The following is a 47,148-nucleotide window of genomic DNA, read 5'->3' on the forward strand; positions in this document are numbered from 1 at the left end:
GCGTTTGAAGCCTGCGTTATTTTGTTCGAGTAGCTTATCTATGTTTGGCATGGTTCTTAGCTAGTTGTGAATGTATTAGTTATTGTAAAACCCTCTGCTACTTTTGCAAGAGGTCTAATGAGCGATTTAAATTCAATCAATCTAAATTCAGCAGCATTACTATTAAAACTGTCATTTGAGTGCTCGTCGCCTGTGACTGCGCCAATCACCGCACTTACTTTTGGCTGGCGAATATCTTTATCTAATAATCTCCAGTCGCCGAGCACGTAGCGTTTTTTATCATGAGTCGCGTGATGAATAGCTGGACGATGGGTATGACCATGTAGTATAGCATCACTACCAGCCACTGCTTGTATCACAGCATCTTCATTGACATCCATGATATACGCCGCTTTATTGGCATTATTCTGCTGGCTTTTTTGGCGCATTTTATCGGCGATTGCCAAGCGTTTCTCTAACGATTTATTGAGCAAATACCACTGAGTCAAACGATTACGCATGATTTTGCGAAAAAACTGATACTTTTTATCATCAGTACACAAGGCATCACCGTGCTCTAGACGATAATTTTGCTGACCGACAGTTAAAGTATACGGCTCATAAATAAGCTCGCCACCAAATAGACTGCAGAATGGCTGACCTAACAAAAAATCACGGTTGCCATGCATGACCAAAATCTCACAGCCAGCTACCCGTAGCTTTTTTAACTTAACGATAAGTGGGGTGAGCCAATGACTTTGTCGTTCCTCGTCGGATAAAGACAAATAAAAATCATCACCGAGCCAGACCTCAAACCAATCACCTAAGATAAACAAGCGTTTGAGCGCAGGCAGAGCAAGGCAATCATCAAGCAGCGCCAAAAAAGCCTGCACTAAGGCAGGCTCTTCAGGCGATAAATGCAAATCGCTAATCAATACTTGCCGCACCTCATGAGGGCGGGTGGTAATTAGGTGGTCAAAACTTTGCATTTATCCTTATCCTCGTAATTTTAAACAGCAACGACTCATAAGCTTTTACAGACTCATCGCTACTGAGTAATAACTATTGAAGAATGATTACTGAGAGACAGTTATTTAGTAGCAGTTACTTAGTAATAATAGTCGCTGAGTTGATAACTACTGGCTCTTTTGGCACATCAGCATGCATGCCGAAACGACCAGTAGGTACGCCGCGCATTTTTTCGATGACGTCCATACCGCTTGTTACTTTTCCAAATACGGTGTAGCCCCAACCTTGCATGTTTTTGCCAGAATGGTTTAGGAAATCGTTGTCTTTTACGTTAACGAAAAACTGGCTGGTTGCTGAATGCGGATCTTGCGTACGCGCCATCGCAATCGTACCAGCGTCGTTTTTTAGACCGTTGTCTGCTTCGTTTTCAACTGGTGCATTGGTCGCTTTTTCATTCATTTCAGCGTCCATTCCGCCGCCTTGAATCATAAATCCGTCAATGATGCGATGGAAAATCGTACCGTCATAATGACCAGATTTTACATAGTTTAAAAAGTTTTCAACGGTTTTTGGTGCTTTTTCTTCATTGAGTTCGATAACGATCGCACCCATATTGGTGTCTAGTTCTACTACTGGTGGCATGTCTACCATGTGATATTCCTCTTTGATTGCAACGCCTAAAATGACGCTGTTAAGTGGTGGCTAAAAAGTTGGTGGTTAAAAAGTTATGGCTAGTCTAACGGCTTTTTTATCTCGTGTCATGTATCAGGCTGTTAATGCGTTCGCAAAAGCTGATAGAATAACGCAACTTTAGCTTTTTATTATCATTTTTAATAACTTGTTTTTAATGATTTGGTTTGAATTTTCCATGCTGCGTGATGGCACGTAGCATGAACTGACAATTTGCGTTAGGAGCAATGCCCGATGAGTGAGCACTCAAGCAACAATGCACAAAAAGACGAACAAAAAAACGATTTTATTCGCAATATCATTCGTGATGATGTAAAGGCACAAAAATACCCACAAATCGTGACGCGTTTTCCGCCAGAGCCAAACGGTTACTTGCACTTGGGGCATGTAAAATCTATCTGCTTAAACTTTGGCGTGGCCGAAGAGTTTGGTGGTGTTTGTAACCTACGTTTTGATGACACCAATCCAACCGCAGAAAAGCAAGACTTCATCGACAATATCGAAAATGATGTCAAATGGCTTGGATTTGAGTGGGCAGGAGAGGCGCACCATGCGTCAGGCTACTTTGACCAACTTCATGCTTGGGCGATTCAGCTTATCAAACAAGGCGACGCTTATGTAGATTTGCAATCGCCTGAGCAAATTAAAGAAAACCGAGGCTCATTCAATGAGGCAGGCACGGCGTCACCACATCGTTCTGCCAGTGTTGAAGAAAACTTGACCCTCTTTAATGACATGAAAGAAGGCAAGTTTGCGGAAGGTAAAGCGGTGTTGCGCGCCAAGATTGATATGGCAAGCCCAAACATGAATATGCGTGACCCTGTCATCTATCGCGTCATGCATCAAGCGCATCACCAAACGGGTGATAAATGGTGCATTTATCCGATGTATGATTTTGCCCATCCGCTCTCTGATGCACTCGAAGGCATTACCCATTCATTGTGTACGCTGGAGTTTGAAGATCATCGTCCATTTTATGATTGGGTCATTGACAAAATTGGCTTTGATGTACCACCGCACCAGTATGAATTTAGCCGCTTAAATGTCGATCATACCTTGACCAGCAAGCGTAAGCTTAAACAGTTGGTTGACGAAAATATCGTTAGTGGTTGGGATGATCCGCGTATGCCGACGATCGCTGGCATGCGTCGCCGTGGTTATACACCAGAGGGTTTACGTGATTTCTGTGAGCGTGTTGGTGTAACCAAAGTAGACAGCGTCGTCGACTTTCGCTTATTAGAATTTAGTATTCGCCAATCATTAGAGACGACCACAGGTCGTGGTATGGCGGTACTTAAGCCATTAAAAGTGACCATTACTAACTTTAGCGATGCGGTTAGCAGTTGGGAGTCGCAAAAAGCCGATAGCGTCAATGCACGCTGGGATGAAGACGCACAGACTTTATGGCTGACGCAGCCAAACCATCCAAATGTCGATATGGGCGAGCGTGAGATTCCGTTTACCGAAACCATTTATATTGACCAAGGCGACTATGAGATTGAACCGCCAGCAGGTTATAAGCGTCTATCACCAGAAAAGCCAGAAATTCGTCTGCGTAACACCTATGTGTTGGCAGTGACCGAACATGTACTAGATGACGCAGGTAATGTCGTTGAACTAAAAGCGACGATTGATCCGGCGACTTTGGGTCAAAATCCTGAAGGTCGTAAGGTTAAAGGCGTGATTCATTGGGTATCCGCCAGTCAAGGCGTCCCAGCGACGGTGCGCATGTACGAGCAGCTATTTAGTGTCGAAGACCCGAGTAGCGTTGCTGACGTCCATCAAGCATTAAATCCTGACTCGTTGACTGAACTCAATGCTGTAGTTGAACCGTCATTGGCAAATGCGGATGCTGGCACACGCTTCCAGTTTGAGCGTGAAGGTTACTTTATCTCTGATAGCGAAGACCACAGCACTGATAAACCGATATTCAACCAAATCGTGAGCTTGCGTGACAGCTATAAGCCAGCTTAATGTAACACTATCAGCGGCATTAGCGCTTATTCGAAAAACTACTGAACAATAGTAGTTTGCAAGCTTGCCCATTTCTAGTACGCTAGGGATGGGCTTTTTTGTGCATGATTATAAAGTGATTGATCGTAAGATTTGAGGAAATAATAATGGCAAAATTTTTAAACAGCAGTGGCACGACTTACCATTTAGAAGAATTGATTAAAAATGCGTCTGATAGGTTGATTATCATCAGTCCCTATTTAAAGCTGAATGAGCGTATTAAAGAGCTATTAGAAGATCGTAATCGTCTCAAAATTGATATTAGAATCGTTTATGGCAAGAATGATTTGCACCCAGAAGAAATAAACTGGCTCAAAAACCTGACTTTTATTCGCACCAGCTTTTGCAAAAATTTGCATGCGAAGTGTTATCTGAATGAAAACGAATGCATTATTACCAGTTTGAACCTTTATGAATTTAGCCAAGTCAATAATAATGAAATGGGCGTGCTGATTTAACGTAATGAAGATGCCAAGCTTTATGCCGATACTTATGAGGAGGCACAGCGCATTATTCGTATCAGCGATGAAGTGCGCATGTCGCTTGAAAAAGTGACGGAATCTGATGGTAGGACTGATAATACTGCTACTGCCAGTCATACAATGCCCAGCAATAATGCTAATACAACGGTCGCACCTACTGCTACAGAAGTGGCAACGCCTAATTACTCTAAATTAACGACGGCGAAGCTTGCCAAAGAGCTGGGTTTTAAGACCCAAGAGTTAAATGATAAGTTACTTGCAGCGGGCTATTTACAAGAGCAAGAAGGTGAGCTTACATTAACAGATGCTGGGCGTGCAGCAGGTGGTATCAGTAAAAAAGGTAAATTCGGTGATTTTTGTTTATGGGATTCTGGAATGGTGATTTGATTCATTCGTTAAGTCTATGCTAAGTTACCTAGTAATAAACAGAATAACCGCATTACAATCCTTCATAAGACAGTCATAACCAGTTTGCTAAGATAAAATAGAATTTTTGCTGACGTGCTTTGAGTTATTGTGTAATATCTGACAGGGCACGTTGATAATAAAAAGTACGTTGATAATAATAGAGCACGCGAATATCTTTGGATATTAGTGCTCATCACTAACATAGCTAAGGAATTAAGCATGGCACATTTACGTTTAGGCGATACCGCACCGAATTTTGACGCTGCAACCACAGAGGGTAATATCAATTTCCACGATTGGGCAGGCGATAATTGGGTCGTTTTTTTCTCTCATCCAGCTGATTTTACGCCAGTATGCACGACTGAGCTTGGCCGTGCTGCGGCACTGAATGGCGAATTTCAAAAGCGTGGTGTCAAGCCAATCTGTATCTCTGTTGATGGTATCGATGACCATCATGCGTGGGCAAAAGACATTGGTGAGACGCAAGGTACTGAGCTAAATTTTCCAATCATTGCTGATCCGAACAAAGAAGTCGCTGAGCTATATGACATGATGCATCCAAATGCAGATAGCACGCATACGGTACGCAGTGTCTTCATTATTGATCCAAATAAAAAAATACGCTTAACGCTGACTTATCCTGCGAGCTGTGGTCGTAATTTTGACGAGATTATCCGTGTCATTGATGCTCTGCAACTGTCTGATGAATATAACATTGCGACGCCAGTTGACTGGAAAGATGGTGATGATGTCATCATTCCACCAAGTGTCAAAAACGAAGATATCGCGGCTAAATACCCTAAAGGTTATACAGAAATTAAGCCTTATTTACGTACTACGCCTGCACCCAATAAATAAGTAGTATGATTGGATGAATGCAATGAAGCCTCATGACGTAACGTTGTGGGGCTTTTTGTTGTTGAGTCTCTGATCAAAAAAGCAAGCCTAATAAGGCTTTGCTATGATGAGCAGAGTAGGATATAACTGTTGTATAAAGGATGGTAAGTCTTTATCTATCATCAACAGCGTAACAACCATAATAAAACCAGATAGCGTTGAGTCGCTTTTTGTCTAATCTTACAAGGAATTTGCCATGAAAAAACTATACGTCACCCGTACCGCGCCCAATCCACGTAAAGCCCTTATTTTGTTAGCATCAAAAGGCATCGATGTCGATGATATGGATGACGTTGACGTGATTGACATTGATTTTGCTGCCAATGAGCAAATGTCAGACGAGTTCACCAAAATAAATCCAATGCAGACCGTGCCAGTTCTCATACTAGGTGATGGCACAGTACTCAATGATTCACAGGCTGTATGTGAGTATCTCGACCGTGTCTATGGTGAGCGTTCGGTGATGGGTAATGATGTAATACAACGTGCGCAAGTGTGCGCTATGCGCCGCATTGCTGAGTTTGAGGTATTATATAACTTTATGCTGGCTTTTCAGCACAGCCATCCGTCCAAAGCCCAACGCGTTGAGCAAGTCCCAGAGTTTGTCGCGCCATCTGTTGCACGGGCTGTTAAAGCCCTTGCTTATTTTGAAAATATTTTAGAAGGTCGTGAGTATTTGGTCGGTGAACAATTAAGCTTTGCTGATATCGTCCTATATCTCGGTTTGGATTTTGGTAAAGTCCTGAACGTAAATCCGAATGAGCAGGGCGAAAATCTTGCGCGTTTTTATCAAATGATGAATGAGCGTTTCAGTATTAAAAATATGGCAAAAGCCAAAATTTCTCATACAAACGAGTAAGACTAGCGCGAAAAATTAAAAAGGTGACATCATTGATGGTCTTGAATAATTGATGAAATTTCCAATTATCTGAGACCATTGATTTTTTATGGTACTTTTAAATATTAAAATAGCAGTTACGATGAATCCATAAAAATAAACACTTTGTTACAACCATGGTAATCAACGGCGCTATAGTGGTGAATTGTGACGCTTTAATTAAGTGGATATCATCAGCCCCTTATTGTTAAATATTTAACCTGATTTTTTAAATACTTTGACTTAAAAAAGGGATAACCACAAGGTATGACTGCTATGACCTCATCTGTTAAAAAACGGCCAATTCGATTCACTTTACTACCAAGTTTGTTGGCACTAAGTGTTTTTTTAAGTGCCTGCCAAGATGCCTCTCTGCCCAATGAAAGTGACGTACAAGAAGGCACTCAGACAAGCGCTGATGCAATAAATGGTGATGGCATAGAGATGAACGCTGATGCAGTAACGGATGATACTCAGATGGATAAGATGAGCGATGAAGAGAAAATGATTGCCAATCTTTCACGTTATCGTTGGACATTGCTGTCTGTAATGGACAAAGGCGCACAGCCATTAAACATGCTGACGGATATTAAAGACCAAGTGCGTTTGTCTTTTAATCAATACCAAGGTGAGAATACGTTAAGTTATAGTGTTGGCTGTAATACCATGAGCGCCGGCTACCAATTGCAAGGTCATACTTTGACTATTGAAGAGGGTATGAGTACGAAAATGTCTTGTGGTGAGCTTGATAAGGCTGAAAATAGTTTAAGTCAGCTGATGCAAAGTGAAAGCCAGTTAACATTAATGAAAGCTAACAGTACTAAAGATGGCGACGCTAAAGACAACAACTCTCAGGATGATAGTCTCAAGGGTGATAAGCCCATATTAACCCAAGTCACCAGTGATGGAGCAACGTTGATTTGGGAAGGTAGGCTTACCTCACAAGCCAAGTATAATAGTAAAGGCGAGACCGTATTTTGGGCAGTAAGCTCGAAAATGATACCTTGCACCGATAATGGCTCAGAGATGTGTCTACAAGTGAAACCCATTACCTATGATGACCAAGGTATTAAAACGAGCGAAGGCAAGTGGGCAGTCTTTACGGGTGAAATCGATGGCTATCAGCATGATGGCATGCACGATGAAGTATTACGTCTACAGCGCTACCCATTAGACAGTGACGATAGCAATAGTACAGAAGGTGAAGAATATGCTTATGTGTTGGATGCAGTGATTGAAAGTGCCGTCGCAGAGTAGTCGGTTTAAGCCGTTGCATTTTTATAGTAAAGCGATTTTATAGCAAAACGATAGTGTAAATAACTTAGACAGTTCGAAAAACACGCGCCATTTAGACGCGTGTTTTTTTATGCTTGTTTTATAAGCGTTCTTAACGCAAGTTTCCCAGATCTTCTTCTGTCAAACGCCAACGACCTTTTTTCTTAGACGCACCGCGCCCACGCATGGCACTGTTTAATATTAATTTATTCATGGAATGGCTTGAATGCGCATGACAGATGGCGCAGGCAAGACCATCGGCGGCATCTTGCTGTGGCACGACATCCAAAGATAGTATGCGGCAGACCATCTCTTGCACTTGCTCTTTTGCCGCTGCGCCATAACCGCAAACGGCTTGCTTAATCTGGCGAGCGGTATATTCCGATACTTCTAAATCTAGAGCAACCATGGCGGCAATAGCAGCACCTCGCGCTTGCCCAAGTTTCAACGCTGAGTCAGGGTTTTCTGCCATAAACACTTGCTCAATAGCCGTATAGATAGGCTCATCAGCATATTTCAAATGATGCTGGGTAATACGGGTCAAGCCATTAAAAATTCGCTTTAGACGTTCAGGCATCTCTTTGGTGTCTGTACGAATAGTGCCTGCGTCTATATAGGTGAGCTTATCGCCCGTTTGCTGCACGATGCCATAACCGGTCATGCGCGAACCAGGATCAATTCCAATAATAATTGCCATAATATTCCATCTTGCTTATATTTTATTTTAGGGGCTGTCCTAGATAAGTAAAATAATCTAGGATAGTCATATGAGAAAGAGCAGATTAAGTTGGTACAAACAAACCAGACTCATTGAACTATTTGTTGCAGGTTCTACCGCAAGAACAGCATCAAGCTTAGTGGGTGTTAATACAACAACAGCCAGCTATTACTTTCACAGGCTAAGACTACTGATTTATGAAAATAGTCAGGAACCTGGCCTTCTAGAAGGCGAAATAGAAGTCGATGAGAGCTACTTTGGCGGCGGGCGCGAAGGCAAACGTGGTCGCGGTGCTGGTAACAACGTGCCTGTGTTTGGACTGCTTCAGCGTAATGGTAGCGTCTACGCATGTATTATCCCTAATACCAGAGCCGATACCTTAATCCTTATTATAAGAGAGAAAGTAAAGCCTGATAGTATTGTTTACACTGACTCCTTTAGAAGTTACAACGCCCTTGATGTCAGTGAGTTTACCCATTACCGTATCAATCATTCAAAAGAGTTTGTACAAGACATAAACCATATCAACGGAATAGAGAACTTTTGGAGCCAAGCCAAGCGACATATGCGTAAATATAATGGCATCCCAAAAGAGCATTTCCATCTGTTTTTAAAGAAATGTGAGTGGCGTTTTAACTACAGTGATCCAAAACGTCAATTACACCAGCTAAAACAATGGGTTAAACAGGAACTGAACTAGTTATCTAGGACAGCCCCTTATTTTATATTCAATACTATATAAATTGGATACGGTGTCAGACTCGCTCAGCCTACTACTCGTAGTACTTTTACTCATCTTCCTTGTATCCAAATTATATTGTACCGACTATATGGCTTAAAAATCAGCCTTAAGTTTGATAGTATAGCAATCAATCCCCATATACATCATATGTTAGCCATCTTAATTTGCATGGCGCTCAATTTATTGGTTTTTATTTTATAGGACGACACTTTATGGGTCAGATAGTTGGTATTGCCATTGTTTGGTTTATTATCGAAATGCTACTTTGGTATTTGCTTGCTCAGTTTATGAGTGGTTGGTGGGTATTTATGTGGTTTATTATCGCCGCAGTCATTGGTATCTCCCTCTTGCGTAAAGGGATGGCTGCCCTCAATCCAATGGCACAGCAGATGAAAGCAGGTGGCATGATGAATCCATCAATGCGTCCGCAAGAATCAACCATGATGAAAAGTGTGGCCATGGCAGCGGCTGGTATTTTGCTACTCATTCCAGGTGTGCTGAGCGATTTGCTCGCATTATTGGTGATATTGCCACCCGTGCAAAAGAAGCTCAAAGACTTTGCTAATAATTATGTCATGAATAATCAGCAAAAAATGATGGAAATGATGGCGAAGCAAATGGGTGGACAGATGGGCGGTGGACAAAATCCGTTTGGTGGCATGGGCGGTCAAAACCCATTCGGTGGCGCAGGTGGTATGAATAATCAAAATCCGTTCGGTGATGGGTTTAAACAGCATACAACGATTGATGGGACAGCAAAAACCATTCCCAAGGATGTGAAAAAAATCACCAAATCTGCTAATGACGAATAGTTAAATTAATAGGCAAGCATAAGAAAAGCCCCTTTCATCAATGATAAAAGGGGCTTTTTAATGGCTACTACTAAGTCTTTATGAAATGGTAGATTATAAGTAAACCTACCAAATATAAATAAAATAATAATTAACTGAATAGAACAACCGAAGTGCCGCTGTAAGATGGTGACCCATGAACCGTGAAGTTCAGGGCGGATGCGTCACTGCCTCTGCAGGTTTCCTGATACACCGCAAGCGGTGCAGGCATACACAATGAAGCAATAGGTACCACATCCTGGTAAAGCATTATCGGCTCAGGGAATAAACATCTACTAGCCAACACTTCAGAATATAATTATATTAACGAATGGTTTGAATGATTGCAAGTATGATTTACAGATTGATACGTAGATTTAGAGAGTGGCATTATTGCTATTAAGTTTTAACTGCCTTTTCTACTGTATAAATGTGCCTTAAATAAGTATGCTTTGAACGCTTAAGAGTGGGCGTAAAATGACGATTTTTCAGCTATTTTAAGATGTGTGTTAATATAGAGGGCTTTAAACATCCTAATATAGCATTATAGGCGTTCATTCACTTGAGGAGCGGTAATCCATGACCAATACCCAGCAACAATCAGCATTTATCGATGATAATCAGGCTCAGCTCAATAGTAAGCAGGATGGCGATCAAAATAAAAAAGTGCCGCATGTCTTAATGATATTAGATGGTTTTGGGCATCGTGAAGACGATAAGGATAATGCGATTGCTGCCGCCAATATGCCAAATCTGGATAGGATTTATCAGCAATATCCGCATGGATTGATATCTGCTTCTGGAGAAGATGTTGGTTTGCCAGATGGGCAGTTTGGCAATTCAGAAGTTGGGCACATGAACTTAGGTGCGGGTCGCGTTCTGTATCAAGATTCGACTCGTATCTCAAGTGAAGTAGCCAATCGTGAGTTTTATAAAAACGAAGCCTTAGTCAAGGCGGTTAAAGCCGCGAACGAGTTGGGTGGTAACGTCCATATCATGGGTTTGCTGTCAGATGGTGGTGTACATTCGCATCAAGATCACATCGAAGCAATGTGCCACTCGGCGTTAGTGCACGGCGCCAAAAATGTCTTTGTACATTGTTTTTTAGACGGACGCGACACCCCACCTAAATCAGCAGATAAGTATATTAATCGTCTGCGGGATCATATCAATAAGCTTAATGCTCATTATGAAGGCGGCCGCGTACAGATTGCCAGTATCATTGGGCGCTATTATGCAATGGATCGTGACAATCGCTGGGATCGCGTGCAAAAAGCCTATGAGCTTATCACTGAAGGTAAAGCCGATCGTCTGTCTACGCGTGCAGATGGCGCAGTACAAGCTGCTTATAAGGCACGCGAAACCGATGAATTTATTAACCCGACCGTAGTCATTGGCCGTGATGAAGTGCCTTATACCGTTGATGACAATGACGCGCTTATTTTTATGAACTTCCGTGCTGACCGTGCCCGTGAGCTGGCGCAAGCTTTTGTCTTGCCAGATCATGAGTTTTCAGGGTTTGCCCGCAATAAGCAGCCAAAACTTGCGGCATTTGTGATGCTGACCAAATATTCTGACGTTTTAGCAGACAATCCCAAAACTAGCGTTGCTTATTATCCCACGTCGTTGACCAATACACTTGGCGAATATTTGCAAGACAATGGTAAAACTCAGCTGCGTATCGCTGAAACCGAAAAATACGCGCATGTGACGTTTTTCTTTAGCGGTGGTCGTGAAGAAGAGTATGAGGGCGAGACACGTATTCTCGTACCCTCTCCAGATGTGGCGACTTATGATCTGAAACCAGAGATGAGTGCGCCTGAAGTGACCGATAAATTAGTGGCTGCCATTGAATCAGGCAAATATGACGTGTTAATTGTCAACTATGCCAATGGTGATATGGTAGGTCATACGGGAATTTTTGATGCGGCTGTAAAAGCAGTAGAGGCACTAGATGTCTGTGTTGGCCGTATTGAGTCAGCGGTACGCGCTGCTGGCGGTGATATGCTTATCACGGCAGATCATGGCAACTGTGAGCAGATGCAAGATTACGAAAGCGGTCAAGTACATACTCAACATACCACTGAGCATGTACCGCTCATTTACGTGGGTGAAAAAAACTTACAAGTACGTAGTCGTGGTAAGTTGAGCGATGTCGCACCGACTATTTTGGCGCTGATGGATATTGAGCAGCCTGCTGAAATGACGGGCGAAAGCTTACTGGTTCCAGCGTTGTAAGTCAGGCACTTAATACTATTATATTGACAACTTACTAGTGTTGTTAGAAGTAATAGAAAGGAGGAGAGATATTGATTGTCTCTCCTTTTTTTGATCTGTTTTTTAAGAGATATTTGACTGACTTTATTTATCTTTAAATGTTTGGATAGTGAGAAAAATAAGGGCCAGCATGATATTTCGCCTGCTAAACAAACTTGACACCGCTACTCATCATTTGATGAAATCATATCAGTTATCGTAAATGTTACTTGCAATACTCTCCTAGTCTTAGACTGGCTCTTGGTGCTATCTTATGAGATAAATATTCATCCATATATCTATAAAAATAATTCTATTATTAAACGAGTTCTCTTATGCGTTCTATTTATTTTATGCGCTTACCAGTGACGAAGCGATTGGGCAAACAAGCAATGAAGGTATTCACTGCGCCGACTATGTTTAAACCTGCATTGATGATAGGTCTGCTTGGGCTCAGCACTGCTAGTATGTACGCACAAGCAGCGAGGTCACCAGCTAATGCGACCATCAATAATCCCACCGCCAGTCTACAACTGATTAGCTTAAATAACGATGAGATAGCCATAGAAGATGACACTAATAATTTATCAGATGTCGCTGATATGCTTGAGTCGGCCGACCAAGTTGACGATTCGATAGACAGTGTCGCAGATGAGAGTGCCTTGACCGATGACACGAATGAGATCGATGTCAGTATTCCACCTGAGGTTGCGCAAGTATCATTGAATGCCATTTCTCCAGAAACGCTCAAGACGTTTGTTGCGGTAGTGGATTTGGTACGCCGTGAATATGTAGATGCGGTCAATGATGAAGAGCTGTTCAATAATGCGTTGAGTGGTATGTTGACTAAGCTAGATAGTCATGCTGAATTTTTAGATGCTGAGGCTTATGAAAACTTGCGTGCCTTTACCGAAGGTGATGTGGGTGACGTCGGTATTAAAGTCAATTATCAGCCTACAGATGGCTACTGGGTGATTACAGAGGTTATTGATGCATCGCCTGCAGATAAAAAGGGCATTGCAGTTGGCGATTATTTACATCAAGTCGGTGATTTCAAGCTTGATGAAGATAAAGAAAGTAACGATATCGAGCAACTTTTGACAGGGATTGCGGGTACGCAAGTAGATGTTGTCACCTCAAAAGCTGGTCGCCGCAAACATACCACGACCTTGCAGCGTAATAACAGCCACCCTCAAACGGTCGAGGCAAGTCTCATTGACGGTATCGCTGTTATCAAGTTACCTGCCTTTCAAAATAATAGCCGTGAAAAACTATTGGAAGGCTTGATAGATCTAGACGCACCTATTACAGGTATCTTGCTAGATATGCGTGATAATCCAGGTGGGGTGCTAACGTCGGCGGTGAGTGTAGCCAGTTTGTTTATGAGCGACACTGATGTGGTACAAGTAAAGGGTCGTCAAAGTGATACGCGTACGCTATCCACTCAAGGTCTGGCGATACTTGAGTCGTTGCCAGTGGTGGTGCTGCAAAATCGCTATTCTGCGTCAGCGGCAGAGGTGCTGGCCAGTAGCTTACAAGCACAAAAACGTGCCACAATCGTTGGTGAAATTAGCTATGGTAAAGGGTCTGTACAGTCGGTCATCCCACTGAATGATGAGCAGGCTGTCAAACTCACCGTCGCTAACTATATGACAGCGTCAGGCAATAAGATCGATGGAATCGGGGTAGAGCCTGATATGACCTTGTCAGGAAGTGAAAGTACATGGGAGCAGCAAGCGCTTGCTTTACTAAAAACAAAAGCACTTGATTCGGGTATTCGTTTTGTCCGAAAACCTGCCAAAGTTGATCAAGCGGTGGCAGGCAATAGGGTTCAGTAAGGCTCACTTAAAGACAGGCTATCACGATGTATTAACGTTAAAATATCATTTGTCATTATTCAAAAATGGCGAATGCTATGGCTCAAATTGATCCTCAGCTATCTCTAGTTTTTTCATGCGATAGCGTAACGAGCGAAAAGTGGTGCCTAATAGTTCAGCTGCTTGCGTTTTATTCCAAGCCGTTTGTTTTAGCGCGGTAATAATCAACTGTTTTTCTTGTTCTTGTAGGTAGTGTTCTAACCCTTGAGAGGGTAACTGACCATCCTCTAATTTGCTTAGAATTGCTTTTTCATCACTTCCTTGCAGAATAGATCGATGGGTGACAGATTCTTCATGATTATGACGGGCCGTATGGTTTGGGTTTTCTGCATGATGGCTTTCTGAACGCTGTATCATAGAAGGGTAGTGCTGAGCGTTAGTACGATAAGGGTGCAAGTTGGTCGTCACTTGCTTGACCTGTGGCGCTATTGTCTCATCCATAGATTGAATGACTTTTTCTCTATTTTCTATCGATTGAGCGATCATTTGGTTGTTTGTTTGACGCTCAGAATGTTGAGTATTATTGACAACCGCTGGCTCACTCTTCTGATCTTGAGAGACTGTGCGGTGATGGGTTATATCAATATCAGGCAAACCCAAGTGGCTGATGTCAATGTGCGGTGTCTCTGCTAGGGTTACTGCACGTTCAAGGACGTTACGAAGTTCACGAACGTTGCCCGCAAAGTTATGATCTTGCAAACGTTCGCATGCCTCAATGGTGAGTATCGGTGGATTCTCTAACTGCCATTCATCAGCAATTAATGCTAAAAAGTGCTTGGCTAATACAGGGATATCATCACGACGTGCATTGAGCGTCGGCAGTTTTAACTCAATCACATTGATACGGTAGTACAAATCTTGTCGAAACGCACCGTCTTGTACCAATTGGTTTAAGTTTTTGTGGGTGGCGGACAAGATACGAATATCTACGGGAACCTCTTTGGTATCACCAATGGCTCTCACCGTTTTTTCTTGAATGGCGCGCAGTAGTTTTACCTGCATGGCTAGAGGCAAGTCTGCCACTTCGTCTAAAAATAACGTGCCGCCATTTGCTTGCTGAAACAGCCCTTGTTTGTCAGCGACAGCTCCTGTAAAGCTGCCTTTTTTATGACCAAAGAACTCTGACTCCATTAGCTCTGATGGTATTGCGCCACAGTTTACTGGTACAAAGCTACCATCACGGCGTGGACTTAAATCATGAATCAATCGGGCAACCACTTCTTTACCAGTACCCGAAGCGCCTGACAAAAATACAGGTGCTTGTGAGCGTGCCAATTTTAAAATAGTGTTTTTCAGTGGGTGCATCACTGCAGAATCACCAATGAGTCTACTGTCCAGCAGTTTTTGTTCAGGTGAGCATTCGGCAGTGGCTTTTGCTTCATTGTCTTGATGAATAACTTTTAAAGCATTTTCCACCAGTTGACGTAGGCGCGGTAACTCAAGAGGTTTATTCACAAAGTCAAAAGCACCAAGTTTCAATGCCTCAATGGCGAGATCCATACTGCCGTGAGCAGTAATCACGGCAATGGGCGTACTAGAGCTATTACTGATTTCTTTTACCAACTCTAGTCCTGACCCATCAGGCAGCTTTAAATCGGTCAGGCAAAAATCGTAATCATTGTCTTGCCAGTATGATCTTGCTTGTGACAGAGTATATGCTACATCACTTTTAATGCCCATTTTGGTCAAAGTAATTTGCATCAATCGGCACAGATCCACTTCGTCATCAACGACTAGCGCGGTTGTTGTCATACATCATCTCATCGTATTCAATAGCTATAAAATGGTAAAAACCAAGAGGCCTTAATGGCAAAGTATTCTATGTAATGTTAATACGTTGGTAACGTTAATGTTTATAAAATACTGGTATTAACATTATGTTCAGTTTTATTTACATGAGTATCAGCACCAATAGCAGGTGCTATCAAGCGAAAACAGGTTTTCTCATGTTCAGGAATATAAAGCAAGCGAGTTTGGTTGGCCTCACAAAAAGCTTGTGATAAATACAGTCCTAAGCCTGTCCCTGCTTGGTCTGTCGTAAAAAAAGGATTAAATAAATGTTCTAAGTCTTTGGTGCTAACCCCATGACCAGCATCCAAGATATCAATTATAACATCGTTATCCGCACAATAAATCTCGATTTCCACATAGGCATGAGGGTGGGCGTAGCTACTGTAGCGCAAGCCATTGTTAATCAAATTGATTAAGACTTGTTCTAGTTGATGCGTGTCGAATGATATGGTCGGTTGTGTTTTTACGTGTAGAAAAACATCGTGTCCTTGAAAGTAGTTCTCTAAAAATGTTGGCATCCAGTCTGCCAATATAATCGCCTGCTGGTTTGCGGTTTGCTGGCGAGACAATTTTAGTACATCTTCGATAATACGATTCACACGTTTTGTTTGTGAAAATATCATTTGATAAAGCTCATGATTCGCTGCCATATCGTCATTTGAGATATTCGTCGTTATCGTATTATCTGCTGTATCGACCTCTACACTGGCTTCTAGAATATCTTCCATTAATAATTGGCTGGCTTGTGATATCGCTGCCAAAGGATTCCTTACTTCATGGGCGATGCTCGCCGTCAATTGCCCTAAAGAAGCCAGCTTCAATTGTTGGGCACTGGCTTGCTCGCGGCGTAAGTCCTCTAACATTATCAGTTTACTGTCATCTTTTAATGGAATAATTTGTACGCGCAGTTTACCGAATATGGAAGCGTTTGCGACTGCAGGCAAATCATAAATAAAGGTGCGTGATTGGCCTGCCGCTACTGACAAACAGGCTTTAAATAGCTGCGTATGTTGTTGACCAAGCTGCTGCTGAAAGTTAGATAAGAGTGCACTGCGAGTATTGTTTCGAGTATCTTTTGTATCAATAGAGGTGTTATGCAATGATGCGGAAGGGGTGGGCGAAAGGCTGAGTAATTGGTGAGCGGCAAGGTTTGCTAAAACGATATGCTTTTTATCGATGACGATGACACCATTGACCATTTGCGTGATGACTTCTTGGTTGATGACGTTTAATCGTTCAACTTCTTTAGCGTGACTCGCTGCTACTTTTTCAAGTTGTACCAAACGCTGTGAGATGGACCAGCTCAAACCACCAACCGCCAAAAAGCTGGCTGACATGAGCAATGCATCCCCTAAATTTGCTAAGCTCATACTATTGGCAATGGCATAAAAGAATTGCTGATAAATGACAAAAATAATAGCGAGTAGGGTAATAATTAAGGCTTGCGAGCCGTGTAGCAACATAAAACTCGCTGCGACCACCACCATATATAGCATGGTCAACTGTAAATCAGGCGCACCCGCTGTATATAGCAATAAGCTTAATATAATGACGTCTAATACTAAACCAAAGGCTAACTGCCGCCGCATTTGCTGATTAACGACATAAAACAAGCCAAGTAAAATAAGGCTAAGCAGGAAATAAAAGCTAAGCGTTGTTTGTTGTAAAAAGCTTGGTAGAGAGAGGCTGTTGTCAGAGTGAGCGGTGATATACACCATCAGTAGAGAAAACAGACTAACAGCAAAGCGGTAACTGCTATAAATAAGCCCTAACCTGCGCAATTGAGGTAGAGATAGCGTGTCATCACGATGCAAATAGTGAGTAACAGCAGAGACGATATTAGTAGCAGGCTTCATAGATTGACCGCAATAAGGGAACAGTTGCTAGGGTGTATCTTCATTTTAAAATAGAGATAAAATGAGATAAATTACAATCAAACAAGGAAAATATCGTCATTAATATCAGGATATTTGACGATACTTGATAAAATTTAGCCATTTTCAGCCCATGTAGATGTCCATCAATTGAACTGAGGACACGCCTTAATGAGTTATGGCTGAATTAGACCATGACGAATGGCCAAATGTGTTAACTTCACATCGCTATCAACCCCAACTTTTTCATAAATACGATAGCGGTAAGTGTTGATGGTTTTGACACTCACAAATAGTTGGTCAGCGATTTGCTGTGGGCTTTGACAGTTAACGACCATCATTGCCACCTGTTTTTCGCGATCACTCAGTAAGTCAAAAGGTGAGTTGGCATTATCTGACAGCAAAACATCAGCCAGTTGCTCAGCGACATCTTGGCTAAAATAACGACCACCTTGATAGATTTTTTTGACAGCGCGAATCATCTCATCGAGCGGCGTGCCCTTCGTAATATAGCCATTGACCCCCGCTTTGATAAGCATCGAAGGATACGGCTGCGCTGACATACTACTGACGGCTAATATTTTGATACCCATATCCAGCTGAATTAAGCGTTTGGTTGCTTCAAGCCCACCAATATTAGGCATATTGACATCAAGCAAAACCACATCAGGGCGTAATTGTTTGGCCAATTTTATGGCCATGTCACCGCTGTCCGCTTCGCCGATTACTTCGATATCGATACTATCTGACAACATGCGGCTAATACCCATTCTCACCAAATCATGATCATCTACTACCAGTACTTTAATCATAACGATACTCTTTGTTGTGTGTCAGAATGAAGGCTTTTATTGACGCTAAATGACAAAAAATAAAATCATTAGAGTCGTTTTTTTAGTTTTTGAAAAAAATAAAATATTGCTAATCTTTTAGATAGATACCATTGTTTAATATAACAGAAAACGAATAATTACAGTGTTCAAAGTTAAGATATATTGCTGAAATGTGAGTCAATGTTTCTGTAATATAAAGTGGTTGTAGTAAAATTTGAATTACACCAAAATAAATTATTAAATCAGCTTGATACATTAAACTTAAATGCAAACCATGATACACTAAAAATACAAAAACTCTATACGAGTACTTATAAACCCATTCATAAACGCTACGTACGTTGTTGCTATTGGTTAGTATGTAACTGATTCTCTAATTAACAGCATCGTGACAGCAGGAGGCATAATGAAGCAACTACCATTAACCAAACAGCAATTAATCGCTGCTATGATTTCATTGAGTTTGGGCAGTGTTGCACAAGCGGCACTTACTATTAATGGTAGCGCCGACACTAGCTCTAGTGCTCGCATGAGTTGGGGCGGTGCCGATAGTTTGTCTGAAGCACGCAATATTATGTATAAATCCAAAGGCTCAGCTATCAAGAAAGTTGATAGTGGTAATGGTACGACCAGTATCACCAACGCCAATAGCTTCGGTAGTAGTAATAACAGTTACAATAGCAGTAATAGCTACAATACAACGTATCGTGGCTCATTTGGTAGCAGTAACATGATACCGATCAGCACTGATTCGCGTAGTGTCGCGGTCATCGATGCTGAAACGGGCGAATCTATTTATGAAAAAGATGCTGACATTGCGCGCCCAATGGCCAGTATCTCTAAAGTGATGACGGCTATGGTCGTATTGGATGCTGGTCTCGATATGCGTGAAGAACTCACACTCGATCCAGAAGATTTCGTCGGCCCTAAGCGTGCCAGCTCTAACCTTAAATCAGGCGATCGTTTGAATCGTGCTGAGATGTTGCTGATGGCACTGATGAAATCAGAAAATCCAGCAGCAAAGAGTTTAGCGCGTAATTATCCAGGTGGCTATACTGCCTTTATACGTGCCATGAATCGTAAAGCTCAAGATCTGGGTATGACCACGGCTTTCTTTGGTGATCCAACGGGTCTTGATAAGCGCAACGTCGCTTCATCAAATGACTTGGTTAAAATGGTTCGCGCGGCGGGTAACTATGACGTGATTCGTCGTTTCTCGACTACCAAGAGCTATGACTTTTATGTTTCTAACTACTCAAGTGGTAACCGTACTTATAAAGCCAATAACACCAGTAGCTTGGTTCGTGCCGGTGATTATCCAATTGGTATCTCAAAAACAGGTTTTATCAATGAAGCTGGTCGTTGTGTGGTCATGGAAACGCGTGTGAATAACCGCCCAGCAATTATTGTCATCTTAGGAGCGAACAGCTCAGCCACACGTTGGGGTGATGCCAAAAATATTCTAAACAGTCTAGCGACACGCCGCACGGTATAACTTTACTGTTTTAGCATTTATAAAAAGGCTGTTATTCGATATAACAGCCTTTTTATTGTGTTGAATTTAAGGTGTGTCTTTAATTTAATCAATGGACTTCTACATGGGCTAAAAAATTATCTCATTTTTATCTCCATTTTTAAAATGAGGACACACTCTAGGAAAAATAATATGACCCAAACACCGACTGTTATATCAGCGCCAAAATTATATTTACTGACCAATGACGATGAGTTTGCGCTGCTGTATCGCAAATTAGAAGCAGCACTAGCAACAGGATTCATCGCGCTATTACAAATTCGTCGCAAGCAGATACTGGCGCTACCTGATGGTGAGTCTCGTCTATACGAAGAGGCTAGACAAATAGTTGAGTTGGCGAAAGCGTACAACGTACCAGTCGTCATCAATGACAATATTAAATTGGCTGCCAAGCTCGGCGTTGGTGTGCATTTGGGTCAACAAGATGGCGAAGTCACTGATGCTAAGCACGAACTCCAACCAAACCAAGTGATCGGACGCACTTGTCATGGCAATGTGGAATTGGTTGAAGAAGCAAAAAATGAGGGCGTAAGCTATGCCGCTATGGGTGCGATTTTTACCTCAAATACAAAACCTAACGCCAATATTATCTCGCGCCAGCAGCTCATAGATGGCTGTCAGCAAAATATAGCGATATGTGTCATCGGTGGCTTGACGGCAGAAAATGTCACCGAGCTGGCAGGTTTGCCGATTACTTACGTGGCGGTCGTTGGGGATATTATGGATTTGCCTGTGGATCAAATCGCTGCGCGCTGTCAACAATGGCAGCAGGCATTCTCTCAATGGAAAATGCCTACTTGATCACTAGAACTTTGATTTGGAATGGCTGTCGTAGAGTAAAATGGGTCGTTATTCAGCATGTTCCATACATAGGGTAGCGTAAGGCAGTGCTTGTAAGCGCTGTTCTTCAATTTGCTCACCGCAGACTTCACATTTACCATAAGTCCCGTTTTCAATACGGCTTAGTGCATTTTCGACATAGATCAAACTTTGACGGGCTTCAACCATCAAATTTGTACGCATGTCGTTTTGACGATAAGAGATGGCTTGGTCTTCCCAATGCTCATTGAGGTCGTCTTGCGGGTTTTGGATATGATCTTCGATTTTATCGATACGAGTCTCATATTCTTCTTTAAGTGTCAGTAGGTCTTGTTTGGCAGCTTGAAGGTCGATACTCATTGGGTTCTCCTAATGGGTTATTTTTATTGTAGGTATTATTTATTATCAGTACTAATAGCATCTTAAACAGCCTTATTACTAAGTGCCACCACGAAATGTTACTGATTTTTATTAAAATTTAGCCATTTGTCTTATTTTTATCCCCATTTTCAAAATAAGGACACGCCCGAGTAAAATTTAATCGTGCGTTCTTTATGAGCACTTGCTAGAAAACTGCTAGAATACACCGCCTCAAATTCTTGCTTGGTTACTTTTATAAAGCCACAGACAAGAGCAGCCGATTTGATAAAAATTTTTCAGCAATGAGTAAAAAGCCAACCGATAGATTAACAAGAGATGATGCATAGGAGCAGGTAATGAATTTTTTGCGTATGAGTGAGCTGAGCTTAACGGATAAAGTGGTGTTGATTCGTGAAGATCTCAATGTGCCTATTAAAAACGGTAAAGTCGCCAGTGATGCACGCCTGCAAGCCAGTTTGCCTACGATTAAGATGGCGTTAGAAAAAGGCGCAGCCGTTATAGTTTGTTCACATTTAGGTCGTCCAACTGAAGGCAGTCCTGAGTCGATATATTCGCTAGCACCAGTTGCTGAGTATTTAAGTGATAAATTAGCCACACAACTTTCAAAGCCCGTTAGCTTAAACAATGACTACCTTACAGAGGGCGTGGCAATTCAAGCAGGCGAGGTCGTGCTATTAGAAAACGTACGCTTTAATCAGGGCGAAAAGAAAAACGATGCGGATTTAGCACAGAAGTACGCTGACTTATGCGATGTATTCGTGATGGATGCATTTGGCACCGCACATCGCGCACAGGCCTCAACAGAAGGCGTTACCCAAGCTATGCATCGAGCAGGAAAAACAGCTTGTGCAGGACCTTTATTGGCGGCTGAGCTTGATGCGTTAAGCTTGGCACTTGAAACCCCAGCACAGCCAATGTTGGCAATCGTTGGTGGTTCAAAAGTATCGACAAAGCTAGAAGTGCTGCACAGTTTGTCTGAATTATGCTCGCAGATTATCGTTGGTGGCGGTATTGCGAATACCTTCCTAGCCGCGCAAGGTCATAGCGTTGGTGCATCACTTTATGAAGCGGACTTGGTTGAGACAGCTCGTGACATTATGACTAAGGCTGAAATTTTATTACCTGAATATGTTGTCGTTGCTGATAAAAATGAGATTGATTTTGCTGACTTCACAGGCTCATTACAACAAGCCACTGCGACCATCAAATCTGTCGATGCGATTGGCGAAAATGATATGATATTGGACATCGCTCCAGAAAGTGCTAAGCAATTAGCGGATGCTATTATCAATGCAAAAACCATTTTATGGAATGGTCCGGTCGGTGTTTTTGAAGTCGATGCTTTTGGTCAGGGCACACAAATCATAGCAAATGCCGTTAAAAACAGCGAAGGATTTTCGATTGCTGGTGGTGGTGATACGCTTGCTGCAATTGATAAATATCAAGTGGCAGATGGCGTTAGCTACATGTCAACAGGTGGTGGCGCATTTTTAGAGTTTGTAGAAGGCAAAGTATTGCCTGCGGTTGCTGCTCTACAGATTGTTACGTAGCACTTTAACGATATTTAGCAGATGAGTAACATTAGCCGTACAATTTAGCCTCATCATCTCATGTACGCTGTATCAATAATATTTTGGCTACTATTCTTATGTTGTTGTTTTAAGAGAAATAAGAGTCAGTGGCCACTCATTATTATTAAGTAGTAATTATTTGTTTCTATACTGAAAATTATGATTGCATGTCTAATTTGCACTCTATAAAATAGCGCAAATCATGTATTTGACATGCTTTATTTATGAGGGATTTATTATGTTAAAACGCCATTTATTACTTGCTAGCGTACTTGCTGGTACTTTTGCAATCACTGCATGTAGCCAACAAACAGAAGAGAACGCCGAAGCTGCTGTTGAGTCTGCTGGTGATGATGTTGCTGCTAACGCTGATACTGCCGCTGCTGAAACAGAAGCCGCTGCTGCTGAAGCTGAAGTTGCTGCACAAAATGCTAGTACTGAAGTTGCCGAAGGCGCTGAAACTGCCGGTGTTGCTGCTACAGATGCACTAAAAAACACTGGTGAAGCAGTTGTGGTAGGCGCAAATGAAGCCGTTGCCAAAACTGCTGAAGTGGTTGCCGATGGCGCATCTGCTGTTGAGAATAAAGCCAGTGAAAACGCAGTAGAAGCAGAACAACAGTATTAATCATCAATACATAAGCAACTGAACCTAAGCCATTGAGCTACTAATTTATCGATTGATGAATAGCTTATTAAGCTGTTGGTTGCAGATATTGATTGCTGTATAAGCCCTCAAAATATTTAAAAAGCTTTGGTGATAGCCAAGGCTTTTTTGTATTTAAAATTATAATCTAGAGGTTAGGGTGTGTCCTCATTTTTAGCCCATTTAAATATCCATTGATTGAATTGAGGGTAGGCCCTAGTCAGTCAAAAATATGGTGCACAAGGTTTATCCGTTTTTTCAATTAGCTGCGTATCATATGGAACTTATCAAGTTACTTTATAAAACTCGCTATCATTCTGTTTGTTGAATCAAGCAAAGAAAGAAATAGTCGGTTAACCGCTACGAAGCGCTAGCAATTTTTGCTATAATCACGGCGTAATAATTACGATCAAAAAACACCAGTTTTTTGCTGGTCTGGCTATTATCAGGCTAGGGTTTTAGGGCAATTGTTGCAACATCGTATTTTTAAGAATGATTTCTTAATATCATATTCAAAATTTAATCAGAGAGCGTCTTATGGCTTTAATATCGTTACGTCAACTTCTAGATCATGCCGCCGAAAATAACTACGGTGTCCCTGCTTACAATGTCAATAATTTAGAGCAGATGCGTGCAATCATGATGGCAGCCGACGCCTGTGATTCTCCTGTTATCGTACAGGCTAGTGCTGGTGCACGCAGTTATGCGGGCTCTGCGTTTTTGCGTCATCTGATTATTGCTGCTATCGAAGAGTGGCCACATATTCCAGTCGTTATGCATCAAGATCATGGTATGTCACCAGCGATTTGCCAACGCTCAATTCAGCTTGGCTTCTCATCAGTAATGATGGACGGCTCGCTCGGTGAAGATGGTAAAACGCCAATGGATTATGATTACAATGCCAGCGTGACTCGCGAAGTTGTCAAGATGGCACATGCGTGCGGTGTTTCAGTAGAAGGTGAAATTGGTTGCTTAGGTAGCCTTGAGACTGGTATGGCTGGTGAAGAAGACGGCTCTGGCGCAGAAGGCGTATTAGATCACGAGCAGCTATTGACCAGTGCTGATGAAGCAGAACAGTTCGTTAAAGACACCAACGTCGATGCGTTAGCCATTGCTATCGGTACCAGTCATGGTGCGTATAAATTCACCCGTCCACCGACAGGCGACATTCTATCGATTGAGCGCGTAAAAGAGATTCATGCCCGTATTCCTAACACTCATCTGGTCATGCATGGCTCGTCATCAGTGCCGCAAGAGTGGCTAAAAGTCATCAATGAAAATGGTGGCAACATCGGTGAGACTTATGGTGTACCGGTTGAGCAAATCGTTGAAGCGATTAAGCATGGCGTACGTAAGGTAAATATCGATACCGATTTGCGTTTGGCATCAACGGGCGCTATTCGTAAATTCCTTGCTGAAAACCCGAGTGAATTTGATCCACGTAAATACTTCAAAGCCTCTATGGTTGCGATGTCAGATATCTGTACCAATCGTTTCGAAGCCTTTGGTTCTGCGGGTCAGGCACATAAAATTCGCCCAATTAGCCTTGAAGGTATGGTCGATTTTTATAAATAAGCGTTGCCAACAAGATATGCTTATTTAATAGCATTTATCATTAAATAGCAGCTCAGTTCATTTTTTATATCAGCTCTAATAAAGGTAGTGGATTATGATTGGATTGATTAGTGGTCAAGTGCAGTATTTGATGGCACCGACTGCCTGTGTCATGACTACTTCTGGTGTCGGCTACGATATAGAGCTGCCGCTACCGTCATTTTGCCAGTTGCGTCTCAATGAACAGGCGAGCATTTGGACGCATTTTCATGTACGTGAAGATGCGCAGCTACTTTATGGCTTTATCGATCGTAAAGAGCGTGACGTCTTTCGTCAATTGATCAAGATCAATGGCGTTGGCGCAAAAATGGCGTTAGCAATGCTATCTGCGATGTCAGCTGCTGAGCTAAAGATGCATGTCGAGCAAGAGTCAGAGACGGCATTAACCCGTATTCCGGGTATCGGTAAAAAGACAGCGCAGCGCTTATTGATTGAGTTAAAAGATAAGCTGAAAAATATCGAAGTCGATAGCAGTCATTTAGAGTTTGCCATGCAACCTGCTGAGGTGTCTCACGAGGGCAGCATCATCGCTGAGGTAGAAGGCGCGTTGATTAGCTTGGGCTATAAAGAAAGAGAGGCACAGCAAGCGATTAAAGCTGCTAAGAGTAATGGTAATACCTTTGCCGATACGCAAGGTTTACTAAAAGCCACATTGCAACAGTTGTCAGGATTTTGATTCATTCAGCTCACTATTATTAATAAGTATCAATAACTCTTAAACAGATAAGCGACATTCATTGTCGCTTATTTTCGTTTTAGGCTGTGCTTTATTTGGTAGCTGCTTTATGATGTTTTGCATGACTTATACGTAGCGTTTGGTTATGCTATTTATACCTGTTCTTTAAAAATAATGATTTAATATAATGATAAAACCTATGATGCAAGATCGTTTGATTAATCCATTCGAAGGGGCAGGCGATGCGCCTGATTCTAATATTCGACCGGCATTATTGGCTGAATACATTGGTCAGCCAGTGGTACGTGAGCAGATGGAAGTGTTTATTGGCGCAGCGCGTGGTCGCAATGAGCCGTTGGATCATACGCTTATTTTTGGTCCACCGGGGTTAGGTAAGACAACCCTTGCCAATATTATCGCTCGTGAAATGGGTGGTAACTTGCGTTCTACCTCAGGACCTGTGCTTGAACGCCCCGGTGATTTGGCAGCCATGCTGACCAATCTAGAAGAGGGTGATGTGCTATTTATCGACGAAATTCATCGATTGAGTTCTGTTATTGAAGAGATACTGTATCCCGCCATGGAAGATTTTCAGCTGGATATTATGATTGGTGAAGGGCCTGCGGCACGCTCTATCAAGCTGGATTTACCGCCGTTTACCTTAGTCGCGGCAACCACGCGAGCAGGATTATTGACCTCACCACTGCGTGATCGTTTCGGTATTGTGCAGCGGCTCGAATTTTATAATATTGCTGATTTGACCACGATTGTGAGTCGTGCCGCCCGTTTGATGCGTGTACCGATGAGTGAAGATGGCGCGGTGGAAATTGCTCGCCGTGCGCGTGGTACGCCAAGGATTGCCAATCGTCTATTACGCCGTGTACGTGATTATGCTGAAGTGAGAGGCGACGGTAGCATTAATGGCGCGATTGCGGGCAGTGCGCTCGATATGCTGGCAGTTGATAGACGTGGTCTTGATCATTTGGACAGACGTTATATTGAGATATTGCACGAACGTTTTGATGGTGGTCCAGCTGGCGTTGAAGCGGTAGCAGCAGCAATGGCTGAAGATCGCGGTACGCTTGAGGATGTGATTGAGCCATACCTTATTCAGCAAGGCTATGTATTACGTACCGCACGTGGACGCGTACTGACCCAGATGGCGATTGACCAAATGTTATGAAATTAGCCTAAAAAATGCCCCTACGTTTAATACTCTAGTTAAACGTAGGGGCATTTTTTAGGCTTTGGTTTCTTATAATCACCATTTAACAGTTAAACAGTGGGTAAAGCCTCAGGCCATATTTTACCTGGATTTAAGATATTGTTAGGGTCAAGTGCTGATTTAATTGCTTGCATCAGCACTAAGGCGTTACCGTGCTCTTGCTGCATATATTTTTGTTTGCCTTGCCCGATGCCATGCTCACCTGTACAAGTACCATCCATCTCAATAGCGCGGGTAGCTAAGCGGCTAATAATGCCGTCAGCGGTAGCGATTTCTTCAGAATTTTCAGTATCGACCAATAACAAAACATGAAAATTACCATCGCCGACGTGACCGACGATAGGCCCAATCATGCCCGACGCTTCGATGTCTTTTGCTGTCTCACTGACACATTCTGCTAAGCGTGAAATGGGCACACAAGCATCCGTCGATAAGGCGCTGGCTTCAGGACGTAGAGCAGAGCTGGCATGATAAGCGTTATGCCGTGCTTGCCACAGACGCTTGCGCTCGGCTTCATTGGTATCCCAAGCGAAGTCACGACCGCCGAATTCTTCGATAATATCCGTAAACATTTGAGCTTGTTCAGCGACGCTGGCATCTGTGCCATGAAACTCTACAAATAGGGTAGGCGTCTCATCCAGATCAAGATTGGCATATTGATTACAGGCTTTAATTTGCATGGCATCAAGTAACTCAATGCGCGCAATCGGCAAGCACATTTGAATGGTCAGCATCACTGCCTGACAGGCATCTTCAATCGTTGGGAAATGGCAAATACCGCTACCAATGCATTCGCTAATACCGAACAGTTTAAGTGTGACTTCGGTGACGATACCAAGCGTACCCTCTGAGCCGATCATTAATCTCGTCAAGTCATAACCCGCTGCAGATTTTTTGGCACGGGTACCAGTGCGGACAATCTCTCCACTCGCGGTGACTATCTCAAGCGCGAGTACCACGTCTTTCATCGTGCCATAGCGTACCGCATTGGTGCCTGAAGCGCGAGTGGCGACCATACCGCCGATACTGGCATTGGCACCCGGATCTATTGGAAAAAACAGTCCTGTATCACGTAAATAGTGATTGAGCTGCTCACGTGTGACACCTGGTTGTACGGTCACTGTCAGATCTTCATTATGTACCTGCAATATTCCATCCATCGCGTGCATATCGATGCATAATCCACCATATGGCGCATTTAATTGACCTTCTAAGGATGAGCCAATACCAAATGCAATCACTGGCATTTGATACTGATTGCAAATCTCCACCGCAGCTGCTACCTCGTGCTTATCTTGTACTGTCAAGACGGCATCGGGTGGCTGATTGGCAAGCCACGTCATCGTATGCCCATGCTGCTCACGTACCGTTATATTGGTAGTAAGTTGTTTACCGAAACGAGTTTGTAAGGCAGCAATAGCCTCGCTGTGGTCTTTTTTAGCAATTGATATTTTAGCGGTAGACATGGGTGACTCCTATACAGGGCGTCTTTTTTAACGACACAATGAGAAATGAGGCAATGTAAAAACTAAGCTCTCACTCACTTTAAATATCACTAAAAAGCAATGAAAGTGAGTGAGAGCTTATTGAATAAAAATTAGATAGTAATGGCTATTAACCAATACTTATTTTTATTAAAAATAACAGAGCGTTAGGCGAAAATACGCCAAACGACAACCAAAATAGCCAATATATAAAAGATAGGCGAGAGCCAGCCAACAACCTGTGTTGCAATGGCGATGAAAATGGCAAAACCTGACAGTGCTAGCCAATCTCGGCGGCGATCATTAAGCATATCCGCACGAATTTGTTGTATTTCTCGCAGTTGACTGTCTTGGCGTGACCCTTGTGAGGCAATGCTTTGTAAGCCTTGATCCAGTAGCTTTGGAATATCAGTCGTCGATAATAAAATCTCTGGCAACTGTTGGCGTAAGTGTTGCAAGTTACGCATCGGATCGAGCTGCTCTTTAATCCAGCTGCTTAAAATCGGCTTGGCAAGTGACCAGATATCAAGGTCAGGATACAAGTCGCGACCGAGTCCTTCGACATGAACCAAGGTCTTCAATAGCAGCATGAGTTGCGGTGGAATACTCATATGATGACGGCGAGCGATATCTAAAATCTGCATTAAGACACCAGCAAAGTCGATATCATTAATAGATTTTTGTAGCATAGGTCCAACCGTGCGTTTCATATCGCGCATTAGGGCATGCTTGTCTGTATTTGGTGGAATCCAGCCAGCTCTACTGACGATATCAACCATCGCCGTAAAGTTGTTATTCATCACCGCCAACAGCATGCGCGCCACAATGAGCTGATCGTCTTTTGATAGCGTACCCATGATGGCGCAATCAAGCCCGATATAGCGCGGCTCGTGCCCTAAGTCAAACGCTGCCATATCGGCAGTGAGCGTTTTAACCGGTGGCGTCTCTACAAAGACATTACCCGGATGCATATCGGCATGAAAAAAGTTATCGCGGAATACTTGGGTAAAAAATATCGTTAAGCCTTTTTCTGCTAGTGCTGCTCGGTCATAACCAAGCTTATCAAACACTGCAACTTGCGAGATAGGAACGCCTTGGATACGCTCCATGACCATCACATTTTTGGCAGAATCATAGACTTCTGGTACATACATCAATGCGGAACCCAAGAAGTTGTTGCGCATCTGAGTGGTATTGTCTGCCTCTAAGGTCAAATCCAACTCGTTTAACATCACTTGGCGATAGTCTTCGACAATATCGACGATATGGATGGCACGTGCCGCTTCAATACGCGCAGATGCCCAATTGGCCAGCTCACGTAGTAGCTCAAAATCAGCAATAATGGTGGTACGAATATCAGGACGCACCACTTTTACCACCACTTCACGACCATCATGCAGCGCAGCAGTATGTACTTGGGCAATAGAAGCCGCCGCTAGAGGTTTGACATCAAAGCGTGCGAACAAGGTACCAATCGATTGACCAAGACCGTGTTTAGGGTCTTGGATTTGGGTAATGGCCACATCAGAATTGAAAGGTTTGACTTTGTCTTGTAGCTGAACCAATTGCTCGATAATCTCAGGCGGCACTAAATCGCGACGCGTTGACAATAGTTGTCCGAGCTTTAAAAACAGTGTGCCCATGTCTTCAAGCGCATATTTAATCGCATTGGGTTGGTGTTTTTTACCCCACGCCGCTGGATGTAGGCGAATCAAACGCGCCAAAGGTTGCAGCTGTGGCGCGTCTTCGATAGAAAGATGAGTATCGATGCGATAAGTTGCGGCGATACGCCAAAGCTCAAGTAAACGGGCGCGATGAGATAATAGCATGAGGTATGGGTACTCTAAAAAAAGTCGAAAATAGGGTGGGCACTGCACTTATTTATAAACTGTGCTTGTCTATAAATTGCACTTATCTATAAAAAGCGCTGTTGATAATAGGATTTAGCGATCATCGACGACAACAGTTATTGATGAAACGAGTTATTGAGAAAGCGTGCCTGTTCATCTTTGATAGCAGCAAGTTTGGCCTCTTCACGTTCGACATCAGCCCGCAGCTTTAACAGTTGCTGCTTAAGATCATTTACTTCTGCTGCCTCGGTAGGATCAGGAGCACTATTACCTGCTACCTCATTAGCCCAGTCGCTGACATCGTCAAAAGCGCGTTTGGCACTATGGCGCCAGCTGCCTTTAAGCTGCGATATAAGCAGATGCAACTGACTGGCCATCGGCTTACCAATAAATGGCTCAAGCTGTCCTGCAACATCTGGATCGAAACCTGCGACCAGTTGTTTGAGCTGCATTAGTACCTTGTAATCACCCGCGATAGGCAGGTTGCCCTCAGTGCCACGCATCAGATTCAGCAGTTGCGCTGGGTTATCTACAGTAATGGTACAGTCTGGGCGACTATGACCAATCCGTGCGCGCTCCATAGTGGCTTGTTGGTGCTCGTTCATCGCGCCACTTTGCTCAAACATGCTGTCTGTTGTCACCGGCTCAAAACGCAAACGCTCATGAGTGAATAAAATATCCAAACGAATCTCAGGCATGGCCATATTGAGTCGCAACACTTTGCCAGCAAGCGGTGCCAATCCTGATTTGGTAATTTCATCACTCGCAATAGCAAGGTTAATCAGCTTTTCGGCACCCGCCAAAAGTAGAACAGTCAGCATAAGGCTCTCGCATAGTCAGTTGAGCGCCTTAAAAGAGCGCATCATTTGTAAAGGTCAGTTGCCACCACTTTACGTGATGGCATGTCTATTACTATGTAATGTAATTTAAAACTTAATCTTACGCTTTAAAGCCGCGATGGACAGCGACAATACCAGCCGTCAAGTTATGATAATCACAATTTTCAAAGCCCGCTTGCTGCATCATTTGTTTCAACGTCTGTTGATCAGGATGCATACGAATCGATTCGGCCAAGTATTGATAACTCTCAGAATCATTGGCAATCAGCTTGCCCATAATAGGTAAGGCGGTAAATGAATATAAGTCATAGGCTTTAGACAATGGCTCAAATACAGGTTTTGAGAACTCCAAAATTAATAAACGTCCACCTGGCTTCAGCACGCGATACATCGATTTGAGCGCTGCGTCTTTGTCCGTGACATTACGTAGACCAAAGCTGATAGTAACCAAATCAAAGCTATTGTCATCAAATGGTGCGAGTGTTTCTGCATTGGCAAGTACAAAATCGACGTTATTGCAGCCAGCATTGATTAAGCGTTCACGACCGACTTCTAACATGGCGGCATTGATATCTGATAACACTACATGACCGTTTTTGCCGACTTCACGACTAAATACTTTGGCTAAATCACCTGTACCACCAGCGATATCAAGCACATGTTGACCCGCACGCACGCCTGACAAGCTAATCGCATAACGCTTCCATAAGCGATGAATACCGAAGGACATTAAGTCGTTCATGATGTCATATTTTTTGGCGACTGAGGTAAATACGTCCGCCACGCGCGCTTGTTTTTCAGCCTTATTGACGGTCTTGTAGCCAAAATGCGTTTCTTCATTACCATCAACATCAGGTGTATGCGGATTATTGATGTCATCACGCTGGTTAAAAAGCGTTTGTTTGGCGGTTTGTGTTTGTGCAGATGCATTATCTACAGTGTTGCTATTGGCGTTGTTACTGGTAGTATGGTTTGGCATAGTGGTTTGTTGGCCTTGTGGCGTTCCCGTTGGTAGGTCTTGGACTTGTGTAAAGTCATTTTTCTTACTGTTTTCTACGCCAGCATCAATACCCGTATTAAGCGTGGTATTAGTTTCATAGTTTTGACGTGCTTGCACTTGTGCCGTGATGTTTTGATTGTGGGTGATGCTATCTCTGACCAATTTATCTTGCAGGTGACCATTGATGGTAGGTTTTTGATTGAGATGCGCGTTGTTATTATGGGTGTTATCGGTCATAGCATTATCCTGTTATTCACTTTTATGATTATTGGTTTGCAAGGTATAAAATAGTAGCTAACCAAGCAAATGATACGTCTATCATACACCAAACGTCATTGGCTTACCGCCATTATCCGTCTCATGAACACGGTCAATAATCTCAAGCTCACGCTCACAAAATGGTTCAATGAAACCACTGACACTGTCTAACGGACGCATCGCGATAAATCCAGCATTAATAAATTCATATAAGGGTTGATAGTTGTAACGGTAGGCGGTGCCTTTAGCCAAGGCAAAGGCTTTTTGCAACATAAAAGAGTTTATATATTTATCGGTACGATAGCACACCTCTTTTAAATGACCGATTTGGATACGTCTGGTGTCGGCTTCATTGACCGCACGATAGGCGTTCAGCATGTTGTCTTCGTTAACGGCTAAATCTTGAGCCAATAGCCATTCTGCTAAATGTAAATCCAGCTCTATCGCTAAGATAGCGGCTTGTATCGCCATGCTGCCGGTTTCTAAAGCCGCTGCTGGCGCAAAACGCTCGACTTTTTGTGCCTTGGGTACAATGCGTTCTAACTGTTTGGCCAACAATTTAAACTCATCGCCGCCATACAATTGTGTCAAAAAATAATCTGCCATCAACTGATTTTGAGGTTGCTCAAACAAGTCTTTGTGAGTGTTTTGAATACGATCTCGTTGCCAAGCTTGCACCTCGCTAAGTTTATCGTTTAATGCCAAATCTTCATGATAAGGCAGTGCCCAAAAACGGTTCAAATGTTGTTGTAAATCGGCTAAAGAGGCCATGGTTAGTAAACCTGCATAAAAGTAAAGAGAGTTAAAAGGTTGCGAATAAAAAGCTCAGGATAAACCATGTTTTATACTTTTGGTTTTTGTATTTATAGAGCGTGATTACAGCATGTGTCTGAGATTGTGTTCACCTTAAAAGAAAATAAAGCAGAATACAAATGTCAAACTGTTACATAGCAGCGTTATTTACCGAATTGCTGCAATGCTATGATGACGCTAATATGCTTTCAATCATAGGATGATGACAGTTATGAGCAAAAATAATAAGACGGCTGAACCCACCGCACCACAAGCGCTAAGTGCACAATTTAGTGAGAAAATTGTCTGTGAGCGCTTAACTCCCAATCCCCTGAGCCAGTTTTCTATGGACAAAGATGCACTGAGATTGGCACTGGTCACGGCCCAATATGCTCTACGAGCAACGCGGCAACAGACGCCACCAACCCTCAATAAACCAACAGGGTTATTGGTATTGGTCAATGGTATGGAGCAGGCAGGCAAGGGCACTGCTGTCAAGCAATTGCGACAATGGGTAGATCCTCGACTACTTAAAGTTGAGGCAACCGTTGGTGATTGTCCCTTAGCGTATCAGCCGATTTGGCAAGCACATACCAAGGCATTACCCCGTCATGGCGATGTGATGGTTTATTTTGGCAACTGGTATGCTGACTTGCTTTATAACGTCATGCGTATGGCAACGTCAGACAACGACAAGACGTTGCCGATTGCGCAATGGCAAGCCTATTTACAGCAGCAGCTTATTAAGCTACAAGCATTCGAACAAGACCTAGCTGCCAATCAAACCCGACTGCTTAAATGCTGGTTCCATGTCGATATCGAAACGTTGCAAGCGCGACTGAATGACGATGAAGCCGATCCGCAGTTTTTATACCAAATTGACTGGAATAGTAAAAAAGTTATCGAAACCTTTAATCAAGTGGCTACCGTTCTGCTACGCCAGCAAGATGATTGGATCATCATTGATGGTGATGACAAATCAGATGCGGCTGACCATTTTTGCCATGAAGTGCTACAAGCGATGCAAACCGCGCTAATAAGTAGTAAAATCAATAAAGTACAAACCTCTGATAAATCAAAGGCTAAGAAGCAAGCTCAGCAAGCACTCAAATCAGCAAAGTTTGAACCTGTAAAAATTCCTAAATGTTTAAAAGATATCGATGAGGCAGAGATTGACAAGTCGGACTACCGTGATGCGTTGGTAGAAAAACAAGTTCGCCTTGCACAGTTGCTGCGTGCGCGCAAAGGGCGTCATATCGTTTTTGCCTTTGAAGGAATGGACGCTGCTGGCAAAGGTGGCGCGATTAAAAGATTGGTTGCGCCTCTCGACCCACGCGAGTATCAAATTTATAATATCAGTGCGCCAATGCTGTATGAGCTGCAACATCCCTATCTATGGCGTTTTTGGACCAAACTTCCGAACGAGCAAACCGACCGTATTAGCCGTATTGCCATTTTTGATCGGACTTGGTATGGGCGCGTTTTGGTTGAGCGCATTGAGGGTTTTGCCACGGATGAAGAATGGCAGCGTGCTTACGATGAAATCAATCGCTTTGAGGCGGATTTAGCCGCGGCGGGGACAATCGTTATCAAATACTGGTTGGCTATCGATAAAAAAGAACAGCTTAAACGTTTTGAGGCACGTCAAAAGACACCGCACAAGCAGTTTAAGCTGACGGATGATGACTGGCGTAACCGTGATAAATGGTCGGATTATGTGCAGTCTGCGGCGGATATGCTGGCACGTACCGATACAGAGCACGCACCGTGGTGCGTCATCGCGACCAATGAGAAGCGTCAAGCACGTTTGGATGTTTTAGATCATGCGATTAAGCAACTATCAGCGGTGTGTGGCAGCTGATATGCGATTGGTCATTCAATTAGGTAGCTGGTTACAAAGCGCCATAATTATATATTTAACGTTAAATAAATTCAGGGAAAGAGAGTATAATGCTGCGTTACAGCAGGATGTTTTCTAACACATATGCTGGCAGTTACAAATCTTGCAATATCATCATGCATTATGCGCTTATATTTAATATAATAGGCGCGTAATAGCTCCTGCTGTGCACGAAACTCACTGAGTGAGTAGAGTGTTTTTACCCTTTGACACAGACATTTTAATCACTCTGGTTAATAAATTTGGCAAAGGTTCTTACAATAGCAGTTATTAGAACCAAAATTATTACTACGACATATCTAAGCCGCAAGCTGCTGTAATCAGACGATTTGGCAATATTCCTTGCGGCTTTGTGACATATTGAGTGATGTGTTTTACCTTATTTACTGCCTTTACGTAAAATAAAATACGAGTAAATAAAAGATAAGCGTTAGGGTAGAGCACCAAGATAGCAGTAAGAAAAACCGTTTTTAGCAAGCATATTGCGCGTTTCATATACGTTATATTAATGTCAGAAGTTATCACGAGCATTATTAATAGCCGCGCAATGTCATCAACCGCCTATAATTTCAATCAGCTTACGCAGGACGTATCAACGTATGGGTATTAGCAACAGTTCTACAGAGCCAGCCAAATCAGTCGGTTCTATGAGAATAAATCTATTTTTTGCCATTTTACTGATTGCGATGACCGCCTACTTTTTGTGGTGGGGTCTAGATTACACGATGCGTCAACAGACGACGCTATTTATTGTGGCCACTGCTTTTGGTGTCTTTATGGCATTCAATATTGGTGGTAACGATGTCGCCAACTCCTTTGGTACCTCAGTAGGTGCAGGGACGTTGACTATCCCGCAGGCACTGGGTATCGCAGCGATATTTGAAGTATCCGGAGCCGTACTGGCAGGTGGTGAAGTCACCGATACCATTCGAAGCGGCATTGTCGATTTAGATGGCCTTTCGGTAACGCCCAACCAATTCATTTATGTCATGCTGTCAGCGCTCATCGCTGCCGCATTTTGGCTGTTATTTGCCACTAAAAAAGGTCTGCCCGTTTCGACCACGCACGCCATTATTGGCGGCGTTGTTGGTAGCTCTGTTGTATTAGGTATCACGTTAGGTGGTACTGAAATGGCATTATCAACGGTGAATTGGAGTACGATTGGCACCATCGCGATTTCTTGGGTATTATCACCGCTATTGGGCGGCGTTTTGTCCTATGTATTATATGGACAGATTAAGAAAAACATCATTGAATATAATGATAGAACAGAGGCGCACATTGCGACTTTGAAAGGCGACAAAAAAACCTTAAAACAAAACCACAAAGAATTTTTGGACGGTTTAACAGAATCAGAACAGCTGGCCTATACGTCAGCGATGTTACGTGATCAAGAAATCTATAAAGATGATGATTGCGATGTTGAAGATTTAGAGACTGACTACTATAAACAGCTTTATGAAATTGAAAATGAACGCAGCAACCTTGATACGCTAAAAGCGTTGAAGCAATGGGTTCCTATCATTGCGGCAGCAGGCGGCGCGGTCATGGCCTCTTTGGTCATCTTTAAGGGTCTAAAGAATGTCAATAATGGCATGACGACGCTGCAAGGCTTTTTAATCATGGGTATGATCGCGGCGCTGGTGTGGCTTGCGACCTTTATCTATACCAAGAGTATCCGCGGTAAACATAAAGAGGATTTGACCAAAGCGACGTTTATTATGTTTAGCTGGATGCAAGTCTTTACCGCCTCTGCTTTTGCCTTTAGCCACGGCTCAAACGATATTGCCAATGCAGTCGGTCCTTTTGCCGCTATTATGGATGTTATCCGTACCAATAGCATTGCGACTGAAGCCGCTGTACCACCTGCGGTTATGCTGACTTTTGGTGTTGCGCTTATCGTTGGTCTTTGGTTCATTGGTAAAGAAGTTATTCAAACGGTTGGTACCAACTTGGCAAAAATGCATCCCGCTTCTGGTTTTTCAGCTGAATTGGCTGCGGCTGCAGTGGTAATGGGCGCGTCAACCATGGGTCTGCCCGTATCAAGCACGCATACCTTGGTCGGTGCAGTACTGGGTATCGGTATCGTCAATAGAGACACCAATTGGGCGTTGATGAAACCTATCGGTTTGGCATGGATCATTACTCTTCCTGCAGCAGCGGCAATGTCTGCAATCAGTTATATTATTTTGGTCAATATTTTTTAACACGTACGCTTATTAAGGTTTTTGCTTAAATCTTATTTAACCTTATTTATAAGCACGTTTCAAATAAAAAACGCTTATCAGCATCATGCCGATAAGCGTTTTTTTTATGTCAAGTTAAGGTCTATTCGGTACCAAATTGTTTGCGTTTTTTGGCAAAGAAGCGATCTAAGCGGTCCATGGCATCTTCTAAATCATGTAGGTTTGGCAAAAATACCAAGCGGAAATGATCGGGCTTATCCCAGTTAAAGCCTGTTCCTTGCACCATTAATACATTTTCTTCAACAAGCAAATCCATCATAAATGCCATATCATCTTCGATAGGGTAAATATCAGGATCCATCTTTGGAAAGCAATAAAACGCGCCTTGTGGCATGGTACAAGAGATACCTTTGATCGCATTAAGTCGTGACACGGCCATTTCACGCTGCTTATATAAGCGCCCACGCTCTGACGTGAGCTCTTTCATGCTTTGATAGCCACCCATCGCCGTTTGGATGGCATATTGACCTTGGACGTTGGAACACAAGCGCATAGACGCTAACATGTCCAAGCCTTCGATAAAGTCAGTGGCATGGTGCTTTTTGCCAGACACCATCATCCAACCTGCGCGGAATCCCGCGATACGATGCGATTTAGATAAGCCGTTGTATGAGAGCACCAGCACATCATCAGTCAAGGTGCTCATTGGGGTGTGTACCATATCATCATAAAGAATACGATCATAAATTTCATCGGCCATGATGATTAAATCATGCGCTTTAGCGACCTCAATAATTTGTTTCAGCAATTCATCACTATAAAGTGAACCCGTTGGATTATTAGGGTTAATCACCACGATACCTTTGGTTTTAGAGGTGATTTTAGATTTAATATCTTCGATATCAGGATGCCAATTATCGTCTTCATTACAGCGATAATGTACCGCTGTGCCGCCAGCTAGGTTCGCCGCTGCCGTCCAAAGCGGGTAGTCTGGCATTGGGATAAGCACTTCGTCACCATCATTCATTAAAGCCTGCATGGTCATTACAATCAGCTCAGAAACTCCGTTGCCCAAATAGACGTCACGGACATCAACTGCCGATAGCAACCCCTTTGATTGATAGTACTGTAGGACAGCTTTACGCGCTGAAAAAATCCCTTGCGAGTCGGAATAACCGGTCGCGTCTGGTAGGTTCATCGCCACATCGCGCAAAATCTCATGCGGGGCTTCTAGACCAAAGGGGGCTGGGTTACCGACGTTCAGCTTTAATATACGTTTGCCTTCGGCTTCCATCTTATTGGCTGTTTGTAGTAGCGGACCGCGAATGTCATAGCAAACATTTTGTAATTTATCCGATTTTTTTATTGTGTTCATAGTGTGACCACTCATAGGGTTATTTTGTGAGTTTGTATCTATAGTAGGAGTTGTAGTTGTTTGATTGGCTTGGGAGTCATGTATCTCGTCAGTTTGAGCAGATGACGTATTTTGACTATTCTTATTATGAGAATGAGCGCTCTTACTCACCTCTTTATTATTACTGTCGTTTTTTAGTTCACCGCGTAACAGATAGCCTTCGCTGCAGCCTAAAATGTGTGCGAGCGTTGGCAGCCTAGATGACACAATGCCATTGGTGCCACGCTCCCAATTTGAGATAGCCCCGCGACTGACTTTTGCGCCTGCTGCGGTCATGGCTTGCGCTAATTGTTCAGCAGTCAGCCCTTTATCACGACGTAGCTGTACCAGTCTTTCGGCTTGTGAGCCTTTATTCTTGTCATCAGCCATAGTCATTCAAGCCTTTATTCAGTAGTTGGTAATCGAGAGAAGGAAAGCAGGCATTTGTTTTAATTAAGCCTTAATGCAAGATATTATTGCATTATCAGTATCAATGCAAGCTGTTTTTAAGGGTAGTGTATTTGCCAATGCAAGAATAACTTGCATTGGCAGTATTATCGCTGCCTCATTGCTGCTCTACTAGGCCGTGTCCTTATTTTAAAAATGGTAATAAAACTGAGATAAATTGTCGTTAAACAAGGAAAGTAGTGCAAATAATATCGAGATATTGATAAGCTATTTGACGATGTTTGGCAAAATTTAGCCATTTTTAGCCCATTTAGAAGATAATCGATTGAATTGAGGACACGCCCTAGATATCAAACTTCTTTCAGAAAGTTATTGTCATGGCTACATCTGTATTCATTGATATGTTAAGAAAATTTGCTGTATTTTATTTATCATAGCTTTTTCAATACCTTACGCTATCACTTGTTTATGATGGTTTTCTTGTAATGTATGCCTTGAATATTGAGTGGATAAACAATAGATAAGACCCATCGTTTTTATAAAAATATGGCGATAAAGTGTTAGTTAATAGCAGATAAAAGCTAATGCTAATGGATGAGATAATACATACCTAAATTAAGGATACATTATGCAAGACAATCAACTTAGCCAAGAAGAGATCAGCCAATTAACAGAAGCTGATTGGAAAGAGCGTTTGAGTGCTGATGAATATCACGTGATGCGTGAAAAGGGTACAGAACGCCCATTTACGGGCGTCTATAACGATGCGACTGATGACGGTATTTATCGCTGCAAAGGCTGCGGTGCGAGCTTATTTGACTCAAGCAATAAATTTGATGCCAGCTGTGGTTGGCCAAGTTTTGACCAAGGAGTTGATAACAGCGCTATCGAGGAGCATGTGGATAATTCGCTGGGCATGACGCGGACAGAAGTGACCTGTAGTAACTGCGGCGCACATTTAGGCCATGTCTTCCCTGACGGCCCAAGCGAGACGACAGGGATGCGCTATTGCATCAATTCTGTGTCTATTGATTTAGATAAATCTGAAAAGTAATTGGTAAAATAAATTGCTTAGAGTATTTTAGAATCATGGCAGGGCAGCGCGAGATGCTGCCTTGCCAGTGATTAGCATTATGAATATTTTCACTGTTATTGAAAAATGAGCACGGTTTAAAAGACTATCAAAATAATAACTTAATCGATTTAAGGACAAATGATGAGCACGATTTACGATTTTACTGCTGAGCACATGGACGGAACTGTACAAGCCTTTGCTGATTATCAAGGTAAGGTATTATTAATCGTCAATACCGCCAGCAAATGTGGGTTTACGCCGCAATTTGAAGGTTTAGAAGCAATATATCAGCAATATAAAGATCAAGGATTGGTCGTTATTGGTTTCCCTTGTAATCAATTTGGCGGGCAAGATCCAGGCAGTAATGAGGAGATTGGCGCATTTTGTCAAAAGAACTATGGTGTCAGTTTTCCAATGATGGCGAAGGTTGATGTCAATGGCAAAGACGCTCATCCTATTTTTGATTGGCTTAAAGAGCAAAAGGGTGGCGTATTAACAGACGGTATCAAATGGAATTTCACTAAGTTTTTAATTGGTAAAGATGGACAGGTCATTGACCGCTATGCGCCCACCACCAAACCAGAAGCCATAAAAATGGATATCGAACAAGCATTAGCCAGTAAATAGGGTCATGCTTGAAAATTCATTGGTTTTTTATAAAAATATAAATCCAATGAAAACATAGGCTTGTCAGATTAATAAATAAAAACCTATAAAATAGGCTAAAAAACTGAAAATACTATTTGACAGCTATGTGTAAATCTATATAATACACACCCACAGCAAGGGGACTTAATTAATTTCAATGTTGTTAGGATTTTTACTGACTTAAAGCGTGACAACTTTAAAGATTAAACTTTCTATAAAATTCTCTTTAAGGAATTTTAATTTGCGAAGCTAAAATTGCAGTGCAATTTTTTAACGCTTCTCAGGGTGATTAGCTCAGTTGGTAGAGCGTCTGCCTTACACGCAGAATGTCGGCGGTTCGAATCCGTCATCACCCACCACTCTTTTTAGCGAGTGTCTCTGTAATAAGAGAAGATGCTAAGACGACCTAAGCAGCGGTAGTTCAGTTGGTTAGAATACCGGCCTGTCACGCCGGGGGTCGCGGGTTCGAGTCCCGTCCGCTGCGCCATATTTAGTAAAAAGCTAAAACGAATTTAGACCTTTGGGTTTAAGCAAGTTTCGCCTCAAACATAACTTTGTTTGGGGTTTTTTTGTGTTTAAAATTCCTCTTACAGCCTTTATCTATAAAGGTTGACTATTTTTCTTTATCAACTCTTAGGGAATAGTCTATCTTCAATAATGTATTCTCTATAAGTTTGGTTGCATACATTCTACCTTTTGAAAATCGATGACCACCCGCTTGCTGACCACCTACTCGGTGACCAAAAAGTGACCATTCTCGATTAAACCCGCCCTATGATTCTTTTAATAACTGTACGTTAACTTGAAAGTAGTACCCATCCTTAATGGTAATACTGACTTTGCCGTTATGGGCATTGACGATCGCTTGTACGATGGCCAATCCCAGCCCTGTGCCCGAATGCTGATTATTGGATTTGTGATGACGATAAAAGCGTTCAAACAGTCTATCTGCTTCCGCTTGAGTTAGAGGCGTCTGCAAGCGATTAGTGATGGTGATGTTTAGTGATGGCTGCTGAGCCGTTTCTCTAAGGGCGTGAGCGTTATGTTTTATGAGGCTAGCAGTCTTAGAAACGGCAGTAATAGTAATGATACTGTCGCTGGCGGCGTAGTAAATCGCATTAGATATCAAGTTGGCAAACAGCCTTTGTAACAAGCTCTCATCCCCTAATACCACATCAAATGCCCCTTTTTTCTCAAAAGAGATACCGCGCTCTTCGGCTATCAGTTCAAAATAATCGATGAGCTTAATTATCAGTGAATCGGTATCGACAAGATGACGTTGTGAGTCGTAGAGACCTTTTTGAGTTTTTGCCAGCAATAGCATATTGTTAATTAGCAGGGATAGTTGCTTGAGCGTGGCGTGTTGATGATGTAGCTGCTCGACATATTCTTGATGGTCTCTAGGTTTACTGAGCATCACTTGAGTTTGGGTGCTCAACGTTGCCAGTGGTGTGCGCAGTTCGTGAGCAATGTCATCTGAAAACTGTGATAATGAGGCAAAGTTGTGTTCGAGTTTATCCATCATGGCATTATAAGCGTCAGCCAATGGTCGCAGCTCGCTTGGCATTTCAGAGACGATAATTCTATCGTCTAACTGCTCGGCGTTGATACGTGCCATTTTTTGACTGATGGTCGCTAAGGGGGCGAATCCTAGATAGACGCTAAAAGCCGCCACTGATACCAAGATAAAAGTGATTGCAATAAGTATCAGGATAAGATGGTGGTTAAACTGGGCAAGGTATTGATGATGCACATCAATCGGTAGCGCGATTAATGCCAAGCGATTAGAGTGCTCAATGACCAGCGCGCGATAATGACGATGATTAAGCTGCAAGTCAAAGGGTTGATCGCGGTGCTGCTGCCATAGTTTTTCGACCAATTGGGAGTCATTGAGTTTATCAATAAAATCCTTTGGCTGACTATTAATGACTTGTCCATTATGGTCAGTGATAATTGTTTTGACTTCATAATCTGGTCGAAAAATATCTATCACGGATGATGCTGTATTAGCGAGATGAGCAGGGTCGGAAAGGTTGTCAGAGCGCTGATCATCCGATGTCACCTCTGTCATATACTGTCGTAAATTAAACGCAGCATGAGTCAGGATCTCTGAGTCCATTTGTTCAAAATGATCATTAACCGAACGCTGTATCCATATGTACAAAAAAGCTTGAGATATCAGCACACATACCGTTAATACTAGGGTAGTGCGCCACAGTAATGACAAGCGTCGATGCTCCGATTTATATGTCATGCTATTTTACTTCAACATGATTGAGTTTAGAAACCGTATTAGCCTCATTACTCATATCAATGCTAGTTTCATTATTGACTGTAACGGCGCTATTGTCCGCTTCTAGTTTATAGCCCATACCGCGTACGGTATGAATGAGCTTATTTTCAAAGCCATCGTCGATTTTACTTCGTAAGCGTCTTATCGCCACATCAATCACATTGGTATCGCTATCAAAATTCATATCCCATACTTGTGAAGCGATGACAGAGCGGGGCAATACTTCGCCTTGATGCTCAAGTAAAAACTGCAATAGCGCAAATTCTTTGGCCGTCAATTTGATAGAACCTTTATCTCGATGCACACTACGTTTGGCGATATCCAGTTTTAAATCAGCTATTTGAAGCACTGTGCTGGCGTAATCTGCTTGATTGGCACGGCGTAGTAAGCTTTTGATTCTGACCAACAGCTCAGCGAAGGCAAAAGGTTTAGTGAGATAATCGTCACCGCCAATCTCAAAGCCTTTTATGCGGTCGCTAAGGTCATCTTTTGCGGTCAAAAATAATACAGGGGTGGTGTTACCAGCAGCGCGATAATTACTGACCAGCTCAAAACCACTGACATCAGGCAGCATCACATCCATCACCACGACAGTGAAGTCCTCAGTCATCAGAGCATGATACCCATCTAAACCTGTGGTTTTATGCTCAACGATAAAACCTGCCTCGCTTAAACCTTTTTTAATGTAGTCGCCAAGTGATAACTCATCTTCGACTAACAATACTTTCATAGCATACTCGCGCCAATTATTTAGGATGAGATCAATATAAAATGTCTCTATTGTTATCAATCATAGAGGAATACTGGTAATAAACCTATGCTCAGTCTAGAAGATGACAAAATTGTCATCTTGGCGTCATCTGACTGTCAGAGTGGTTATGCTAGTTTGGCTTCAATACATCCTAATTTTAATATTCAACACCATGAGAAGCCTCTATGATGCCTTTTACCGTTAAGTTTGTTCGAGGGTCAGCGGTCTTATTAACTGCTGCCATATTATCAGCATGTGGGCAATCTGACAGCAATGCTTCTAATGCCAGCCCCTCTACTGCCAATGCCGCTAACGCCAGCAGTGGTGAGGCAAACGCTATACAGAGTAGGCAAACAGTGACAGAGACACCAGCCAACAACCCAGACCTGCTCAAGAACGTGTCAGCCACTGTCTATAAAGATGCCAATTGTGGCTGTTGTAAAGAATGGATAGGGCACGCAGAAGATAATGGGTTAACGACAACTGCCCATGATGTTGCAGACTTGTCATTATTTAAAGAGCGTTACGGTGTGCCTGCTGAGCTGCGTTCTTGCCATACCGCCGTTACCAGTGATGGTTATGTCATCGAAGGTCATGTTCCTGCCAAGTATGTGGCTGAGTTTTTGCAAAATCCACCAAAGCAAGCGATTGGTTTGGCGGTACCGGGTATGCCCGTCGGTAGCCCTGGTATGGAATATCAAGATAAGTTTATGCCATACCAAATTATGCAAATCAATAAAGATGGCACAAACCAAGTATACGCTGAGATTGAGTCCGCAGAGCAGCAGCTATAAGTTAATACTTTAGATAGTTTTTTAAATTTCAGCTACTCATTGTAGTACTGATAGCAGCATTGATGGAGACTGACTGATGAATCATGCAGAGCAAAAACAGATGAACCCTTATGTAAAGTTCACCCTCATGATGCTGACGTCTACCGTGGTGATGTATATCATGATGTACTTCAATACTTATGAGTGGGATCATATTTATTTTAGTGAGACCAGAGCATATATGGCGCTATATATGGGCGCAGGCATGGCAGTGATTATGCTCGCCTTTATGAGCAATATGTACAAGAAAACTAAGGTCAACTTAATGATTTATGGTCTTAGTGTGCTGATGTTTGCCGTGGGTATCTGGGGCGTCAGATCTCAAGCAACCGTCGATCAAGTGGATTGGATGCAGGCTATGATACCGCATCATTCAATTGCGATCTTAACCAGCTCAAGAGCCGATATAGAAGACCCTAGAGTACAGCAACTTGCTGACGACATCATCGAAGCACAACAACGTGAAATTAAAGAGATGCAGGCACTGATCGAAGCATTAGAATAAATAGCCTTAAAACGCACTCCTCTTAGTACATAAATTAAATGATTTTTCCAACTGGTGGATCTTAGCTGATTTGCCAGTTTTTATATGAACCATAACTACCAAACGATCATAATTAAGGATCTACCATGAAAATGATAAGAAACTCACGTCTTGCCATGCTTGCAGTCAGTGTCAGTGCCGTGATGCTGCTTGGCGCTTGCCAGCCGACGAATGATGTAACAGAGGCTACAGTCAAAGACGAGGCGGCTCCTGTTCATAATGCTACAACCGACACTAGCGCGATGGATGCGCATGCAGGTCATAATATGTCAGGTGATGCGATGACGGGCATACATGGAGAGTATAGTGACTCTATGACTAAGATGCATGATGAGATGATGGCAGGCATGGCATACAATGATCCCGATGCTGCCTTTGCCCAAGGAATGCTTGGTCATCATATGGGTGCTGTTGATATGGCAGAGATTCAGCTAAAGTATGGTACGGATGCAGAAATGCGTCAGTTGGCACAAGAGATTATTGACGCTCAGAAAGCTGAAATCGAGCAAATGCAGAACTGGCTTGCCAACCATCCTGATGCTGCTGAGCCAACGTCTGATACTGAAGCCATGCAGACAGCTTATGCTAAAGGTATGGATACGATGCATAGTGAAATGATGGCAGGTATCGCTGACCCTAACCCAGATATGGCATTTGCTCGCGGTATGTTGCCGCATCATATTGGCGCAGTAGATATGGCAAAAATACAGCTAAAGTATGGCAAAAATGAAGAAATGCGTCAATTGGCACAACAAGTAATTGACGCGCAGCAGCCTGAAATTGAGCAAATGCAAAACTGGATAGCCAAGCACAATAGTTAAATAACGAGTGCTTAAGAATGGATGTATTTTAGATAAAAAGCAGTGTCTTATATTTATTAAGGTACTGCTTCTTCTACTTTACATTTCTTAATCTTCTCTAAAATTCCGCCATTGCCTGTATAAATATTCACGTCGCCACCTTTGTCTACCATAAGCCTTAAAAGGTTGAGTCTCCTAGGTACGCCATTGATATGAGTAAGACTTGCTAGGATAGTGTATCTGTGTTTAAACCACCCGAAGGTGGCTTAGTCGTAATTAATCACTCTAAACTATCTAAATCAGGCAAGTTTGATGAATTTTCAACACCAAAAGCCATTTGTCCTAAGCGTTTGAAGTCGATATGTTGAATTTCAATCAAGTCGGGTAAAAGATTGAGATGTACAAAGATATTCATCTTATCTATATTTTTGATAGAAGCATTGTCACTAATCGCAAGGGCAGGGACAAAGCCAAACATTTCATCGTATTCAAGAGCGCCAATTTTTTTAATGCAACGGTCAAATAGTGGTTTACCGTTATTGTCTTCCATCTCAATATATTTAATTTGTTGGAAAGCAAAAAATAATTCTAACTTTCTATCCTCAAGCCCAGTGGCTATATCTTTTGCGTCACCTTGTTTTAGCCTTACCCACCCGAGAGTAGGGGTGATCTCAAAAGCAAACCCTGTCTTCTCTCCCCAAACGTATAATTCACCGAAACCACTACGAGCAATGACATAGTAATTGTCTTGTTTTAGAATATCTTCACCTAACCAAATAGCTAACTCGTCCGCATAATCAGAAGGATTGACTATCCAAAACAAACCTTGCTTAAAACGGCAAAAGCCCATTTTTTCCCAATAAAAAAGAAGTTTACTAGGTAATTTTCCACGATAATATTCTAGGGTAGCCTGATCAACAGGTTGTTGCCAGTCAGGCTGACCGAATTTTTCTAAAAAATAATCAAATCCTTCATCTATAATAAAGTGACTCATTTTTCTATGAACCGCCCCGACTATATCGGAGGCTGATCTACTTGAGTCAGGCAGCGATGCCTGACAGGGTTAAATTATCATAATACCGCTTTTCAAACTCAAAGGGTGACACATATCCAATCGTGC

General features: G+C 42.6%; 38 protein-coding genes, 2 tRNA genes, 1 other RNA gene and 1 pseudogene. 25 read left to right on the top strand and 17 right to left on the bottom strand.

Annotated features, from left to right (window positions below; all coding sequences use genetic code 11):
- Positions 1-56 precede the first annotated feature (56 nt).
- Together ACP69U_RS11700 and ACP69U_RS11705 are read right to left on the bottom strand one after the other, a co-directional pair.
- A complete protein-coding gene (locus tag ACP69U_RS11700) occupies positions 57-968 on the bottom strand; it encodes a UDP-2,3-diacylglucosamine diphosphatase (protein ID WP_426138611.1) in 912 nt (303 codons plus the stop codon).
- A 115-nt stretch (positions 969-1,083) separates the two neighbouring features.
- On the bottom strand, positions 1,084-1,599 hold the full coding sequence (locus ACP69U_RS11705) for a peptidylprolyl isomerase (RefSeq protein WP_045446977.1): 516 nt from the start codon (positions 1,597-1,599) through the stop codon (positions 1,084-1,086).
- Between the two features lie 273 nt (positions 1,600-1,872).
- Between ACP69U_RS11705 and ACP69U_RS11710 the strand changes: the two genes are divergently transcribed.
- The 5 genes and pseudogenes from ACP69U_RS11710 to ACP69U_RS11730 all read left to right on the top strand — a co-directional run bounded on the left by ACP69U_RS11710 (position 1,873) and on the right by ACP69U_RS11730 (position 7,572).
- Positions 1,873-3,612: a glutamine--tRNA ligase/YqeY domain fusion protein gene (locus tag ACP69U_RS11710; protein WP_314884855.1), complete on the top strand. Its 1,740-nt coding sequence runs from the start codon at positions 1,873-1,875 to the stop codon at positions 3,610-3,612.
- A 146-nt stretch (positions 3,613-3,758) separates the two neighbouring features.
- Positions 3,759-4,520 (top strand): annotated as a pseudogene (locus ACP69U_RS11715) (phospholipase D family protein).
- Between the two features lie 240 nt (positions 4,521-4,760).
- Positions 4,761-5,399: a peroxiredoxin gene (locus ACP69U_RS11720; protein ID WP_060491528.1), complete on the top strand. Its 639-nt coding sequence runs from the start codon at positions 4,761-4,763 to the stop codon at positions 5,397-5,399.
- 235 nt (positions 5,400-5,634) lie between these two features.
- Entirely contained in the window at positions 5,635-6,297 is a 663-nt protein-coding gene (locus ACP69U_RS11725) for a glutathione S-transferase family protein (RefSeq protein ID WP_314884854.1), read from the top strand.
- A 294-nt stretch (positions 6,298-6,591) separates the two neighbouring features.
- A complete protein-coding gene (locus ACP69U_RS11730; protein ID WP_426138612.1) occupies positions 6,592-7,572 on the top strand; it encodes an META domain-containing protein in 981 nt (326 codons plus the stop codon).
- Positions 7,573-7,702: 130 nt separating this feature from the next.
- Here ACP69U_RS11730 and ruvC read toward each other — a convergent pair whose 3' ends face one another.
- On the bottom strand, positions 7,703-8,287 hold the full coding sequence (gene ruvC / locus ACP69U_RS11735; protein WP_045446965.1) for a crossover junction endodeoxyribonuclease RuvC: 585 nt from the start codon (positions 8,285-8,287) through the stop codon (positions 7,703-7,705).
- A gap of 70 nt (positions 8,288-8,357) precedes the next feature.
- On the opposite strand from ruvC, the gene ACP69U_RS11740 reads away from it, so the two are divergent.
- Positions 8,358-9,008, top strand: a complete 651-nt coding sequence (locus ACP69U_RS11740) for an IS1595 family transposase (protein ID WP_314884847.1) — start codon at positions 8,358-8,360, stop codon at positions 9,006-9,008.
- Positions 9,009-9,262: 254 nt separating this feature from the next.
- Positions 9,263-9,862, top strand: coding sequence for an FxsA family protein (locus ACP69U_RS11745; protein WP_314884845.1), 600 nt, complete (start codon positions 9,263-9,265; stop codon positions 9,860-9,862).
- A 140-nt stretch (positions 9,863-10,002) separates the two neighbouring features.
- Here the strand turns inward: ACP69U_RS11745 and ssrS are convergent.
- Positions 10,003-10,198: non-coding RNA, 6S RNA (gene ssrS / locus ACP69U_RS11750), on the bottom strand.
- A 261-nt stretch (positions 10,199-10,459) separates the two neighbouring features.
- Between ssrS and gpmI the strand changes: the two genes are divergently transcribed.
- Both gpmI and ACP69U_RS11760 read left to right on the top strand, forming a co-directional pair.
- Positions 10,460-12,118 carry a 2,3-bisphosphoglycerate-independent phosphoglycerate mutase gene (gene gpmI, locus ACP69U_RS11755; RefSeq protein ID WP_314884844.1) on the top strand — a complete coding sequence of 553 codons (1,659 nt, stop codon included), beginning with the start codon at positions 10,460-10,462 and terminating at the stop codon, positions 12,116-12,118.
- A gap of 353 nt (positions 12,119-12,471) precedes the next feature.
- The gene (locus ACP69U_RS11760) at positions 12,472-13,974 is read left to right on the top strand and encodes a S41 family peptidase (protein WP_314884842.1); all 1,503 of its coding nucleotides are present in this window, start codon (positions 12,472-12,474) and stop codon (positions 13,972-13,974) included.
- A gap of 75 nt (positions 13,975-14,049) precedes the next feature.
- Here the strand turns inward: ACP69U_RS11760 and ACP69U_RS11765 are convergent, their stop codons facing one another.
- From ACP69U_RS11765 to ACP69U_RS11775, 3 genes are all read right to left on the bottom strand, one after another.
- Positions 14,050-15,765: a sigma-54-dependent transcriptional regulator gene (locus ACP69U_RS11765; RefSeq protein WP_087815497.1), complete on the bottom strand. Its 1,716-nt coding sequence runs from the start codon at positions 15,763-15,765 to the stop codon at positions 14,050-14,052.
- A gap of 101 nt (positions 15,766-15,866) precedes the next feature.
- Positions 15,867-17,660, bottom strand: coding sequence for a sensor histidine kinase (locus ACP69U_RS11770; RefSeq protein WP_314884840.1), 1,794 nt, complete (start codon positions 17,658-17,660; stop codon positions 15,867-15,869).
- 194 nt (positions 17,661-17,854) lie between these two features.
- Positions 17,855-18,490, bottom strand: coding sequence for a response regulator (locus tag ACP69U_RS11775; protein ID WP_055123802.1), 636 nt, complete (start codon positions 18,488-18,490; stop codon positions 17,855-17,857).
- A 427-nt stretch (positions 18,491-18,917) separates the two neighbouring features.
- Here ACP69U_RS11775 and ACP69U_RS11780 point away from each other — a divergent pair, with 427 nt between their 5' ends.
- Both ACP69U_RS11780 and ACP69U_RS11785 read left to right on the top strand, forming a co-directional pair.
- A complete protein-coding gene (locus tag ACP69U_RS11780) occupies positions 18,918-20,006 on the top strand; it encodes a serine hydrolase (protein WP_045451193.1) in 1,089 nt (362 codons plus the stop codon).
- 171 nt (positions 20,007-20,177) lie between these two features.
- Complete coding sequence (locus ACP69U_RS11785; protein ID WP_314884836.1) at positions 20,178-20,846, top strand: thiamine phosphate synthase; 669 nt, start codon at positions 20,178-20,180, stop codon at positions 20,844-20,846.
- Positions 20,847-20,894: 48 nt separating this feature from the next.
- Here ACP69U_RS11785 and ACP69U_RS11790 read toward each other — a convergent pair whose 3' ends face one another.
- A complete protein-coding gene (locus ACP69U_RS11790; protein WP_193008300.1) occupies positions 20,895-21,224 on the bottom strand; it encodes a TraR/DksA family transcriptional regulator in 330 nt (109 codons plus the stop codon).
- Positions 21,225-21,580: 356 nt separating this feature from the next.
- On the opposite strand from ACP69U_RS11790, the gene ACP69U_RS11795 reads away from it, so the two are divergent.
- The 5 genes from ACP69U_RS11795 to ruvB all read left to right on the top strand — a co-directional run bounded on the left by ACP69U_RS11795 (position 21,581) and on the right by ruvB (position 26,932).
- Complete coding sequence (locus tag ACP69U_RS11795; protein ID WP_314884834.1) at positions 21,581-22,795, top strand: phosphoglycerate kinase; 1,215 nt, start codon at positions 21,581-21,583, stop codon at positions 22,793-22,795.
- A 259-nt stretch (positions 22,796-23,054) separates the two neighbouring features.
- Positions 23,055-23,441: a hypothetical protein gene (locus ACP69U_RS11800; RefSeq protein ID WP_314884833.1), complete on the top strand. Its 387-nt coding sequence runs from the start codon at positions 23,055-23,057 to the stop codon at positions 23,439-23,441.
- 555 nt (positions 23,442-23,996) lie between these two features.
- Positions 23,997-25,034, top strand: coding sequence for a class II fructose-bisphosphate aldolase (gene fba, locus ACP69U_RS11805; RefSeq protein WP_045446949.1), 1,038 nt, complete (start codon positions 23,997-23,999; stop codon positions 25,032-25,034).
- Between the two features lie 94 nt (positions 25,035-25,128).
- Complete coding sequence (ruvA, locus tag ACP69U_RS11810; protein ID WP_045446946.1) at positions 25,129-25,749, top strand: Holliday junction branch migration protein RuvA; 621 nt, start codon at positions 25,129-25,131, stop codon at positions 25,747-25,749.
- 202 nt (positions 25,750-25,951) lie between these two features.
- The gene (gene ruvB / locus ACP69U_RS11815; protein WP_314884892.1) at positions 25,952-26,932 is read left to right on the top strand and encodes a Holliday junction branch migration DNA helicase RuvB; all 981 of its coding nucleotides are present in this window, start codon (positions 25,952-25,954) and stop codon (positions 26,930-26,932) included.
- Between the two features lie 92 nt (positions 26,933-27,024).
- Here the strand turns inward: ruvB and ACP69U_RS11820 are convergent, their stop codons facing one another.
- The 5 genes from ACP69U_RS11820 to ACP69U_RS11840 form a co-directional block, all read right to left on the bottom strand.
- On the bottom strand, positions 27,025-28,440 hold the full coding sequence (locus ACP69U_RS11820) for an FAD-binding oxidoreductase (RefSeq protein WP_314884830.1): 1,416 nt from the start codon (positions 28,438-28,440) through the stop codon (positions 27,025-27,027).
- Between the two features lie 185 nt (positions 28,441-28,625).
- The gene (locus ACP69U_RS11825) at positions 28,626-30,287 is read right to left on the bottom strand and encodes an ABC1 kinase family protein (protein ID WP_314884829.1); all 1,662 of its coding nucleotides are present in this window, start codon (positions 30,285-30,287) and stop codon (positions 28,626-28,628) included.
- Positions 30,288-30,424: 137 nt separating this feature from the next.
- Positions 30,425-31,129, bottom strand: coding sequence for a hypothetical protein (locus ACP69U_RS11830; RefSeq protein ID WP_314884828.1), 705 nt, complete (start codon positions 31,127-31,129; stop codon positions 30,425-30,427).
- A 118-nt stretch (positions 31,130-31,247) separates the two neighbouring features.
- A complete protein-coding gene (gene ubiE, locus ACP69U_RS11835) occupies positions 31,248-32,384 on the bottom strand; it encodes a bifunctional demethylmenaquinone methyltransferase/2-methoxy-6-polyprenyl-1,4-benzoquinol methylase UbiE (protein WP_314884827.1) in 1,137 nt (378 codons plus the stop codon).
- 81 nt (positions 32,385-32,465) lie between these two features.
- Entirely contained in the window at positions 32,466-33,176 is a 711-nt protein-coding gene (locus tag ACP69U_RS11840) for an FFLEELY motif protein (protein ID WP_193008285.1), read from the bottom strand.
- Between the two features lie 253 nt (positions 33,177-33,429).
- Between ACP69U_RS11840 and ACP69U_RS11845 the strand changes: the two genes are divergently transcribed.
- Complete coding sequence (locus tag ACP69U_RS11845) at positions 33,430-35,058, top strand: ATPase (protein WP_193008283.1); 1,629 nt, start codon at positions 33,430-33,432, stop codon at positions 35,056-35,058.
- A gap of 638 nt (positions 35,059-35,696) precedes the next feature.
- Positions 35,697-37,304, top strand: a complete 1,608-nt coding sequence (locus tag ACP69U_RS11850) for an inorganic phosphate transporter (RefSeq protein WP_193008281.1) — start codon at positions 35,697-35,699, stop codon at positions 37,302-37,304.
- 121 nt (positions 37,305-37,425) lie between these two features.
- Here the strand turns inward: ACP69U_RS11850 and ACP69U_RS11855 are convergent, their stop codons facing one another.
- Positions 37,426-39,066, bottom strand: coding sequence for an aminotransferase class I/II-fold pyridoxal phosphate-dependent enzyme (locus ACP69U_RS11855; protein ID WP_390890574.1), 1,641 nt, complete (start codon positions 39,064-39,066; stop codon positions 37,426-37,428).
- A gap of 646 nt (positions 39,067-39,712) precedes the next feature.
- Here ACP69U_RS11855 and msrB point away from each other — a divergent pair.
- The 4 genes from msrB (at position 39,713) to ACP69U_RS11875 (ending at position 41,294) form a co-directional block, all read left to right on the top strand.
- Positions 39,713-40,138 carry a peptide-methionine (R)-S-oxide reductase MsrB gene (gene msrB / locus ACP69U_RS11860; RefSeq protein ID WP_045448234.1) on the top strand — a complete coding sequence of 142 codons (426 nt, stop codon included), beginning with the start codon at positions 39,713-39,715 and terminating at the stop codon, positions 40,136-40,138.
- Between the two features lie 162 nt (positions 40,139-40,300).
- Positions 40,301-40,786 carry a glutathione peroxidase gene (locus ACP69U_RS11865; RefSeq protein WP_314884824.1) on the top strand — a complete coding sequence of 162 codons (486 nt, stop codon included), beginning with the start codon at positions 40,301-40,303 and terminating at the stop codon, positions 40,784-40,786.
- Positions 40,787-41,090: 304 nt separating this feature from the next.
- A tRNA-Val gene (locus tag ACP69U_RS11870) sits at positions 41,091-41,166 on the top strand.
- A gap of 51 nt (positions 41,167-41,217) precedes the next feature.
- Positions 41,218-41,294 (top strand) — tRNA-Asp (locus tag ACP69U_RS11875).
- Positions 41,295-41,579: 285 nt separating this feature from the next.
- Here the strand turns inward: ACP69U_RS11875 and ACP69U_RS11880 are convergent.
- Both ACP69U_RS11880 and ACP69U_RS11885 read right to left on the bottom strand, forming a co-directional pair.
- Positions 41,580-43,061: an ATP-binding protein gene (locus ACP69U_RS11880; protein ID WP_250162829.1), complete on the bottom strand. Its 1,482-nt coding sequence runs from the start codon at positions 43,059-43,061 to the stop codon at positions 41,580-41,582.
- A 1-nt stretch (position 43,062) separates the two neighbouring features.
- Positions 43,063-43,830 (bottom strand): heavy metal response regulator transcription factor, encoded by a 768-nt coding sequence (locus ACP69U_RS11885; RefSeq protein WP_193008275.1) that lies wholly within the window; start codon positions 43,828-43,830, stop codon positions 43,063-43,065.
- 206 nt (positions 43,831-44,036) lie between these two features.
- On the opposite strand from ACP69U_RS11885, the gene ACP69U_RS11890 reads away from it, so the two are divergent.
- The 3 genes from ACP69U_RS11890 (at position 44,037) to copM (ending at position 46,049) form a co-directional block, all read left to right on the top strand.
- The gene (locus ACP69U_RS11890) at positions 44,037-44,645 is read left to right on the top strand and encodes a DUF411 domain-containing protein (protein WP_238035238.1); all 609 of its coding nucleotides are present in this window, start codon (positions 44,037-44,039) and stop codon (positions 44,643-44,645) included.
- 76 nt (positions 44,646-44,721) lie between these two features.
- Positions 44,722-45,189 (top strand): DUF305 domain-containing protein, encoded by a 468-nt coding sequence (locus tag ACP69U_RS11895; RefSeq protein WP_314884822.1) that lies wholly within the window; start codon positions 44,722-44,724, stop codon positions 45,187-45,189.
- Between the two features lie 125 nt (positions 45,190-45,314).
- Positions 45,315-46,049 (top strand): CopM family metallochaperone, encoded by a 735-nt coding sequence (gene copM, locus ACP69U_RS11900; RefSeq protein ID WP_426138613.1) that lies wholly within the window; start codon positions 45,315-45,317, stop codon positions 46,047-46,049.
- Between the two features lie 259 nt (positions 46,050-46,308).
- Here the strand turns inward: copM and ACP69U_RS11905 are convergent, their stop codons facing one another.
- Positions 46,309-47,022 carry a GAD-like domain-containing protein gene (locus ACP69U_RS11905; RefSeq protein WP_314884819.1) on the bottom strand — a complete coding sequence of 238 codons (714 nt, stop codon included), beginning with the start codon at positions 47,020-47,022 and terminating at the stop codon, positions 46,309-46,311.
- Positions 47,023-47,148 lie beyond the last annotated feature (126 nt).

This window comes from Psychrobacter sp. TWR1-1-1, from assembly GCF_049895865.1.
Classification (GTDB): Bacteria; Pseudomonadota; Gammaproteobacteria; order Pseudomonadales; family Moraxellaceae; genus Psychrobacter; species Psychrobacter immobilis_A.

Bases quoted from the DNA above. Each gene is read 5' to 3' on its own strand.
- ACP69U_RS11700 (WP_426138611.1), bottom strand. From the start codon at position 968: ATGCAAAGTTTTGACCACCTAATTACCACCCGCCCTCATGAGGTGCGG.
- ACP69U_RS11705 (WP_045446977.1), bottom strand. From the start codon at position 1,599: ATGGTAGACATGCCACCAGTAGTAGAACTAGACACCAATATGGGTGCG.
- ACP69U_RS11710 (WP_314884855.1), top strand. From the start codon at position 1,873: ATGAGTGAGCACTCAAGCAACAATGCACAAAAAGACGAACAAAAAAAC.
- ACP69U_RS11720 (WP_060491528.1), top strand. From the start codon at position 4,761: ATGGCACATTTACGTTTAGGCGATACCGCACCGAATTTTGACGCTGCA.
- ACP69U_RS11725 (WP_314884854.1), top strand. From the start codon at position 5,635: ATGAAAAAACTATACGTCACCCGTACCGCGCCCAATCCACGTAAAGCC.
- ACP69U_RS11730 (WP_426138612.1), top strand. From the start codon at position 6,592: ATGACCTCATCTGTTAAAAAACGGCCAATTCGATTCACTTTACTACCA.
- ruvC (WP_045446965.1), bottom strand. From the start codon at position 8,287: ATGGCAATTATTATTGGAATTGATCCTGGTTCGCGCATGACCGGTTAT.
- ACP69U_RS11740 (WP_314884847.1), top strand. From the start codon at position 8,358: ATGAGAAAGAGCAGATTAAGTTGGTACAAACAAACCAGACTCATTGAA.
- ACP69U_RS11745 (WP_314884845.1), top strand. From the start codon at position 9,263: ATGGGTCAGATAGTTGGTATTGCCATTGTTTGGTTTATTATCGAAATG.
- gpmI (WP_314884844.1), top strand. From the start codon at position 10,460: ATGACCAATACCCAGCAACAATCAGCATTTATCGATGATAATCAGGCT.
- ACP69U_RS11760 (WP_314884842.1), top strand. From the start codon at position 12,472: ATGCGTTCTATTTATTTTATGCGCTTACCAGTGACGAAGCGATTGGGC.
- ACP69U_RS11765 (WP_087815497.1), bottom strand. From the start codon at position 15,765: ATGACAACAACCGCGCTAGTCGTTGATGACGAAGTGGATCTGTGCCGA.
- ACP69U_RS11770 (WP_314884840.1), bottom strand. From the start codon at position 17,660: ATGAAGCCTGCTACTAATATCGTCTCTGCTGTTACTCACTATTTGCAT.
- ACP69U_RS11775 (WP_055123802.1), bottom strand. From the start codon at position 18,490: ATGATTAAAGTACTGGTAGTAGATGATCATGATTTGGTGAGAATGGGT.
- ACP69U_RS11780 (WP_045451193.1), top strand. From the start codon at position 18,918: ATGAAGCAACTACCATTAACCAAACAGCAATTAATCGCTGCTATGATT.
- ACP69U_RS11785 (WP_314884836.1), top strand. From the start codon at position 20,178: ATGACCCAAACACCGACTGTTATATCAGCGCCAAAATTATATTTACTG.
- ACP69U_RS11790 (WP_193008300.1), bottom strand. From the start codon at position 21,224: ATGAGTATCGACCTTCAAGCTGCCAAACAAGACCTACTGACACTTAAA.
- ACP69U_RS11795 (WP_314884834.1), top strand. From the start codon at position 21,581: ATGAATTTTTTGCGTATGAGTGAGCTGAGCTTAACGGATAAAGTGGTG.
- ACP69U_RS11800 (WP_314884833.1), top strand. From the start codon at position 23,055: ATGTTAAAACGCCATTTATTACTTGCTAGCGTACTTGCTGGTACTTTT.
- fba (WP_045446949.1), top strand. From the start codon at position 23,997: ATGGCTTTAATATCGTTACGTCAACTTCTAGATCATGCCGCCGAAAAT.
- ruvA (WP_045446946.1), top strand. From the start codon at position 25,129: ATGATTGGATTGATTAGTGGTCAAGTGCAGTATTTGATGGCACCGACT.
- ruvB (WP_314884892.1), top strand. From the start codon at position 25,952: ATGCAAGATCGTTTGATTAATCCATTCGAAGGGGCAGGCGATGCGCCT.
- ACP69U_RS11820 (WP_314884830.1), bottom strand. From the start codon at position 28,440: ATGTCTACCGCTAAAATATCAATTGCTAAAAAAGACCACAGCGAGGCT.
- ACP69U_RS11825 (WP_314884829.1), bottom strand. From the start codon at position 30,287: ATGCTATTATCTCATCGCGCCCGTTTACTTGAGCTTTGGCGTATCGCC.
- ACP69U_RS11830 (WP_314884828.1), bottom strand. From the start codon at position 31,129: ATGCTGACTGTTCTACTTTTGGCGGGTGCCGAAAAGCTGATTAACCTT.
- ubiE (WP_314884827.1), bottom strand. From the start codon at position 32,384: ATGACCGATAACACCCATAATAACAACGCGCATCTCAATCAAAAACCT.
- ACP69U_RS11840 (WP_193008285.1), bottom strand. From the start codon at position 33,176: ATGGCCTCTTTAGCCGATTTACAACAACATTTGAACCGTTTTTGGGCA.
- ACP69U_RS11845 (WP_193008283.1), top strand. From the start codon at position 33,430: ATGAGCAAAAATAATAAGACGGCTGAACCCACCGCACCACAAGCGCTA.
- ACP69U_RS11850 (WP_193008281.1), top strand. From the start codon at position 35,697: ATGGGTATTAGCAACAGTTCTACAGAGCCAGCCAAATCAGTCGGTTCT.
- ACP69U_RS11855 (WP_390890574.1), bottom strand. From the start codon at position 39,066: ATGGCTGATGACAAGAATAAAGGCTCACAAGCCGAAAGACTGGTACAG.
- msrB (WP_045448234.1), top strand. From the start codon at position 39,713: ATGCAAGACAATCAACTTAGCCAAGAAGAGATCAGCCAATTAACAGAA.
- ACP69U_RS11865 (WP_314884824.1), top strand. From the start codon at position 40,301: ATGAGCACGATTTACGATTTTACTGCTGAGCACATGGACGGAACTGTA.
- ACP69U_RS11880 (WP_250162829.1), bottom strand. From the start codon at position 43,061: ATGACATATAAATCGGAGCATCGACGCTTGTCATTACTGTGGCGCACT.
- ACP69U_RS11885 (WP_193008275.1), bottom strand. From the start codon at position 43,830: ATGAAAGTATTGTTAGTCGAAGATGAGTTATCACTTGGCGACTACATT.
- ACP69U_RS11890 (WP_238035238.1), top strand. From the start codon at position 44,037: ATGATGCCTTTTACCGTTAAGTTTGTTCGAGGGTCAGCGGTCTTATTA.
- ACP69U_RS11895 (WP_314884822.1), top strand. From the start codon at position 44,722: ATGAATCATGCAGAGCAAAAACAGATGAACCCTTATGTAAAGTTCACC.
- copM (WP_426138613.1), top strand. From the start codon at position 45,315: ATGAAAATGATAAGAAACTCACGTCTTGCCATGCTTGCAGTCAGTGTC.
- ACP69U_RS11905 (WP_314884819.1), bottom strand. From the start codon at position 47,022: ATGAGTCACTTTATTATAGATGAAGGATTTGATTATTTTTTAGAAAAA.